This window comes from Streptomyces abikoensis, from assembly GCF_014648775.1.
GTDB lineage: Bacteria > Actinomycetota > Actinomycetes > Streptomycetales > Streptomycetaceae > Streptomyces > Streptomyces abikoensis.
Genome location: NZ_BMRT01000003.1, coordinates 514127 through 571253 on the forward strand (window position 1 = coordinate 514127; position 57127 = coordinate 571253).

The following is a 57127-nucleotide window of genomic DNA, read 5'->3' on the forward strand; positions in this document are numbered from 1 at the left end:
TTCGCGAGGCCCGAGCCCGGCTGCCGGGCGCCGGCCAGGGTGTAGAGCTGGCCGAGGACGAGCACCAGACCGATGCCCGCGAGCATGCCCTGGACGACCGCGACGGAGATCGCGCGGAACCAGCGGCCGAAACGCAGCGCGCCCAGGGCGAGTTGGAGCACGCCCGTCGCGAGCACGATGACGCCCAGCGCGCCCAGACCGAACTCCTTGACGGCCTCGAAGACCAGGACGGTCAGCCCGGCGGCGGGCCCGCTGACCTGGAAGGTGCTGCCCGGCAGGGCGCCGACGACCAGGCCGCCGACGATGCCGGTGATCAGGCCGAGTTCAGCCGGTACGCCCGAGGCGACGGCCACGCCCACGCACAGCGGGAGCGCCACCAGGAAGACGACCAGGGAGGCGAGGGCGTCGCGGCGCAGCGCGCCACGGTCGTTCTTGAAAGGGGTGTAAGGGGAGAAAGGGGTGAGGGTGGAGAGCATGGAGGTGGGGTTCCTTAAGGGTCCGCGTGCCGTACGTCGTCACAGCGCCCGTCGTGGCGCCCGCCGCTCTCAGAGCGGCCCGAACGTACGGCTGCCACCGCCGGGCCGGTACGCGCGGACCGCACCCGTGTGCACCTCGTAGTACCAGGCGTGGAGCGAGAGCAGCCCTTCCTCGATCCGTTCGCGTACGCACGGATACGTGCGCAGCCGGTCGAGCTGGGCCACGGCGTGCCGCTGGACCTCGTCGGCGAGGTCGGCGCCGACGGAGGCGCCTGCCGCCTGTGTGGCGAGCCAGTCGCGGACGGCGGGGGCGGCGGAGAGGTCGTCGCCCTGGACGAGTGCGCTGATCGCGCCGCAGTGGGAGTGGCCGCAGACGACGATGTCGCGGACGCCGAGGACGCGCACGGCGTACTCGATGGTGGCGGTCTCGCCCATGGGGTGGCCACCGCCGTACTCGGGAACGATGTTGCCGGCGGTGCGGAGTTCGAAGAGTTCCCCGGGCCGGGCGCCGGTGATGAGGGAGGGGACGACGCGCGAGTCGGAGCAGGTGATGAACAGTGCCTCCGGTGACTGGCCGGCCTGGAGGGCACGGAAGCTCTCGGCGCGTTCGGAGTCCGCGATGTGGGCCGCGAAGGAACGGGCGTGGGCTATGAGCGACTTCATGATGGGCCTGCCTCCTGCGCCCGCGACGCGTGTGGGGACGCGCCGGGCACGGTGTGGTCGGGTCGGATCAAGAGCGACGGACACCGGGGGCCCGGTGTCCGGACGCGGCGTGCCGGGGCCACCACTTCGGGGCACACCGGCTGCCCGGGCCCGATTCTGCCCGGCCACCGCGACGAACACTTTACCTGCGTATTACCCGTCGATGACAGCTTGAAGTTTCGTCAAATACCGGACAACCCGGGTCGGCACAAGGCGACTTGACGCCATATGAACACGGCCCGTCGTCAACCCACCTCCGGACGATGGGATTCCGCCCGTACCCCTGCTGGTGTTGCCATTCCGATATCCGGAAAGGGGGTGACGCCCGGAGGGGCCCTCACCTAGATTTCCAGCGCATTACCGCAAGTGATCGCACAGGGGACGGAGTCACCGCATGTCGGAACCACCCGAGCATCCACCCGGCCGCACGGCCGCACAAGCCTCCGCGGACGGCCATAAACCACTCTTGACCGTAGGCAACCCGGTCTTGACCGTCCCGCTGATCGTCGCGGGAGCGTGCCTCGCCATCCCCTTCGTGGCGATGTTGTGGGTGGACTCCTACGCCCGGCTCACCCCGGCCCTCATCGGCATCCCCTTCTTCTACTGGTACCAGATGCTCTGGGTGCTGGTGTCCACCCTCCTTACGGTCGTCGCCTACGTCATCGTGCGACGGCGGGAGGAGACGGTGCGGCGGGAGCGGCACGCGGGGGGTGAGGAGGGGTGAAGGACGGTGTGAACGGCGTGGCACTCGCCGTCTTCCTCTTCTTCTTCGTCGTCGTCACGGCCATGGGCTTTCTCGCCGCCCGCTGGCGAAAGGCGGAGAACGCCGACAACCTCGACGAATGGGGCCTGGGCGGCCGGTCCTTCGGCACCTGGGTCACCTGGTTCCTGCTGGGCGGGGACCTCTACACCGCCTATACGTTCGTGGCGGTACCGGCGGCGATCTACGCGGCGGGCGCGGCCGGCTTCTTCGCCGTGCCGTACACGATCATCACCTATCCGCTGGTCTTCACCTTCCTGCCCCGTCTGTGGTCGGTGGCGCACAAGCACGGGTATGTGACGTCGTCGGACTTCGTCCGGGGCCGGTTCGGCTCCCGGGGCCTCTCCCTCGCCCTCGCGGTGACCGGCATCCTGGCCACGATGCCGTACATCGCGCTGCAACTGGTCGGCATCCAGGCGGTGCTCGACGTCATGGGCGTGGGCGGCGGCGAGAACGCCAACTGGTTCGTCAAGGACCTGCCGCTCCTCATCGCCTTCGGCGTGCTCGCGGCCTACACCTACTCCTCCGGGCTGCGTGCCCCCGCGCTGATCGCCTTCGTCAAGGACGCGCTGATCTACATCGTGATCATCGTGGCGATCATCTACATACCGATCAAACTGGGCGGCTTCGAGAGCATCTTCAGCAAGGCCGGTGCGGCGTTCGCGGCCGAGAATCCCGCAACGGGCAAACCACGTGGTTCGCTGGTCCCGGGGGCGGACGCCCAGTGGTCGTACGCGACGCTGGCGCTCGGCTCGGCGATGGCGCTCTTCCTCTATCCCCACTCCGTGACGGCGGTCCTCTCCAGCAAGAGCCGCAATGTCATCCGCCGGAACACCACCATCCTTCCCCTCTACTCCCTGATGCTGGGCCTGCTGGCGATGCTCGGCTTCATGGCCATCGCCGCCGGGGTGAAGGTGAAGAACGGCCAGCTGGCGATACCCCAGCTGTTCGAGGACATGTTCCCGGACTGGTTCACCGGAGTGGCCTTCGCCGCGATCGGCATCGGCGCGCTCGTACCGGCGGCCATCATGTCGATCGCCGCCGCAAATCTCTTCACCCGCAACATCTACAAGGACTTCCTCAAACCGGACGCCTCCCCCGAACACGAGGCGAAGGTGTCCAAGCTCGCGTCCCTGCTGGTCAAGGTCGGCGCGCTCGTTTTCGTCCTCACCCTGGACAAAACGGTCGCCATCAATTTCCAGCTCCTCGGCGGCATCTGGATCCTCCAGACCGTGCCCGCGCTCGTCGGCGGGCTCTTCACCCGCTGGCCCCACCGCTGGGCCCTGCTCGCGGGCTGGGCGGTCGGCATGACGTACGGGACGTGGCGGGCGTACGCCACACCGAGTGCCACCCAGGATCACTTCGGGAACACCAACCTCATCCCCCTCATCGGCGAAAAGGGCTATATCGGGCTTACCGCCTTTGCCCTCAACGTGATCGTCGTCATCGTCGCGACCTTCGTCCTCAAGGCGCTGAAGGCGCCCGACGGCGAGGACCTCACCCGCCCCTCGGACTACACGGCCGACGCCGGTGACCCGGGCGTCCGCGCGGAGCTCCCGCCGGCCACCGCAGGGGCCCCCGGCGGCCACTGATCCACCGCTCCCGGGACCACCGCCCGGGGCCCGTCCGGAGGGCCGCCACATCCCCGTCCAGGGGGCGTGGCGGCCCTCTTCTCCTGCCCTGCCAGGGACGCCCGTTAGCACATTCCGCGACCGTCTCATGACGCGACGACACAACATGTGGGGGCGCGTGCGAGGCCCGGCACTAGATGTATGCTCGTCTCCGCTGTCGTCGCAGGGGAATCCGGTGGAAATCCGGAACTGTCCCGCAACGGTGTATGTGTGCGCATATACCCAGCGCACCTGAAGTCCGACGACCTGCCGACAGCGCGCCCACCACCGAGCCTGCCCCGGCTCGGCCATGGGCGTTGAATTCGTCCGGGCCTCGCGGGTTGGGCCGATGGACGCCTACGAGGCATGCCCTGGTGCAAGAGGCATGCGCGTGCGCGCTCATCGCTCTCCCGCCCGGCCCACCCAGCCGAGCGAGGGAGAGCCTCAGTGACCATCGCGCCCGCAGATCCGGCTTCAGCACCGGTCTCAGCGAACGCGGAAGCGACCGGCGGCCCCGGGACCGCGCTCCTGCGCACCCTGACCGACCTCACCGCCGACCTTCCGGCCACCGACCCGGGCAAGGTCGCCGCCGCCGCGCTGCGCGGCCGCAGCGCCGCCGCGGACGACGCCGAGCTGCGCTCCCTCGCCACCGAGGCCGCCGCCGGCCTGATCGCCGAGGAGCCCGAGTACTCCAGGCTCGCCGCGCGCCTGCTCACCCTGGCCATCGCCGACGAGGCGGCCGGCCAGGGCGCGACCTCCTTCTCCGCCTCCGTCGAGGTGGGGCACCGCGAGGGCCTCATCGCCGACGAGACGGCCGCCTTCGTGCGCACCCACGCCGCGCGCCTGGACGCCCTCGTCGAGGCCGCCCTCGCCGACGGCGCGGACGACCGCTTCGGCTACTTCGGCCTGCGCACCCTGCACAGCCGCTACCTGCTGCGCCACCCGATCCACCGCGACGTGATCGAGACCCCGCAGCACTTCCTGCTGCGCGTCGCCTGCGGTCTCGCCGAGGACCACTCCGAGCGGGCCCTGGACGACGTGGCGGAGCTGTACCGGCTGACGAGCACCCTCTCGTACCTGCCGTCCTCCCCGACGCTGTTCAACTCCGGCACCCGCCACCCGCAGATGTCGTCCTGCTACCTGCTGGACTCCCCGCTGGACGAGCTGGACTCCATCTACGACCGCTACCACCAGGTGGCGCGTCTGTCGAAGCACGCGGGCGGCATCGGCCTGTCGTACTCGCGCATCCGCTCGCGCGGCTCGCTGATCCGGGGCACCAACGGTCACTCCAACGGCATCGTGCCGTTCCTGCGCACCCTCGACGCCTCCGTCGCCGCCGTCAACCAGGGCGGCCGCCGCAAGGGCGCGGCCTGCGTCTACCTGGAGACCTGGCACGCCGACATCGAGGAGTTCCTGGAGCTCCGCGACAACACCGGTGAGGAGGCCCGCCGCACCCACAACCTCAACATCGCGCACTGGATCCCGGACGAGTTCATGCGCCGCGTCGAGACGGACGCGGACTGGTCGCTCTTCTCCCCCGCCGACACCCCGGACCTGGTCGACCTCTACGGCGACGAGTTCGACGCCGCGTACCGCGCGTACGAGGCCGCCGGCAAGGCCGTCAAGACCATCCCGGCGCGCGTGCTCTACGCCCGGATGATGCGCACCCTCGCGCAGACCGGCAACGGCTGGATGACGTTCAAGGACGCCGCCAACCGCACGGCCAACCAGACGGCCGAGAAGGGCGCCGTCGTCCACTCCTCGAACCTCTGCACCGAGATCCTCGAGGTCACGAACGACGGCGAGACCGCGGTCTGCAACCTGGGCTCGGTCAACCTGGCCCAGCACCTGGGCGCCGACGGCGAGATGGACTGGGAGAAGCTCGACCGTACAGTCCGTACGGCCGTCACCTTCCTCGACCGCGTCGTGGACATCAACTTCTACCCGACCGAGCAGGCCGGCAGCTCCAACAGCCGCTGGCGCCCGGTGGGCCTGGGCCTGATGGGCCTCCAGGACGTCTTCTTCCGGCTGCGCCTGGCCTTCGACTCGGCCGAGGCGAAGGCCCTGTCCACCAAGATCTCCGAGCGGATCATGCTCGCGGCGTACGAGGCCTCCGCCGACCTCGCCGAGCGCCACGGCCCGCACCCGGCCTGGGAGGCCACCCGCACCGCCCGCGGCGTGCTCCACCCGGACCACTACCCCAACGCCGTCGCCGCGTGGGAGGACCGCTGGGAGGCGCTGCGCGCCCGCATCGCCGCGGTCGGCATGCGCAACTCGCTGCTGCTCGCCATCGCCCCGACGGCGACCATCGCCTCCATCGCCGGCGTCTACGAGTGCATCGAGCCGCAGGTCTCCAACCTGTTCAAGCGCGAGACGCTCTCGGGTGAGTTCCTCCAGGTCAACACCTACCTGGTCGAGGACCTCAAGAAGCTCGGCGTGTGGGACCGCGCCACCCGCGAGGCCATGACCGAGGCCAACGGCTCGATCCAGGACATGAAGTGGATCCCGCAGGACGTCCGCGACCTGTACCGCACGGCCTGGGAGATCCCGCAGCGCGCCCTGATCGACATGGCCGCGGCCCGTACGCCGTACCTGGACCAGAGCCAGTCGCTGAACCTGTTCATGGCCTCGCCGACCATCGGCAAGCTCAGCTCGATGTACGCGTACGCCTGGAAGCAGGGCATCAAGACGACGTACTACCTGCGCTCCCGCCCGGCCACCCGGATCGCCCGCGCCGCGTCCGGCGGCAACGGCGCTCCCGCCACCATCCCGGTGCAGCAGGCCGCGCCCGACGCGGACGCCATCGCCTGCTCCCTTGAGAACCCCGAGTCCTGCGAGGCCTGCCAGTAATGACCACGGCATCCGACCGCCCGAAGAACCTGCTCGACCCGGGCTTCGAGCTGACCCTGCGCCCCATGCGCTACCCGGACTTCTACGACCGGTACCGCGACGCGATCAAGAACACCTGGACCGTCGAGGAGGTCGACCTCCACTCGGACGTCGCCGACCTCGCCAAGCTGTCCCCGGGTGAGCAGCACATGATCGGCCGCCTGGTCGCCTTCTTCGCGACCGGTGACTCGATCGTGGCGAACAACCTCGTGCTGACGCTGTACAAGCACATCAACTCGCCCGAGGCGCGCCTGTACCTGTCGCGGCAGCTGTTCGAGGAGGCCGTGCACGTCCAGTTCTATCTGACGCTGCTCGACACCTACCTGCCCGACCCGGACGACCGCGCCGCCGCCTTCGCGGCCGTGGAGAACATCCCCTCCATCCGCGAGAAGGCCCAGTTCTGCTTCAAGTGGATCAACGAGGTCGAGAAGCTGGAGAGCCTTCAGACGAAGGCCGACCGCCGTCGCTTCCTGCTCAACCTGATCTGCTTCGCCGCGTGCATCGAGGGCCTGTTCTTCTACGGCGCCTTCGCCTACGTGTACTGGTTCCGCAGCCGCGGTCTGCTGCACGGCCTGGCGACGGGCACCAACTGGGTGTTCCGCGACGAGTCCATGCACATGGACTTCGCGTTCTCCGTCGTGGACACCGTCCGCGAGGAGGAGCCGGACCTCTTCGACGACGAGCTCCAGCAGCAGGTCACGGACATGCTCAAGGAGGCCGTCGAGTGCGAGCTGCAGTTCGCCCGCGACCTGTGCGGTGACGGCCTGCCGGGCATGAACACCGACTCCATGCGCGAGTACCTGCAGACCGTCGCCGACCAGCGTCTGCAGCGCCTGGGCTTCCCGCCGGTGTTCGGCTCGGAGAACCCCTTCTCCTTCATGGAGCTCCAGAACGTCCAGGAGCTGACCAACTTCTTCGAGCGCCGCGCCTCCGCGTACCAGGTGGCGGTCGAGGGTTCGGTCTCCTTCGACGACGAGTTCTAAGCCCCGTAAGGGGCGCGGGGAACTGCGCGACCGGCCACTGACGGCCCGCAGTTCCCCGAACCCCGGTGCGACCACGACGAAGGGCCCGTACGGAACACGTTCCGTACGGGCCCTTCGTCACGTCACGACGTCAGTCGTTGGGAACGACCTCGTACCGCGGCGTGCCCTCCGCCATCTGCCGCAGCGCGTCCTTGCGGTCGCGCTTGGAGAGGCGGTCGATGTACAGGTAGCCGTACAGGTGGTCCGTCTCGTGCTGGAGGCAGCGGGCGAAGTAGCCGGTGCCCTCGACGGCGATCGGGTTGCCGTGCATGTCCTGGCCACGCACGACGGCGTAGTCGGGACGGGCGAGCGAGGCGTAAGCCGTCGGCACGGACAGGCAGCCCTCGTTGGAGTCGTCCAGGACGCGGCGGTCGGCCGGCAGGTCGTCCAGCACGGGGTTGATCACATGGCCGACGTGACGGACGCCCTCGTCGTCGGGGCAGTCGTAGACGAAGACCTTGAGGTCGACGCCGATCTGGTTGGCGGCCAGGCCCACGCCCTCGGCGGTGCGCTGGCTGGCGAACATGTCGTCGATCAGCTGCGCGAGCTTCTCGTCGAACTCCGTGACGTCCTGGCACTCCTTGTGGAGGACCGGGTTGCCGACGACGGTGATCGGACGGGAGGTGCCCCGCTCGCGGTGCGCGCGCTCGCGCTCCTCGCAGTCCTCGGTGTCCACGATGAACTCGCTCTTCGGCTCGTCGTTCACCGACTGCTCAGTGTCTTGCTGCGACATCTCCGCCGTACGCCTCTCTCACAACCCGAAAGCAATATTTTGCCCTGAACCCACGGGGCCCCATACAGGGTACGGGGGCCGGGGCGGGACCTCAGCAGACCTCTTCGAGATCCCGCCACTCGCGGGTGTCGGGGCTGTCGGCGACCCAGCCGTCCAGCAGGCCGCGCACCAGGCCGGGCGGGGCCGCGATGCCGCACTCGCGCTCGGGCACCCACAGGGAGCCGGAACCGGAGCCGGCCGTGCGGTGGCCGAGCGGGCCGGGGTGGCCGGGCTCGCTGTGGTCGTGGGGGTCGAGGTGCTCGCCGTCGCCCTCGTCGCTGGGCATCCGGCTCTCCGAGCACGTACGGCACAGCAGGCGCACGGAGGAGGACCAGTCCTCGGCGGCGAAGCCCGCGTCGGCCGCGAGCCGCTCCAGGGCGTCCCGGTCGGCCTCGGTGGCGGCCTCCAGCAGCACGACCCAGGTGGGGACGGGCGAGGGGGCCCACAGCTCGATCTCGTCGAAGACCGGGAAGGCGGGCCCGGCGGCGGTCACGCGCTCGCCGTGCGGGACGCCGTCGTGCAGCACGACCTCGCCCCAGCGGCGGCCGGAGGACGGCAGCGGGATCGAGAGCACCTCGATGCGCGCCGGGTCGAGCCGGCGGCCCCAGACGACCTCGGCCTCGCCCTCCGGGGAGAGCCGCACGGCCGCGCTGCCCAGCTCCATCCCGACGGGCTCACCGGCCGGGCCGCCCTCGCCGGGCACCTTGAGCCCGTAGGCCTGCCAGGCGCGGCGGGCCAGCGGCCAGTCCTGGAGGGCGGTGGCGGCGATGCCCACGTTCCACCAGTCGGGCGCGCCCGCCTCGCGGTCGAGCAGAGCCACCGCGCGGAGGCCGGCGGCGCGGGCCTGTTCCCAGTCGTGCCGGAACTTGTGCAGCAGGGCGAGGTTGAACCACGACTCGGAGAGCCACGGCTCCATGTCGGCGGCCCGCGTCAGCAGCGCGCCCGCGTCCTCGTACCGGCCGTCGCCGATGAGCGTGAAGGCACGGTCGGTGGCCTGCCGCCACGAGGCGGAAGGCCGGTGCCGTACCCTGCCGAAGATCCTCACGATTCCCGCCTGCCGGTTTCTGCGTGCGACCACGCCGGATGGACCGGGTGGCGACCGCCGTCCTCCCCGACGACTGCCCGCCACACCCCATGGGTTCCGGGGAGCGCTGCCGCCCTCCCCGTCTCCTTGCCGACGACGGCGCGCATGACACCCCCCGATTCCCGCGTTCTCGCCATTCTCTTTGTCTTCTTCGCATCCAACCATGCCCTTCCGGACGCCCGCTCATTACCCGTGGGTTCGGCGGGCTAGTCCCGGTTCGCCCGCACTCTCGCGAGTGCGGTGGTGCGGGCCGCCGCGCGCGAGCACCCTCGCGAGCGCCTCCACCACCCGGGGCTCGTGGTCGTGCGCGGTGGCCAGGCGCAGCCGCTCCAGCGCGCGCAGCGGGCCGCACGCCGGGTCGCCGGCGAAGTCGTCGTAGGCGTTGACCGTCCGGACGATACGGGCGGTGAGCGGCTGGTCCCGGTACGGGTCCGCCTGGCGCTCGACCACCAGTGCGACTTGTGGCGGTACGCCGGTGCGGCGCACCACGGCGCCGCCCAGCAGGGCGATCCGGCGGCGCTCCTCGGTGGGCAGCGGCTCGGTGGCCCCGGCGGGCACGGGTTCGAGGAGGGAGAGCTGGCCGATGTCGTGCATCAGCGCCGCCTCCTCGACGACCGCGAGATCGGCGGCGGACAGGCCCAGTTCCCGGCCGACGGCCCGGCCGAGCGTCGCCACGCGGCGGGCGTGGCCGACGGGGGTGTAGCCGGCGATCTCGGTGGCGCGGGCGAGGGAGGCGACGGTCTGCCGGCGGGTGGCCCGTACGGCCTCGTAGCGGTGCACGGACAGCTGGGTGACCAGCATCGGCAGGCAGAACACGGGCAGCGCCCAGAGGCCGGCGACGGCCACGGCCAGCGCGATGACGACGCCGGTGGCGCCGATCGCCGAGCCGATGCCGGGCAGGGCGCGCAGCTCCTCGCGGAGCGCCGGGCCGTACGGGCCGCCGGTGCGGGCGCGGGTGAGGACGGCCGCCAGGACGGCGTCGCACAGGGCGGTGAGGGCGAGGAGGAGCAGCAGGAACAGGGGGTAGTACGGGCCGTGGGCGAACCGGGGGCCGAGCGCGCCGGAGGCGTGGAGGGGCTGGAAGCAGACGGCGGCGAACCCGGCGTTCAGCACGCGGCGGGCGAGCCGGTCCAGGGCGGGGGGCCGGCCGACGGCTCCGGCGAGGGTGGCGCCGAGGACGACGGCCACGACCTGCGCGGCCCCGTGCGAGGCGGGCTCGCCGCCGACCTCGCCGAGCAGCGCGTACGCGAGGGTCCCGGCCGATCCGACGGGCGCGGTCTCGCGCACCCCGCCGCCCCCGCCCGACCGCCGCCGCGCGGCCTCCCCCAGCGCGATGAGCGCCCCATAGGCGAGCGCCACCCCGGGCTGCGCGACCCCGCGCCACGCGGTCCACACGAGCGCCCCGAGCGCGGCGCCCCCGGCGAGGGCGTGCACCCCCCGCACGAGCGCCGGGCGCCCCCGTGAGGGGGCGCGACGGCCGGCCGCCCGCGCCGGCCCGCGCCCGGGGCGGGCGGGGGGCGGCGGGGGCGACGCGGGGCCGTGCGAGGCGCCCGGTGGCTTGTCGGCCGGGGCCGCGCCTACGGGATGCCTGCTCCGGCCGTCCCGGGGTGCGGAGCCGGACGCCCGCCGGGCGCTCGGCAGCGCCCTTGGGGGCCGGACGCCCTGGCCGCCGGGGGCCGGGGCGGCACCGGGCGCGGGGTCACGCCCCGTCGGCGGCAGGTCCCGCGCCGCGCGCCCGTCGCGGTCGCCGGGCGTCGACGCGCCTGCGGAAGCGGCGCCCGGGGCCCGCCGCGCCCCCGGGACGGTGTCCTCCGTGGCGGCCGTCGGGCGGGGGTCCCGGGCCGTCGGGCGGGCCCGGGTCATGTCGGGCCGCCCGGGTGCGCGAAGCCCGCCGCGGGCGAACCCGCCGGCGAACGGTGATCAACAGGGACGTTTCGGCTGGGCGGAATGACATCTTCCGGGGAACGTTCCCGCGCACTCGCGGGGCACCAGCCGTGGCGGTCGAGGGCGCGGGCGAGGGCGGCGACCATGCGGGGGTCGAACTGGGAGCCCGAGCAGCGGTGGAGCTCGGCCAGGGCCACCGGGACGGGGCGGGCGCGGCTGTAGCTGCGGGTGGAGGTCATCGCGTCGAAGGCGTCGGCCACGGCCACCACCCGGGCGAACTCGGGAATCTGATGCCCTATCAGCCCATAGGGATAGCCGCTGCCGTCCAGCCGCTCGTGGTGGTGGAGGATCGCGTCGCGCGCCTCGCCGAGGAAGCCGATGCCGCGCACCATCTCGTGCCCGAACTCGGGGTGGAGCTCGATCACGCGGCGTTCCTCCGGGGTGAGCGGGCCGTCCTTGCGCAGCAGCCGGGTGGGGACACCGAGCTTGCCCACGTCGTGGAGGGTGCCGGCGAAGCGGACGGCCTCCAGGCGGTCGCCGGTGATGCCCAGCTCGCGGGCGATCAGCACGGACGCGCGGCCGACGCGCTCGCTGTGGCCGCGCGTGTAGCGGTCCTTGAGGTCGACGGCCTGGACCAGCGCCCGGACCGTCGCCTGGTGCGCGGCGCGCTCACGGCGGCAGCGGTCCAGGACCCAGGAGGAGACGGACATGGGCAGCAGCACCAGCAGGGCCGCCACGGGCCCGTACGCGCTGTGCCACAGGAGGGCCGTCATCAGGCCCGTCGGCCCGTGGAGCAGCGGCGGCACCAGCGCTCCCGGCAGCGGCGCGCCCCAGGCCGCGCGCGGGGAGCGGCCCTCGGCGGCGACCAGGACGCCGCCGTCGAGCGCGGTGACGACCAGGGCGAGCGTCAGCGCCGCGGCCAGCGCGGGCAGCAGGGCGTACGGGAAGGCGGGCGGCGGGGCGCCCGGCGCCGCGCACAGCCCGTGGACGTAGGAGGCCGCGCTCGCGGCGAGGGAGAACTGCGCCGCGTGCCACAGCCGCCGCACCCACACGGGCCGCCGGCCGACCCGCCCCAGGAGCGCGCCGGGCACGGCCACCAGCCCGGCGGCCCCGGGCGGCAGCAGGAAGACCCCGGCGAGCAGCACGGGCACGGTGAGCGGGCAGCGCGGCAGGCGCTCGGAGACGACGCAGAGGGCCGCGAGGAGCGCGAAAGCGCCCCAGGGCACGGCGGAGGCGTCCCGCACGGTGGGCACGGCGCACAGCGCGGCGGCGAGCACGGCCCCCGCGATGTACGCGCGAGCCGCCGCCGGAAGTGCCCCCATGGCGCGTCCTCCCCGACCTCGGACCTGGCGTCTGGATGGGGAGAATAGGCTCAGCCGAGCCTCGAAAACCGCCCTGTCGGTATTGCGCCGTCCGTTCGGGTGACGTTCCCGGGTGCGGTGGTTTGGATCAACGGCGTCGGCCTACCGCCGACGCCGGACCGGCGGTCAGTCCTGCCGCGCGGCGGCCTCGGCCGCCCGGGCCTCGTCGACCACGTCCTGGTCCGGCACGGACTCCCCGGCGCGGATCAGCTCGATCCGGCCCATGACCTTCGAGCGGAGGTCGGCCGGCACGTCGTCGTGGCCGCAGCAGCGCTTGACGAGCTTCTTGACGGCCTGTTCCAGGCCGTACTTCTCCAGGCAGGGCGAGCACTCGTCGATGTGCACCTCGAACTCGGCGCACTTGCCGTCGGGCATCTCGTGATCGAGGAACTCGTAGAGATGGTCGAGGACTTCAGAGCAGTCCGTCTCGTGCGGGTCTCCGCAGCTCATGAGTCCGACCCTTTCCGGTTGTGCGACGCGTCGGGCCCGTTCGGCGCGGAGGCGGCACCGGCCGGGACCAGTCCGCGCTCGCGGGCGTAGTCCTCCAGCATGCCGCGCAGCTGACGACGGCCGCGGTGCAGCCGGGACATCACCGTGCCGATGGGGGTACCCATGATGTCCGCGATCTCCTTGTACGCAAAGCCCTCGACATCCGCGAGGTAGACCGCGATGCGGAACTCCTCCGGAATGGCCTGGAGGGCCTCCTTGACATCGGAGTCGGGGAGGTGGTCGAGCGCCTGGGACTCGGCGGAGCGCAGCCCCGTCGACATGTGCGACTCGGCGCGCGCGAGCTGCCAGTCCTCGATCTCCTCCGACGCGCTGCGCAGCGGCTCGCGCTGCTTCTTGCGGTAGGAGTTGATGAACGTGTTGGTCAGGATGCGGTACAGCCAGGCCTTGAGGTTGGTGCCGTCACGGAACTGGTGGAAGGACGCGTAGGCCTTGGCATACGTCTCCTGCACCAGGTCCTCGGCGTCGGCGGCGTTGCGCGTCATGCGCAGCGCGGCCGAGTACATCTGGTCGAGGAAGGTCAAGGCGTCGCGTTCGAAGCGCGCGTTGCGCTCCGCCGTGGTCTCGGCGTCCCGCCCGCTCGCGGTGTTCTCCGCGTCGGTCCCAGTGACCGGACCCACCTCCTCCAACACCATGGCGACGTCCTTGCCGGACCCGCTCGAATCGGAGAATAGACGACGATCCGGTCCGCCCGCCGCTCCAGCCACGGCCGGCTCCGCCATGCTCAGGACCGCCCATCCCGGGTCGGCCGTGTGCGGGCGGGACGGGCATGCGATCGAACCCATGCGGGGAGCTCCCATTCCTTCGTCTGTGCCGGTACCTGACTACAGACCGGACAACAGCACGCCCTCGTGGATCATTCCCGGCGGTAGGAAACTTCTCCCGAAGATTCTCAGGAGCCTCAATAACCTCAAGTTTCCCGGCAGATCCTCAGATCGCCTTCAGCCACATCCCCACGGCGTCGGTGATCACGGCGAGGGCCTCCGTCTGGGTGATGTCCGCCTTCTTGGGCACCGCGAAGCCGTGGTCCCCGGCCGGCACCGCCACCGGCTCGGTGCCCGGCGGGAACTCCTCCGGCCTGCCGAAGGGGTCGCGGGCACCCTGCACCACGAGCGTGGGCAGGCCCGCGCCGGTCAGCTCGTCGGCCCGGGACTTCTCCGGCCTGCCCGGCGGGTGGAGCGGGAAGCTGAGCGCGAGCACGGCCGCCGCCCCCAGCTCCGCGGCCGTCCGGCACGCCACGCGGGCCCCCGCGCTGCGGCCGCCCGCCACGACGGGCAGGCCGGGGGCGGTGAGCGCGGGCCACAGCGCCCGCCATGCCTCGTCCAGCGCCTTGGGGGCCGGGGCCACCCGCTTGCCGGCCACCCGCCACGGCTGCTCGACGAGGGCCACGGTGACCCCGTCCAGGGGCAGGGCGGCGGCGAGCGCCCGCAGGTCACGGGCCTCCACTCCCCCGCCCGCGCCGTGGCCCAGGGCGAGCACGAGGCGGGCGTCCGGCGCGAGGTACCAGTGGACGCGGGCGTCCCCGGCGGGGGTCGGTACGTCCTGCACGGTCTCAGCGATCTTTGTCGTCACGGGGTCCATCCTGCCGCCGGGCGCCCTCAGAACTCGGAACCCGGACCTCAGAACAGCGTCGTCTCCTCCGGCGCCGCCAGCTCGGTCAGCAGCTCGGGCCCGTTGTTGCGGACGTCGCTGACCGCCGTGGCGACCGGGTACGCCCGGACGAGCCCGGGGGGCGGGGGCGCGAGCAGCGCGCGCAGCTCCTCCGGGTCCGTACGGGCGGGATCCAGCCAGGCCGCCCACCGGTCCGGGGTGAGCAGCAGCGGCATCCGCGGATGGATCTCCGCCAGGGAGCGGGGGCCGGGCTCGGCCGAAACGGAGGGTGTCGCCATGGCGAACGGCTCCGTTTCGGCCTCGGTGGTTATCACCGAGCAGGTCGCCCACCATGCCTGCGGATGGTCCGGCGGCAGCGTCGGATCCCGCCAGAACTCGTACAGCCCGGCCATCGCCATCACCGAGCCGTCGACGGGCGTGACGAAGTACGGCTGCTTCCGGGCGCGCTTGCGGCGCCCCTTCTCCTCCAGCTCGCGCTCCTGCGCGCCGGTGACCCACTCGTAGTAGCCGTCCGCCGGGAGCAGACAGCGCCGGGACTCGAAGGCCCGCCGGAAGGACGGCTTCTCGTGGACCGTCTCCGCCCGGGCGTTGATCATCTTCGCGGCACCCTCGGGCGACTTCGCCCACGACGGCACCAGCCCCCACCGCAGCGCCCGGAGCTGGCGAACCGGACGGCGGTCAGCCGCGTCTTTCAGAGGACGTTCGAGCACCGCGTACACGCTCTTCGTCGGCGCCACGTTCCAGTCCGGAGCCAGCGTCTCCTCCGGTACCCACTTCTCCACCTCGAAGAGCCCGGCCAGGTCCTCCGGCCGCCGGCTCGCCGCATATCGCCCGCACATGGGTGCCACACTGCCACGAAGACGCTAGGAGCGGCTCACAGATGGACAGCAGCACCACCGCCACCGAGCTCTGGGACCGCGTCGTCGGCACCCAGCCCCATCCTTCGCTCTGGCTGGTTCTCGCCACCGGCGTCATAGCCCTCGCCGCCGTCACCCCTTACCGCGTCTGGCGCGTCACCCGCAACGCGATCACCATCGCCCACGAGGGCGGCCACGCGCTCGTCGCCCTGCTCAGCGGGCGCCGCCTGGACGGCATCCGGCTGCACTCCGACACCTCCGGGCTGACCGTCTCCCGGGGCCGGCCGACCGGCCTGGGCATGGTCCTGACCGCCGCGGCCGGCTACCCCGCCGCCTCCCTGCTGGGCCTGGCCGGCGCCGCCCTGCTGTCGGCCGGGCACATCACCGCGCTGCTGTGGGGCGCGACGGCGCTGCTGGCCGCGATGCTGGTGATGATCCGCAACGCCTACGGGGCGCTGACCGTGGTGCTCGCGGGGGCGGCGTTCTTCCTGGTGTCCTGGCTGGCCGGGCCGCAGACCCAGGCGGCGTTCGCCTACGGGGTGGTGTGGTTCCTGCTGCTGGGCGGAGTGCGGCCGGCCTTCGAGCTCCAGCGCAAGCGGCGGCACGGCGGGGCCCCGGACTCGGACGCGGACCAGCTGGCACGGCTGACGAACGTGCCCCCGGTGGTGTGGCTGGGCCTCTTCCACGTCGTGGCCCTGTGCTCCCTGGCCGGCGGCGGCCGCTGGCTGCTCGGACGGTGACCGGCGGCGAACCACTAAGGTGAGGGCATGACCGAGAGCCCCGCGCACACCGACCTCTGGCCCGCCCCCGTCGCGAACGGGGCCGTCGACGCGACCGTCACCGTGCCCGGATCGAAGTCGGTCACCAACCGGGCCCTGGTGCTGGCCGCCCTCGCCGCCGAGCCCGGCTGGGTGCGCCGCCCGCTGCGCTCGCGCGACACCGTCCTCATGGCCGACGCGCTGCGCGCCATGGGCGTCGGCATCGAGGAAACCGTGTCGTCCAGCTCCTCCGTCGCGGGGGGCCCGGACCACACCGGCGAGGCCTGGCGGGTGATCCCCGCCCGGCTGCACGGCCCGGCCGAGGTCCTGGTGGGCAACGCCGGCACGGTCATGCGCTTCCTGCCGCCCGTGGCGGCCCTCGCCGACGGCCCGGTCCGCTTCGACGGCGACCCCCGCAGCTACGAGCGCCCCCTGCACGGCGTGATCGACGCGCTGCGCGCGCTGGGCGCCCGCATCGACGACAACGACCGCGGCGCCCTGCCGCTGACCGTGCACGGCGCCGGCGCCCTGGACGGCGGCCCGGTGGAGATCGACGCCTCCTCGTCCTCCCAGTTCGTCAGCGCGCTGCTGCTGTCGGGCCCGCGCTTCAACCAGGGCGTCGAGGTCCGCCACGTGGGCGCGGCCCTGCCGTCGCTGCCGCACATCCGGATGACCGTGGACATGCTGCGCGCGGCCGGCGCCCAGGTCGACACCCCGGAGTCCGGCGGCGAGCCGAACGTCTGGCGGGTCTCCCCCAGCGCCCTCCTCGGCCGCGACCTGGTCGTCGAGCCGGACCTGTCCAACGCCGCGCCGTTCCTGGCCGCCGCCCTGATCACCGGTGGCCGGGTCACCATCCCGGACTGGCCCGAGCGCACCACCCAGCCCGGCGACTCCCTCCGGGAGATCTTCACCGCCATGGGCGGCCGCTGCGAGCTCACCGACGCCGGCCTGACCTTCACCGGCACCGGCCGGATCACCGGCATCGACGTCGACCTCCACGACGTCGGCGAGCTCTCGCCGGTGATCGCGGCGGTCGCCGCGCTGGCCGACTCCGAGTCCGTCCTGCGGGGCATCGCCCACCTCCGGCTGCACGAGACCGACCGTCTCGCCGCCCTGGCCAAGGAGATCAACGAGCTCGGCGGCGACGTCATCGAGACCGAGGACGGCCTGCGCATCCGCCCGCGCCCGCTGCACGGCGGTGTCTTCCACACCTACGAGGACCACCGGCTGGCCACCGCCGCCGCCGTCATCGGCCTCGCCGTCGAGGGCGTCCAGGTGGAGAACGTGGCCACCACCGCCAAGACCCTGCCCGACTTCCCGGAGCTGTGGACCGGGATGCTCGGCTCCGTCGCGGGGGCGACGACGGCGCCGAGAAGCTGAGAGACCCTGGAAGCACCATGCGCCGCTACGGGAAGCACACCGACGAGGACGACGTCCGCGTCCGCCCCAACCGCAAGGGCAACCGCCCTCGCACCAGCATCCGGCCCAAGCACGAGGACGCCGCCGAGGGCCTCGTCCTCACGGTCGACCGCGGTCGGCTGACCGTCCTCGTCGAGGACCGGACCATCGTCGCGATGAAGGCCCGCGAGCTGGGCCGCAAGAGCGCCGTCGTCGGCGACCGCGTCGCGGTCGTCGGCGACCTCAGCGGCGCCAAGGACACCCTCGCCCGGATCGTCCGCGTCGAGGAGCGCAGCTCCGTGCTGCGCCGGACGGCCGACGACGACGACCCCTACGAGCGGGTGGTCGTCGCCAACGCCGACCAGCTGGCGATCGTCACCGCCCTGGCCAACCCCGAGCCGCGCCCGCGGCTGATCGACCGCTGCCTGGTCGCGGCGTACGACGCCGGGCTGGAGCCGCTGCTGGTGCTCACCAAGTCGGACCTGGCGTCCGCCGAGACCCTGATGGAGTCCTACGGCTCGCTGGGCATGCCCTATGTGGTGACCAACCGCGAGGAGCTGGCGAACGGGGACGCCGCCGACCGGGTCCGCGAGCGGCTCACGGGGCGCGTCACCGCGTTCGTCGGGCACTCCGGCGTCGGCAAGACGACGCTGGTCAACGCACTCGTACCGGACCGGCAGCGGGCCACCGGCCACGTCAACCGGGTCACCGGCCGGGGCCGGCACACCACCACCTCGGCGCTGGCCCTGCCGCTGCCCGACGGCTCCGGCTGGGTGATCGACACCCCGGGCGTACGGTCCTTCGGGCTGAACCACGTGGACCCGGCGCGGGTCATCCACGCCTTCCCGGACCTGGAGCCCGGCACCGAGGGCTGCCCCCGCGCGTGCAGCCACGACGAACAGGACTGCGCGCTGGACCAGTGGGTGGCCGACGGCCACGCCGACCCCCAGCGCCTGTACTCCCTGCGGCGGCTGCTGGCGACCCGGGAGCGCCGCGAGGGCGACTGACCCGCCGTCCGCCGACCGCGTCCGCGATCGCCCACGTTTGCGAGTGACCTCCAGCGGCAAGGGCATGCAAGGACATCCACAGCACCGGTGCGCACGGGGCGGTCCGCGGAACGGGAGGCAATCATGGCGTGGCTGCTGGTCGTCGTCGCCGGAATCCTGGAAACCGGCTTCGCCGTGTGTCTCAAGCTCTCGCACGGGTTCACCCGGCTGTGGCCCACGATCGCGTTCGCGTCCTTCGCCCTCGGCAGCTTCGGCCTGTTGACGCTCTCGTTGAAGAAGCTGGACGTGGGCCCGGCGTACGCGGTGTGGACGGGCATCGGCGCGGCCGGGACGGCGATCTACGGCATGGTCTTCCTGGACGACCTGGTCTCCACCCTCAAGATCGTCTCCATCTCCCTGGTGATCGTCGGGGTGATCGGGCTCCAGCTGTCCGGCTCGTCCCATTGAGCCCGTCCCATTGAGCCCGTCCCGCGCTCACCCTCGGGTCAGCAGCGCCCGGACCAGCCCGGCGACCTCCGCCGCGACCTCCTCGTCCGAGGGGGCGCCGGGGGCGACGACGTACGAGAGGGTCAGCCGGACCGCCGCCTCGCAGGCGCGCAGGACGGCGTCGGGGGGCAGGCCGGGCGCGTCGGCGCCCACGGCACCGGCCACGCTGTCGCGGATCCGTCCGACCAGGGCGCCCGGTGAGAGCGTGCCCCTGGGCGGGCGCGCCTCGCGCCCGGCGCGGGGCGCCGGTACGGAGGGCGCGGCGGCGGGCGGCAGCCGGTCGCCCCGGCAGCCGGTGAGCGCGGCGCGGACGAAGGGGTTCGCCCGTGCCGTCCGGAGCGTCCACAGGGCCGCGGCGGCGCAGCGGTCCCCGGCGTCGGCGGTGTCCGGCACGGCGGCGAGGGCGTGCTCCACCCCGGCGAGGAACGTCTCGGCCTCCCGGCGCACCAGGGCGCGCGCGAGGCCGTCCTTGCTGCCGAATTCGTTGTAGAGGGTCTGCCGGGAGACCCCGGCGGCGGCCGCGACGTCGACCATCCGGACCCCGTGCCAGGGCCGGGTGACGAGCGCCGTGAAGGCCGCGTCCAGCAAGAGCTCTCGTGCCGCGGGCATCGTCGCCTCCCCGGCCGTACGGCCGCACGACTGTGGATGGCCAGGGCACAGAATTGACGCGCCGCCAGACGGTGTCAAGAGCCTTCACAAGTCGTGCCGCGCACGCCCCGGCCGTGGCCACGGGTAGTGTGCGTGGCATGTCCGATTACCACGATGATCTGCGTCTGGCCCATGTCCTGGCGGACGCCGCCGACGCGGCCACCATGGACCGGTTCAAGGCCCTCGACCTCAAGGTCGAGACCAAACCGGACATGACCCCGGTGAGCGAGGCGGACAAGGCCGCCGAGGAGCTGATCCGGGGCCAGCTCCATCGCGCCCGGCCGCGTGACGCGGTGATGGGCGAGGAGTTCGGCAGCGAGGGCACGGGCCCGCGCCGCTGGGTGATCGACCCGATCGACGGCACCAAGAACTATGTGCGCGGAGTGCCGGTCTGGGCGACGCTGATCTCCCTGATGGTGCAGACGGAGTATCAGGGCGAGATCGGTTACGAGCCGGTCGTGGGGCTGGTGTCGGCTCCGGCCCTGGGCCGCCGCTGGTGGGCGGCGAAGGGTTCCGGCGCCTACACCGGGCGCAGCCTGACCTCGGCCCAGCGGCTCCAGGTCTCCCGGGTGGGCCGGATGGAGGACGCCTCGTTCGCCTACTCCTCGCTGAGCGGCTGGGAGGAGCGCGGGATGCTGCCGGGCTTCCTGGAGCTGACGCGCGCCTGCTGGCGGACGCGGGGCTACGGCGACTTCTGGCCCTACATGATGGTCGCCGAGGGTTCGGTGGACATCTGTGCCGAGCCGGAGCTGTCGCTGTGGGACATGGCGGCGAACGTCGTCATCGTCGAGGAGGCGGGCGGCCGCTTCACGGGCCTGGACGGGCGTCCGGGGCCGCACAGCGGCAACGCGGCGGCGTCGAACGGGCTGCTCCACGACGAGATGCTGAATTACCTGCGGCGGTAAGCGCTCCGGACCGTCTTAAACCCACAAGGCAGTCGTAAAAATCTGGCAAAAATCATCCCCGTCCGGGCCTTGTTAGCACTCTTGACGGTGTGTGACGATGACAGCCTCCCCGGTTTGTGAACTTGTGAAGTCCGGTGTTTCCTGCTGGAGTTCACGGTTCCGGGAACGCGTTCGCAGCCCACCAAGGAGGTGGCCACGGCCATGCTCGTCCGCGACGCCATGAGCACGATGGTCCTCACCATCGGCCCCGCGCACACCCTTCGCGAGGCCGCCCGTCTGATGTCCGCCCGCCGGGTGGGCGCGGCGGTCGTCCTCGACCCCGACACCTATGGCCTCGGGATCCTCACCGAGCGCGACATACTCGACGCGGTCGGGGCGGGCCAGGACCCCGACCGCGAGACCGCCCACGGCCACACCACCACCGACGTCGTCTTCGCGACCCCCGAGTGGACGCTGGAGGAGGCCGCGGCCGCGATGGCGCGCGGCGAGTTCCGGCACCTGATCGTCCTCGACCGCAGCGAGGCGGTGGGCGTGGTCTCGGTGCGCGACATCATCCGCTGCTGGCTGCCCGCGCGCCGGCGCGCTCAGGCGGCGGTCTCCGCCTGAGCGGAGGCGGAGGACGCCGCGAGCGGGCCGAACGGGCCGGGGGGCGGACAGGCCGAAGAGGCCGGAGCCCCTTGGCGTCCGGCCTCTTCGGTTTGTACGGCAAGCGTCCAGGGTCGTCAGCCGCGCAGGGCCTGGACGGCGGCCTCCAACCGCTTGCCGTAGTCGGGGTCCGCCTGGCGGAAGTTGTTGATCGCGCGCTCGGCGATGTCGTCGCGCGACACCTTGGCGATGAAGCCGGCGAGGTTGGCGATCAGGCGCTCCTTCTCGGCCTCGGACATCAGGCGGTAGAGGTTGCCCGCCTGGACGAAGTCGTTGTCCTGGGCGTGCGAGGGAGCGGCGTGGTTCCCGGTGTCCCCCGCGACGGTCACCGGCTGCCACAGCGGCCGGTCCGTCTGGAAGGGGCCGCCGAAGCTGTTCGGCTCGTAGTTCTTCGCGCCCTTGTGGCGGCCGTCGTAGAGGAAGCCGTCACGGGAGTGGGTGCGCGCCTCGGTGGCGTGCGGGCGGTTCACCGGCAGGTGGTCGGCGTTGATGCCGACGCGGTAGCGGTGGGCGTCGCCGTAGGCGAAGAGCCGGCCCTGGAGCATCTTGTCGGGGGACGGGCCGATGCCCGGCACGAAGTGCGCCGGCGAGAAGATCGACTGCTCGACCTCGGCGAAGATGTTCTCGGGGTTGCGGTTGAGCTCCAGCTTGCCGATCTCGATCGGCGGGTAGTCCTCGTGCGGCCAGACCTTGGTCAGATCGAACGGGTTGAAGCGGTAGTTCGCCGCCTCGTCCGCCGGCATGATCTGCACCTGGACGGTCCAGCTCGGGAAGTCGCCGCGCTCGATGGACTCGCGCAGATCGCGCTGGTGGCTGTCGGGGTCCTCGCCCGCGAGCCGGTTGGCCTCGTCCTGGGTGAGGTTCTTGATGCCCTGGTCGGTCTTGAAGTGGTACTTGACCCAGAAGACCTCGCCGGCCTCGTTGTTCCACTGGTAGGTGTGCGAGCCGTAGCCGTTCATGTGGCGGTACGAGGCGGGGATGCCGCGGTCGCCGAAGAGCCAGGTCACCTGGTGGGTGGACTCGGGCGACAGACCCCAGAAGTCCCAGACGTTGTCCGCCTCCTGCGAGCCGGTGTACGGGTCGCGCTTCTGGGTGTGGATGAAGTCGGGGAACTTGATGGCGTCCTTGATGAAGAACACCGGGGTGTTGTTGCCGACGAGGTCGTAGTTGCCCTCTTCGGTGTAGAACTTCAGCGCGAAGCCCCGGGGGTCGCGGACCGCGTCCGCCGCGCCGAGGTTGCCGGCGACCGTCGAGAACCGCAGGAAGGTCTCGGTCTGCTTGCCCACCTCGGAGAGGAACTTCGCCCGGGTCCAGCGCGTGACGTCGGCGGTGACGGTGAAGGTGCCGTAGGCACCGGCGCCACGGGCGTGCACGACGCGCTCCGGGATCCGCTCGCGGTTGAAGTGCGCGAGCTTCTCCAGCAGCAGCTGGTCCTGGATCAGCATGGGGCCGCCGGCACCCGCGCTCTCGCTGTTCTGGTTGTCCGCGACCGGAGCACCGGACTCCGTGGTCAGCGGGCCCGTCGCCGTTGCCGCCTCGCCGTTCGTCGACACTTACGCCTCCGTCGTCAGAATCGTCTGTCCCTTGGCCTGAGCCGAGATCGATCCTACATTGGACTTTGTCTAAGTCAAGATGCGAACAACACAAATATGGGATCCAGTGGTGGACAAGGCTCGCTGCTACGCTGGTCCTATCTGACTGATAGGTGAATGGCATGAGTGACCTGCTGGAACGACTCCGGGGCCGCGGCTGGCGGCTGACCGCGCAGCGACGGGTCGTCGCCGAAGTGCTCGACGGGGACCACGTGCACTACACCGCCGACGAGGTGCACGCCAAGGCCGCCGATCTGCTGCCGGAGATCTCGCGCGCCACGGTGTACAACACGCTCGGCGAGCTGGTCTCCCTGGGCGAGGTCCTCGAGGTGAGCACGGACGGCCGCGCCAAGCGCTACGACCCCAACGCGCACCACGCCCACCAGCACCTGGTGTGCTCCCGGTGCGGCACGATCCGCGACGTCCACCCCGCCGGCGACCTGCTGGCCGACCTCCCGACCGAGGAGCGCTTCGGCTTCCAGGTCTCCGCCGTCGAGGTGACCTACCGCGGCGTCTGCCCGAACTGCGCCACGGCATGACGAAAGGCCCGGATCCAAGGATCCGGGCCTTTCGTATTCAGTAGCGGGGACAGGATTTGAACCTGCGACCTCTGGGTTATGAGCCCAGCGAGCTACCGAGCTGCTCCACCCCGCGTCGGTGCACTTACTCTAACCCGTTCGTGACCGCCGATGCAAACGCCCTTACGAGGCCGCTTACCTCGCGGTGCGGCCACCGGGCCCCCGCCTACGCACTGAGTTCCTGCTGGAGCGCGTCCCGCAGCCGGGCCGCGCGCTCGGCGACCTCCGCCGGACCCAGCTCGACCGCCTGCGCGCACCACAGCCGCCCCTCGGCCAGATCGCCGCGCCGCGCCGCGAGCAGCGCGAGCCGCAGCGCGGCCCGGCCGTGCCCGGCCTCGGCGGCCCGGGCCCACCACAGCGCGGCCTCCTGCTCGCTGCCCTCACGGGCCAGCAGCAGCCCCAGGTTGAAGGCGCCGTTGCGGCTGCCCGCCTGGGCGGCCGCCCGGTACCAGTGGGCGGCCGCGGCCACGTCGCCCCGCTCGGCGACCAGCATGCCCAGGCGCACCTGGGCCCGCCGGTGGCCCTGCCGGGCGGCGCGCTCGTACCACTCCTCGCACTCGCCACGGGTCTCCTCGTCGCGGTCGAGCAGGGCGCCCAGCCGGAAGGCCGCCTCGGCGTTGCCGCCCCTGACGGCGATCCGCAGATGGCGCTCGGCCTCGTAGGTGTCCTCGGCGCCGCCGTCGCGCAGCAGGGCCATGGCGACCTGGAGCGCCGCGTCCGTGTGGCCGGCGGCCGCGGCGCGCTCGTACCACTGGAAGGCCAGGTCCTCCTCGTCCCGGCCGGTGTAGAGGATGCCCAGGTTGAAGGCGGCGTCCACGCTGCCGGCCTCGGCGGCCTTGGAGAACCACGGCTCGGCGCCGGCCGCGTCGCCGTTCTGGAGCAGCAGGACGGCCAGCGCGTTGGCGGCCTCCTTGTGCCCGGCGTAGGCGGCGCGGCGGTACCACTGCTCGGCCTGGGCGTTGCGGCCCTGCTCGGCGCAGAGCAGGCCGAGGTTGTACGCGCCGTTGATGTCACCCGCGTCCAGTGCCGCGCGGTACCAGCGCTCGGCCTGCTGGGACTCGCCCCGGTCGGCGTGGAGGGCGCCCAGGGCGTTGGCGGCGTTGCCGTCGCCCTCCTGGGCCGCGCGGCGCCACCAGACGGCGGCGCTGTCGCTGTCCCCGGCGTCGCGCAGCAGGAAGCCCAGGGCGCAGGCGGCGCGCGGCTCGCCGTCCTTGGCGGAGGTCAGGTACCAGCGCGCGGCCTCCTGGGTCTCGCCGCGCCCCTCCAGCAGGGTGCCCAGGTGGAGGGCGGCACGGCGGTGGCCGCGGGCGGCGGCCTGCCGGTACCACTGCTCGGCCTCGCCGGCGGGGCCGTCCTGGCGGCGGCCGCCCGCGGCCGCGGCGCGCAGCTCGCGTACGGAGGTGTCCCCGCCGCCGGCGCCCACGTGGCGGGTGCCGGTGGGCGGGCCGAGGCCGGCGGCGAGGCCGTTCGCCGGCTCCTGGGCGGCTCGCGGCGCCCGGCCGTCGAGTATCCGCGCCAGCCGGTAGGCGGCCTCGCGGTGGCCGCGCTCGGCGGCGGAGCGGAACCAGCGCTCCGCGCCCACGTCGCTGCGGTGCTCCAGCAGGTCGGCGAGGGCGTACGCGCCCAGGGCGTGCCCGGACTCGGCGGACTGGCGCAGCCAGTACTCGGCGGCGGGCTCGTCGCCGCGCTCGCGGTGGTAGCGGCCCAGGGCGTGGGCGGCCGCGGCGGAGCCCGCGACGGCGGCGACGCGCCACCAGCTCGCGGCCTCGTCGGCGTAGCCGCGCTGGTGCAGCAGGACGCCGAGGTTGTTGGCGGCGGAGCGGTCGCCCTCGGCGGTGGCGGCGCGCAGATGGCGCTCGGCGCCGTCGAGGTCGCCGCGGCGCAGCAGCAGGGCGCCGAGCATGCTCAGGGATGCGGGGTCCCCGGACTCGGCGGCGCGGCGGCGGGCCGTCTCCAGCTCCAGGTCGGCCGCCTCGGTGGCACAGGAGGGCTCGGCACCCTCCCGCGCCTCGCTGGCCCTCACCGGCCCCCCCGGGCCGGACGACGACGGGTGCTGATCATCCCGGTGGCTCCCGTCCCCGGGAGCCTCTACAAGCCGACGTGTTTCCAACAGCCTCGCCTTGTCCCCCATAAGTCCCATCGTCGCACTCCCGCAACCTGCGTACACCACGAATACCGCAGTCAGTGAGGTCACTTCAGCGTTTTGTCGACTTCCCGACTTCCCGACACGGCGGTGCCCCAAACTCTAATCAAAAGCCCCGCACACAACCCGCACAGACCACCCGGACAGCCGACAGCGGCCTCGCGCACGGCACTCGGGCGGCCGTCCCGGCGGCCCGGTACACGAACAAGGCCCGGAGTCCGAGAACTCCGGGCCTTGTCTTTGAGTAGCGGGGACAGGATTTGAACCTGCGACCTCTGGGTTATGAGCCCAGCGAGCTACCGAGCTGCTCCACCCCGCGTCGTTGTGGCACAACCGTACCACGACGACGCGGGGGCGGGGCGGTCAGCTGCCGGGCTTGGCCCCGGCGGGCGCCGCGGCCTCGGCCTTGGCGATCCGGTCGAGGGCGGCCTTGAGGTCCTGCTGGGCCTTGCCGTAGGCGGCCCAGTCCTTGTTCTCCAGGGCCTTCTGCCCGGCGTCGAAGGCGTCCTGAGCATCCTTCACGGCCTGCTTGACCGTCGGGTTCTCACTGACCGGGGGCGTGGTGCCGGTGGTGGGCGGCGGGGTGCTGCCGGGCGCGGGGCTCTTCACCTCGAACACGGCGTCGAGGGCCTTGCCGAGGTCGTCCTCGAAGGCCGTCTTGTCGCCGTAGGTGACCAACACCTTCTTCAGGCGCGGGAAGTTGGAGCCCGCGCCGCGCACATAGACCGGCTCCACATAGAGCAGGCCGTCGTCCAGCGGCACGGTCAGCAGGTTTCCGTACTCGATCTCGGAATCGCCGCGCTTCAGAATATTGATCTTATTGGCGATCTCGGGGTCGCCGTTGAACTTGCTCTGCACCTGCTGGGGACCCGAGGTCGTGGTCTCCGACGGCAGCTTCAGAATTCTGATCTTTCCGTAACCGGAGCTCTTGGCATCGGCGTCGACGGCCATGAAGGCGCCCAGGTTCTCCCGGGCCTTCGGGGTGAACGTCGTCGTCAGCGAGAAGGCCGGCGCCGGCTGGCCCGGCATCCGCATGCTCAGGTAGTACGGCGGGACCGCGTTGCCCGACTTGTTGGTCGGGTCGTCCGGGACCTGCCAGCGCTCACTGCCGGTGTAGAACGTGCCGGGATTGGTGACGTGATAGCGGGTCAGCAGTTCGCGCTGCACCTTGAAGAGGTCCTGCGGGTAGCGCAGGTGGTCCAGCAGACCGGCGCTGATCTCGCTCTTCGCCTTCACCGTGCCGGGGAAGGCCTTCATCCAGGTCTTGAGCACCGGGTCCTTGGTGTCCCACTGGTACAGCTTCACCGTGCCGTCGTAGGCGTCCACGGTCGCCTTGACGGAGTTGCGGATGTAGTTGACCTGGTTCTGCTGGGCCACCACCGCGCGCTGACCGGTGGTCAGGGAATCGGCCGTGGTGTCGCCGAGCGTGGTGCGCGAGGCATAGGGATAGCCGTTGGTCGTGGTGTACGCGTCGACGATCCACTGAATACGGCCGTCGACCACCGCCGGATAGGCGTCGCCGTCGATCGTCAGCCACGGGGCGACGGATTCGACGCGCTCCTTCGGGGTGCGGTTGTACAGAATCCGCGAGCCGTCGCCGATGGCGCCCGAATAGAGGATCTGCGGCTCGCCGAACGCCACCGCGTAAGCGGCCCGGTTGACCGGATTGGCGAGGCTGACGCCGCTCCTGCCCTCGTAGCTGTAGCTCTTCTCGCCCTTGTCGCCGGAGTAGTCCAGCTCCTTCTGAGGGCCGCCCACGATGGAGTACTGGGTGGTCTTCTCGCCGTAGTACACCCGCTGCTCGTACTTTCCGAGCGCGCCCTTGGTGGGCAGGTCCCGCTCGGTGAAGGCGGGGTCGCCCTCGCCGACGGCGGTGGTGCCCTTGGCCGTGATGGCGCCGTAGCCGTGGGTGTACTTGAAGTGGTCGTTGATCCAGTTGCGCTCGGGGATGCCGTTGATGTTCAGCTCGCGCAGACCGATGACCGTGTCCTGCTCCTTGCCGTCGACCTTGTAGCGGTCGACGTCCAGCGTGGAGGGGAACTGGTAGTAGCCCTTCACCTGCTGGAGCTGCTGGAAGGTGGGCGAGACGATGTTCGGGTCGAGCAGGCGGATGCTCGCGGTGGAGTCCGCGGCGGCGCGCAGCCGCTCCTTGTCCTGCTGGCTCTTGCCCTTCAGGTCGCTCTTGCCCACGTAGTCCGTCACCTCGGACCCGTCGATGCCGTAGGCCTCACGGGTCGCGGTGATGTTCTTCTTGATGTACGGCGCTTCCTTGGCCTGCTCGTTCGGCTGGACCTGGAACTTCTGCACGATCGCCGGGTAGAGCCCGCCGATCAGCACCGCCGACAGCACCATCAGACCGAAGCCGATCACCGGCAGCTGCCAGGTGCGCCGCCAGAGCGTCGCGAAGAACAGCACGGCGCAGATCAGCGCGATGATGAACAGGATCGTCTTGGCCGGGAGATAGGCGTTGGCGTCCACATAGCGCAGCCCGGTCCAGCCCTCGGTGGACTTCAGGCCGCTGGACTTCACGGCGAGCCCGTAGCGGTCCAGCCAGTAGGCGACGGCCTTCAGCGTCACGAAGACGCCGAGCAGCACGGACAGGTGCCCGGTGGCCGCCGCCGTGGCCCGGCCGCCCGGGCTGGTGAGCCGCAGGCCGCCGTAGAGGTAGTGCACCAGGGCGGCGGCGATCAGCGACAGGACCGCCGCCGCGAAGCCGAAGCTCAGCAGGAAGCGGTACCAGGGCAGGTCGAAGGTGTAGAAGGAGATGTCCTTGTGGAACTGCGGGTCCCGCTGTCCGAAGGACACTCCGTTGACCCACTGGAGCCAGGTGCGCCACTGGCCGGCGGCGGACGCGCCCGCGACCAGGCCCACCAGCGACGTGACCGCCAGCAGCACCCACTTCTTGTAGGGGGCGATGCTCATCCGGTAGCGGTCGAGGCTCTGCTGCTCCATGGACATCGCGCTCAGCGGCGGCCGCAGCCGGTGCGCCAGCCAGATGTTCGTTCCCACCGCCAGGGCCATCAGCACGCCGAAGACGGCGAACAGGCCGATCTTGGTGCCGAGGGTGGTGGTGAAAACGGAGGAGTAGTCGACCGAGCGGTACCAGAGCCAGTCGGTCCAGAACCCGGCGAACATGACGAAGAGCATGGCCAGCACCGCCAGCACGCCCAGGGTCATCAGCAGGGTCCGGACACGCCGGGACGGTCGGCCGACTCTGATCCGTGGCCCGGACGGGCCTCCGCCGCGGTCCGGCATCTGGAAAGCCAAGGTGCGCACCTCGAAGTTCGCTGTCGATGAAGCTGGTGATCGAGCTCGACCGAGCCGCTGTGAAGCTTATGGATCTTGTGGAACGAGCTGTCGATCAGGCCCACGCGATAGTAGGACCCACTGTGGCAACTTACCGACGCTTTACTCGGTTCCCGTTTTCGGGCTCGGTCAGGGCACGATATTGACCATGTCCAGCAATACCGGTTCGAACCTTCCCGGCTCCCAGGAGCCCAGCGTCCCCATGGCGGCCAGCCCGCTCACCCGTGCCGTGCTCGAGATCGACGAGTACGCCTCCACCCTGGGCTGGGATCAGCCCGCGCGCCTGTTCGCCCTGGTCGACACGGCCCGGCTGCGAGCCCAGGAGCCCGGCCTGGCCGCCCAGCTCGGCCTCGACGACGAGGCGGCGGCCAGCGCCTCCTACACGCCCGTGGAACAGGAGGAGCTGCCCCCGGGCACCGCCCTCGACAAGTTCCTGGGCACCATCGCCTGGCCCGACGCCGTGGTCGGGTGCGCCCTGACCGTGGAGCGGCTGATGCTGCCGCCGTCGGCCGAGGCGTCCGTGCCCCACGGCATGAAGGACAAGCAGCTCGCCGCGTGGGTCGCCAAGCACCCGGACCGCCAGGAGGTCCGGATGACGGTGGCCGTGCTGCGCGACGGCGCTCGCGAGTCGGCCGTCCGGCTGCGCGAGAAGGACTCGTCGACCGAGGTCCTCACCGGCGCCGACCTGGTGCCGGGCCTGGCCGAGGCACTGGCCGCCACCTTCGAGGACTAGATCCGATCCGAGGTCCGGGCCCGTCCGAGGGCCGGACCTGTCCGAGGTCCGGGCCCGTCCGAGGACCGGACCTCAAGGCTCCGTGGGGGCCCGGTCAGCCTGCCTTGCACTGGGGCAGGCCGGCCGTGTCCCCCTTGCGGAGCTTCTCCAGTGACTGGAGGGCGTCCTTGATCGTCTCGACCTTGATCAGGGTCAGGCCCGACGGGGTGTCCTTGGCGGCGGCCGCGCAGTTGTCCTTGGGCGTGAGGAAGTAGCGGGCGCCCTTGGAGCGCGCCCCGACCGTCTTCATCTCGATGCCGCCGATCGGGCCGACCTTGCCGTCGTCGTCGATCGTGCCCGTGCCCGCGATGAACTTCCCGCCGGCCAGATCGTCCGGCGTCAGCTTGTCGACTATCCCCAGCGCGAACATCAGCCCGGCGCTGGGCCCGCCCACGTCCGCGAGCTTGATGTTGATCGTGAACGGGAAGGTGTGGTCCGTACCGGCCTGGATGCCGACGATGGCCCTGTTGTCGTCGGGAGCCTTGTTGGTGACGAGGGTGACGGTGTCCTCCGTCCTCGGCTGCCGCTTCTCCTTCTCCGCGGCGGCCGCCTCCTTGACGGGAACGACCCGGAACGTCACCTTTTCGCCGGGCTTGTGGCGGGTGACCAGCTTGGCCACGTCACCCGGCTGCTTGATCTCCGTGCCGTCGACCGCCTTGATGACGTCTCCGGCGTGCAGCGTGCCCTCGGCGGGGCTGCCCTTGACGACGGACGACACGACGACCCGGGTGCCCACCGGGATGTCCAACTGCTTCAGGGCGGCGACCTTGGCGCTCTCCTGGGACTGGCTGAACTCCTCCGCCGTCTCCTGGTTCAGCTCGTCCGGGGACTTGCCGTCCGGGTAGAGCGTGCTGTGCGGGACGACCAGATTGTCGTGGGCGAGCCAGCCCCAGACGGCCTCCACCAGGTTCATCCGGTACTGCGAGCCGGTGACGCGGACCGTCGTCATATTGAGGTGACCGGTCGTCGGATACGTCTTGTGCCCCGAGATCTGGAGCACCGGCTCACCGCCGTGCTCGCCCAGGGTGTTCACCGTCGGCCCCGGGGACATCTCCGCGTAAGGCACGGGGATCAGCACGCCTGCGCAGAGCAGCGCGATCAGCATCAGAAGGGAGGCGAGCATCGTCGCTGTGCGGCGGGGCATGGAACGACAGTACGGGACCGGTCCGACAGTCCACCGCCGGGGCGGTCCGTCCGGGGCGGACATGGAGGACTCTCCGGCGACTCGGGTCAGCCCGCCGGACCGGATCCGGACTCGGCCCGTTCCATCGCCTCACGGAACTTGGCGTAGCCGGCCAGTTCCGCGACATCCCCGGACTTGCGGTTTCTGGCCGCCCAGCTTCCCCAGAGCGCGGCCACGACGGCCGCCGCAGCGGGAATCAGCAACCAAGCGAGCGCCGCCATGCCGGCCTCCGACCCCTACGCAATCGCCATTGAACCGATGAGCAGATTAATCATCTTCGGTCTCAACGCTTACGTCAGGGGGCCGGTTACGCAACCAGGGACGACCCAATAGTGGACAGCTTCGGACACCAAGTCCGCCCCCTACTGCGCCCCCACCCTCCCCCAGCTACCGCTGGGAGGTGCCCCCAGGCCGACGACGCTACGCGCCGACCCATTCTTCGGTCCCGTCCGCGAACGTCTGGTGCTTCCAGATCGGCACCTCGCGCTTGAGGTCGTCGATCAGCCGACGGCACGCCTCGAACGCCTCCGCCCGGTGCGGGCACGAGACCGCCACCACCACCGCCAGGTCGCCGACGACCAGCTCCCCCACCCGGTGGACGGCGGCCAGCGCCCGCACCGGAAAGTCGGCCGAGACCTTCTCCGCGACCCGGCGCAGCTCGGCCTCGGCCGTCGGGTGCGCGGAATAGCCGAGCCCGGTGACGTCCGCGCCGCCGTCGTGGTCCCGGACCGTGCCCACGAAGAGGGCCGTGCCACCCGCCGCGCCGTCGCCCACCGCCGCGAAGACCTCGTCCACGGACAGCGGGGTGTCCCTGATCGCCAGGAGACGTATGGGGTCCCCGGCGGCGAGCTCGCCGGGATGGTCGTGGTGGCTACGGGGGCTGGGCGTGCCGGAGGGCGGGTGAGGTGCCATGGAGCCATCGTGCCGTACGCCCCCGGCCGGCGATCCTGGCGATTCCCCCAGCGCCCGCGCGAGGCGCCCTGTGCGGTTCTACGGGCCCCGGCGGCCCCGCCCGGACCGGGAAGCCGGTCGGGCCCCCTTCCGGCCGCGCAGGGCCCTTCCCGGGCCCGTGGGCCCGTACAGCTGTGCCATCCCGTGCCGCTACAGCCGGCGGCGGGCCTTGCGGGCCCTGCGGACCAGGGCGGCGGTGCCCAGCAGGGCGACGGTCGCGCCGGCGGCGCCCGCCGCGGTGGCGTCCTTGCGGCCCAGCCGGCGGCCGGCGACGGTGTGGCGGCCCGCGACCTCCTCCAGCAGCTCGGCGAGGACCTCCTCGTTCGTCCACCGGGGCCGCCAGCCCGCGTCGTGCAGCCGGTGGCCGCTGACCACCCAGGGGTGCATCGTGTACGCGAGGTCGCCCGCCGGGGACGGGGTCAGCCCCAGCCGGTGCAGCCGCGAGGCCGCGCCGAGGGCGACCGCCGAGGGCAGCTCCATGCGGCGGATGCCGGTGAGCTCCTCGACCTCCTCCTGCTCCAGCCAGCCGTCGCAGCCGACGGCCAGCTCCCCCTCCGCCTTCTCCAGGGCGGCGAACTCCAGCGCGCTCACCAGGTCCTCCACGTGGCAGAACTGCCAGGTCGGCCGGGATCCGGCGACGACCAGGAGGCGGGGCGACTCGAAGTAACGGGTCAGGGCCGTGTCGGTGCCGCCGACCAGGACGGCGGGCCGCAGCACGGTCACGTTCAGGCCGGGGTGCGCCCGGGGCGCGCGCCTGGCCAGCCGCTCTATCTCCAGCAGGTCTCCCACGCCCGTCGCCTCGGCGGTGGCGCGCAGCTCGGCGTCCTCGGCGAGCGGGACGTCGTTGTCCGGGTGCGCCCCGTAGACCATGGCCGAGGTGCACAGCACCACGCGGTGCACCCCGGCGGCCGCCGCGGCGGTCAGCACGGTCTGGGTGCCCCGCACGTTGTAGGCGGTGCGGGCGGCGGCGTCGCCCTCCAGGTCCAGGTCCAGCGCGAGGTGGACGACGACGTCGGCGCCGCGCAGCTTCTCGGCGATCGCCGGGTCGCGGACGTCCAGGACGTGCCACTGCGCCTCGGTGACGTCGCCGCGGCGCTCGTCGATCGCCACCACGTGCTTGATCTCCTCGGACGCGGCGAGGCGCCGCGTGAGCAGCGCTCCGACGCCGCGTGCGGCACCGGTGACCGCGACGACGGGCCGGCGGCCGCGCCCGGGCATGCCGCGCGGCGCCAGGGCGCGCGGGATCGCGCTTTCGCGCGCGGAACCGTTTCGCGCTGCGCGAACTTCTCGGTCGGCTTCTCGGTCGGGGGAACTCACCGGGCGTCTCCAGCGGTTGTCTTCAGTACGTATGTGCCATCACGTTTGTCATGACGCGTACGTACCAGGTGACGTCCATCCTGCCGCAGGCCCCGGACGAGCGGAGCACCAAGCCCGGATAGCGGCGGGGTGTCTACGCTTGGTGGTGTTGTCGGGCATTCGCCGCCGGTCCGGAGCCGGTGGCCCTACGAGCCGAGGAAACCCGTGAGTGACACCCCATTCGGATTCGGTCTTCCGCCGGAGGAGCCGGAGAACGGCGACGACGGCAAGAAGAAGGGCGGTGGCCAGGGAGGCGGCCAGGGGCCCGCGAATCCTTTCGGGTTCGGCGGGCTCCCCGGCGGCGGGGACAACCCCTTCGCCGCCATGTTCGGCGGCTCCATGAACCCCGGTGATCTCGGCGCCGCCTTCCAGCAGCTCGGCCAGATGCTCTCCTACGAGGGCGGCCCGGTGAACTGGGACATGGCCAAGGACATCGCGCGCCAGACCGTCGCCCGTGGCACCGCCGACGGCTCCAAGGACGCCAGCGTCACCGACGGCGAGCGCGCCGCGATCCAGGAGGCCGTGCGCCTGGCCGACCTGTGGCTGGACGGTGTGACGTCCCTGCCGTCCGGCTCGGGCACGGCCGTCGCCTGGTCCCGCGCGGAGTGGGTCGAGGCGACCCTGCCCGTGTGGAAGGACCTGGTGGACCCGGTCGCCGAGCGCGTCGGCGCCGCCATGGGCGGTGTGCTGCCCGAGGAGATGCAGGCCATGGCCGGCCCGCTGCTGGGCATGATGCGCAGCATGGGCGGCGCCATGTTCGGCACCCAGATCGGGCAGGCCCTGGGCGTGCTCGCGGGCGAGGTCGTCGGCTCGACCGACGTCGGCCTGCCGCTGGGCCCGACGGGCAAGGCCGCGCTGCTCCCGGTGAACATCGCGGCCTTCGGTTCGGGCCTCGAGGTGCCGCAGGAGGAGGTCCGGCTCTACCTGGCCCTGCGCGAGGCCGCCCACCAGCGGCTCTTCGCGCACGTGCCGTGGCTGCGCTCGCATCTGTTCGGTGCCGTCGAGGGCTACGCCCGAGGCATCAAGGTCGACACGTCCAAGCTGGAGGACGTGGTCGGTCAGCTGGACCCCACGCACCCCGAGCAGCTGCAGGAAGCCCTTCAGCAGGGCATGTTCCAGCCGGAGGACACCCCGGAGCAGAAGGCCGCGCTGGCCCGCCTGGAGACGGCGCTCGCACTGGTCGAGGGCTGGGTGGACGCGGTCGTGCACGCGGCGGCCGCCCCGCACCTGCCGTCCGCCGACCGGCTGCGCGAGACGCTGCGCCGCCGGCGCGCCTCCGGAGGCCCGGCGGAGCAGACCTTCGCCACGCTGATCGGTCTGGAGCTGCGCCCCCGCCGGCTGCGGGACGCCTCCCGCCTGTGGGCGTCGCTGACGGACGCGCGCGGCCTGGAGGGCCGGGACGGCCTGTGGGAGCACCCCGACATGCTGCCCACCGCCGCCGACCTGGACGACCCGGACGGCTTCGTCCACCGTGAGCACCTGGACTTCTCCGAGCTCGACAAGATGCTCGGCGAGGCCGCCAAGGGCGCGCAGGGCTCCACGGGCTCCCAGGACGCCCCGGGCTCGCCGGAGAAGAAGCGGGACGAGTCCGGCGAAGCCGACAAGGGTGACGAGGGCGACAAGAAGTGAGCCTGCACGAGAACGCGGTCCTCGTCCTCAAGGAGTACGCGGACCAGGAGGACCTGCGCGGTCTCTACCTGGACCACCTCGCCACCCACCCGGACGGCATGTGGAAGCCCTGCCAGGCGGGGCACGTCACGGCGAGCGCCCTGGTGATCGACCCCGCGCGCGGCCGGGTGCTGCTCACGCTCCACCGCAAGCTGCGGATGTGGCTCCAGATGGGCGGCCACTGCGAGCCCGGCGACGCCACGCTCGAGGAGGCCGCGCTGCGCGAGGCCACGGAGGAGTCGGGCATCGCGGGCCTGACGCTGCTGCCGGGCGGCCCGGTCCGGCTCGACCGGCACCCGATCCCGGCGCCGTGCAACTGGCACCTGGACGTGCAGTACGCGGCGCTGGTGCCGGAGGGCGCGGTGGAGGCGATCAGCGACGAGTCGCTGGACCTGCGCTGGTTCCCGTACGACGAGGTGGGCTCGGTGGCCGACGACTCGGTCGTCGAACTGCTGCGCCGGACGCTCGCGCGCCTGTAGGCGCCACGGAGCGATGTAAGGGGCGGTCACCCATGGTGACCGCCCCTTACCTCTCTTCCATCCGGGTGCGGCTGGTCAGTTGGTCCAGATGTTGCCCTGGTTCTGGGCGTGGGCGCCGTGCTGTCCCAGGCCGTACTGGGCCATGAGGCCCTGGCCGATCTCCGTGCCCTGCGGCGGCAGCAGCTCGCTGGGCTGCACCAGCGCGTAGCCGTGGCCGGAGAAGCTGAGCTCCCAGCCCTCGCCCGTGCCGCCGCGGCGCCGCCACACCCCCGACGAGGACGTCTGCGCCTGCATCTGCACCCGCAGCGACGCCGACCAGGCGACCACCGCGTCCGCGTCGGCGCTGACGACGCTGTCGGGGGTGACCTGGAGCATCAGCGGATGGCCGGAGGTCATCAGCGCGACCTTGCCCTGGCCGGAGATGTTCAGCTGGTAGGAACCCGTCCCGGAGATCCCGTACTGGCTGTCCACGGCGACGGTGTCCCAGTGGAGGCTCGAGTCCAGGGCCAGGACGTAGGAGCCGTCCACGGTCAGGCCGTCCCGGTCCACGTCCATGATGTGGACGTGCTGGGCCAGGTTGGCGAAGTAGACCGTGCCCTGGCCGGAGCAACGCATCAGGTCCAGGCCCTCGCCGGTGTACGTGCGCGAGTGCTGCTGGCCGCGCGTCTGGTACTCGGCGTCGAACTCGACCATGCCCTGGTAGGCGACCATCGAGCCCTTGCGGGCGAGGACGTCCTCGTGGCCGGTGAGGGAGACCCGCAGCATCTGCGCGTTCTGCAGGGCGTAGCGGTCCTGCGACTGGGCCTCGGTGTGGGCGAAAAGCGGGCTCTGCATGATGTTCTCGTTCTCCCCCTCAGCCCCGGGCCCGGAGCCGGTCGGTGCTGTCCTCGCTGGGCTGGACGACCACGAAGCCCTCGCCGGAGAAGCCCAGTTGGTAGGCCTCGCCGCTGCCCCGGCCGATCAGGGAGGACGCCTTGAAGCTGCGCTTGCCCTTCATCCGGAGGTTGCTGGACCAGGCGACGAGCGCGTCGGGGTCGACGTAGGTCTCGTCGTCGCCGCGGCCGCAGTCGACGACGATCGGTGTGCCGCGGGAGGTCAGCGCCACCCAGCCGGTGCCGCTGATGCCCACGTTGAACAGGCCCTGTCCGGCGAACTTCGCCATGCCCTTGACGCGCTCGACGCCCCACTGGAGCTGGGCGTCGAAGGCGAGGACGTTGGTGCCGTTGACGGACAGGGAGTCGCCGTTGAGCTGGAGGCAGACGACGTCCGCCCCGTAGTCGGCGAGGTAGAGCAGGCCGTCGCCGTGGCAGCGCATGAGGGGGACGCCCTCGCCGGTGAGCCACTGGGAGGCCATCTGCCGGACGGCGGGCGGGTTCGGGTCGTACTGGACGTAGCCCTCGTAGGCGACCATCGAGCCCGTGCGGGCGAAGAGGTCCTGGCCGGTCCGCATGGCGACCTTGAGCATGCTGCTGCCGTGGTTCTCCATGCGCGGCCCCGAGGGTACGGGGGCGGCGTGGCCCGGGAACGGCGGCTGGCCCATCGGCATCTGATGCATGGTCATTTCGGCTTCCCTCAGACCTCGTAGGGCTGGACGACGATGAAGTTGCCGGGCGCGCCCCGGAACTGGAGGTTCACGGCCTCTCCGCTGTGTCCCGGGTAGGAGGCGCGGCGCAGCCGCACCTGACTGGAGATGATCACCTGGGCGCCCGCCGACCAGGCCACGATGGCGTTGCTGTCGGCGAAGGTGGTGGGGGTGACGGGCAGCACCACGGGCGTGCCGTGGGTCTTGACGACGACGGTTCCGGTGCCCTGGAACTGCATGGTGAACAGCGCCCCGCCGGGGATGCCGTGACCGTCGATCCGGCGCACCTCGTGGTGCAGCGACTCGTCGAAGGCGAGCACCGCGTCGGCGCTGACGCAGATCGCGTCGTTCTCCAGCTGGATGGGGTGGACGTGCGCGGAGTTCTCGGCGAGGAAGACCTGGCCGCGGCCGGTGCAGCGCATCAGCTGCATCTCCTGGCCGGTGGCGCCGCCGACGATGCGGCCCATGAAGCCGGCGCCCTTGTAGCCGAAGTCGACCTTGCCCTGGTAGAGCACCATGCTGCCCTGCCGGGCGAGCACGGGCTGGGGGTCGGCGCCGAGGTCCACCCGGATGAGCTTGGAGTTCTGCAGCGTCCAGCGCTGCCCGGTGGGCACCTCGCGGTACTTGTCCAGCGCCGCCTGGACGCCGGGGACGTGGGGCGGGGGCGTGCCGGGGGCCGCCGGGGCGTATGCGCCGGGGTAGCCCTGCTGGGCCGGGGCGTGGGGCTGCTGGCCGTACGGGGCCTGCGGGGCGCCCGGGTAGGGCTGGGCGGGCGCGGCGGGCACGCCGTGGGGCTGCCCGGGGGGCGGGGGCGGCGCGCCGTAGGGCTGCTGGGCGGGGTACGCGTGGGCCGGGGCGGCCTGCCGGCCGTACGAGGCGTGCTGCCCCGGGACGCCGGGCGGACCGGGCGGCGGCACGATGCCACCGGGGGGCGTGTGACCGCCGGTGGGCGCGTGCCCTGTGGGCGCGTGGCCGCCGCCGGAGAAGTAGCCGGGCGGGGCGATGGGCGCGGCGAGGGTGGGGGCGGCGTGCACCTGGGAGGCCGCCGGGGCCTGGGGTGCCGGGGCGGCGGCGGGCTGCTGCGCGGCGGGCGACTGGTGGGCGGCAGGGGGTTGCTGTTGTGCCGCCGGGGGCTGCTGGGCTGCCGGAGGCGCGAAGGCCGGGGGCGCGTCGGCCTGTGCGGGGGGAGCGAAGGCGGGCACGGCGGCGGCCGGGGTGGGGGCCGCTGCTGCCGGAGCGGGCTCCTCCTCCTCGAGGACCTCGCCGCCGAAGTTCCTCAGCAGCGCTTCGAGCCCGCCGTCGAAGCCCTGCCCGACGGCGGCGAACCGCCAGACGTCCTTCAGGTAGATGTCACCGAGCATCACCGCGCGCTCGGTGGTGAACTCCGTGCCGGTGAAGGAGTAGCGCGCGACCTCCACGCCGCCCGCGACGACCCGGAGGTAGCCCGGGCCGGCCTGCGACATCCGGCCGTCGCCGTCCAGCGTCGCCGTGAAGCTGAGCTTGCGGATGTGGGCGGGGACGCGGTCGAGGGTGACCCGGAAGGATTCCGTGTCGCCGGCCTGCGCGCCCAGCTGCTGGATGGCCTCCTCCGGCGACTTCGGCTGGTTGAAGAAGACGAAGTACCGGTCGTCCGAGAGCCTCTCGTCGGCGTCGAGGCCGAAGCAGCTGACGTCGAAGGTCAGGCCGGGACCGCCGATCTGCACTCCCACGTACAGATCCGTCCCCGCCGTCAGGTCACTGATCTTGGCCTTGTGGCCGCGCTGGAATTCCCTGGACATGCGTGACGCCCGTCCCCCATCCGTACCCGTGGTGAATGCGTTGCGCCAGGCTAACCGCTGGCGGCGACGGCCGCCGATGCCGGGGCGGCCCGCCTACGGGCCCGTCACTCGCCGCGGGCGGCCGGGAGGTGGGGCAGCCGGTCGGCGGCGACCACGCCCTCGAGGTAGCCCCGGGCGCGCTCGGTACGCGGGTACGCCTCCAGGAGGCGCCAGAACTCCGGGCCGTGACCGGGGACGAGAAGGTGCGCCAGCTCGTGAAGGAGGACGTAGTCGACGACGTACTCGGGCATGCCCTGGAGGCGGTGCGAGAGGCGGATGCTGCCCTCGGCGGGGGTGCAGGAGCCCCAGCGGGTGTTCTGGTTCGTGACCCAGCGCACGGAGGCGGGACGGGCGCGGCCGTCCAGGTACTGCTCGGAGAGGCGGTGGGCCCGGTCGGCCAGCTCGGCGTCGCCCAGCATCCGCCGGCTCTCCTGCGCCGCGAGCTTGTCGAGCATCACGCCCACCCAGCGCCGCTCCTCCGCGTCCGACATCCGGGCGGGAATGAGGACGATCGTGCGATCGCCCTCGCGGTACGCGGAGACCGTCCTCCTGCGGCGCGTGCTCCGCCGGACCTCGACCGCGCCGGCCTCTTGGCCTCGGGAGAGCGGGCTCGGGGCGCTGCGCGGCGGTCTCGCGGCACTGTGCAGGGGGTCGACGGGCACGCCCCGACGTTACCCGCTGGCGGTGCGGGAAGTCCCGCCCCTCCGTCCGTTGTCGGGGAAAGACCCCAAGGAGCGCACGGCTTGTATGACTAACGCCCCCTCCCTGTGGACAACGCCGCACGGCGGGCGGCCGGGGCGGGCAGGCTGTGGCACGGACGAAGGGGGAGCCATGCGGACGACGCCCATGGATACGGATACGACGACCACGACCGCGCATCCGATGCTCAAGCCCGCGCTGCGCCGGGCCTGGCGCAGCCGGGACACGGTCCAGTTCGGGGTCACCCCCGCGCACGCGGTGCTGCTGGGGCCGGTGGACACGGCGACGGGCTCCTTCCTCGGGCTGCTCGACGGGACGCGGGGGATGCCCCTGCTCCGCGAGGAGGCCCGGGGGATGGGGCTGCCGGAGGGGCGGGCCGACGAGCTGGTGGGGCGGCTGGCGGCGGCCGGGCTGCTGGACGATCCGCGCGGGGGCGGCTCCGAGGCCGCCGCGCTGCGAAGCCGGGGCGGCGCCCTGGAGCGGCTGCGGCCGGACCTGGCCACGCTGTCCGTGCTCCATCCCGGGCCCGGCGCGGCGTTGCGGGTGATGGCGGGGCGGCAGAAGGCGCGGGTGCAGGTGCGGGGCGCGGGGCGGGTGGGGGCGACGATCGCGGCGCTGCTGTCCGCGTCGGGAGTGGGCCGGGTCGATGTGCGGGACGGCGGCTGTGTGGAGCCGTGGGACGTAGCGCCCGGGGGTGTGGGCGCCGAGCGGACCGGGGAGCGGCGGGACGTCGCCGCGCGGCACGCCGTACGTCAGGCCGCGCCCGTGCCCCTGCCCCGGGGCCGGCCGGGCGGCTCCCGGGGCGAGCGAGTGGAACGCGGGGAGGATGGCGGGGAGAAGCCGCTGGGGCTGGTGGTGTTCGCGCCGCGCGACGGTCTGGCGGCCTACGCGCCGGACCCGGCGGCGGCCGAGGAGCTGATCGCGGCCGGGACCCCTCATCTTTACGCGGGGGTGCTGGAGGCCACCGGGCTGGTGGGTCCGCTGGTCCTGCCGGGCACATCGGCGTGTGCGGGCTGTATTGATCGGGAACGGTCCGAACGGGACGCGGTATGGCCACGGATGCTCGCCCAGTGGAGGTCCGGGCGCGCCTCGGGGGTACCGTCTTGCGACATGGCACTGGCCACGGTCGTGGCGGGGCTGACCGTGGCGTGGGCGCTCGCCCTTCTCGACGGTGGGGCCGCGCCGGGCGCCGGGGTCCGGCTGGAGCTGGCCCTTCCGGGTCCGGTCCGGCAGCACCCCAAGCCCGTCGCACCGCATCCGCGGTGCCCGTGCGGCGCCGCGGCCCGGGGCGAGGGGATGTCCAGGGACCGCGGAGGTGGCGCACGGGAGAATGATCCGGTAACCGCCGTCCGAGGCGTGGCTGTTCGGCTAGTTGGAGGGGCGCATGTCTGATCTACCCCGCAAGGCGGTCACCCGTACCGTCAAGTTGGCCGCGCTACCACTGGGGTTCGCGGGACGCACGGCACTCGGGCTGGGGAAGCGCATCGGCGGCCGCCCGGCGGAGATGATCGCCGCAGAGCTGCAGCAGCGCACGGCGGAGCAGCTCTTCTCGACCCTGGGGCAGCTCAAGGGAGGTGCCATGAAGCTGGGGCAGGCGCTGTCCGTCTTCGAGTCGGCCCTTCCCGAGCAGATCGCCGGTCCCTACCGGGCGGCGCTCACCAAGCTTCAGGAGGCGGCTCCCCCGATGCCGGTGGCCTCGGTGCACGCGGCGCTGGCGGAGCGGCTCGGCGAGGACTGGCGCGAGCTGTTCGAGGAGTTCGAGGACAAGCCGGCGGCGGCCGCGTCCATCGGGCAGGTGCACCGGGCGGTCTGGCACGACGGGCGCGAGGTGGCCGTCAAGGTGCAGTACCCGGGAGCGGGTGACGCGCTGCTCTCCGATCTGACGCAACTGGGCCGGTTCGCCAAGCTGCTGGGGCCGCTGGTGCCCGGAATGGACATCAAGCCGCTCATCTCCGAGCTGCGCGACCGGGTGTCGGAGGAGCTGGACTACGAGCTGGAGGCGCGGGCCCAGAGCGCGCACGCCCGGGAGTTCGCGGGAGACCCCGATGTGACGGTGCCGGACGTCGTCCACCACGGGGATCAGGTGCTGGTGACGGAGTGGCTGGACGGGGTGCCGCTGTCCGAGGTGATAGCGGACGGCAGCCAGGAGATGCGGGACCGGGCCGGGCAGTTGCTGGCGCGCTTCCTCTTCTCGGGCGCGGCCCGCACCGGGCTGCTCCATGCCGATCCGCATCCGGGCAACTTCCGGCTGCTGACCGGGGACGCGCCCGACGGCCCGCCGGAGAAGTGGCGGCTGGGGGTGCTGGACTTCGGCACGGTCGACCGGCTGCCGAGAGGGCTGCCCGTCGAGATCGGCACGGCGCTGCGGCTGACCCTCGACGGCAAGGCGGACGCGGTCCACGAGCTGCTGCGCGACGAGGGCTTCGTCAAGCCGGAGATCGAGCTGGACCCGGGGGCGGTGCTCGACTATCTCCTGCCCATCATCGAGCCGGCGCAGGTGGAGGAGTTCACGTTCACCCGGGACTGGCTCCGGGCGCAGGCGACCCGGATAGCCGATCCACGCTCCCCCGCCTACCAGCTGGCCCGGCAGCTCAATCTGCCCCCGGCCTATCTGCTGATACACCGGGTGACGATGAGCACCATAGGGGTGCTGTGCCAACTGGGCGCCACGGTGCGGCTGCGTGACGAAATGGAGGCGTGGGTGCCCGGTTTCAGCACCGACGACCGCAGTCAGGGCAACTCCGCCTGAGAGCGGGCCGGGACGAGCCGGGGCGGCCCGGCCCGTCCCGGCTCACCACCCGGCTCACCACCAGGACGAGTCGAGGCGTCCTTCGATGGCTCTGAGGTTGGCGCGGGCGCAGGCGTCACAGAAATAGTGGCGACTGCCGTTCTCGACGGAACAGATCCAGGTCGGCGGCGGTGTCCCGCCCGGTGCCGGGGCGCCACAGCGAGCGCACACGACGGGCTTGTCGGCCCCGGGGTCCAGCCGCGCGGATTCATGCGTCTTGCGGTCCACTCCCAGACGATATCCCCGTGAGCGGGCCCGGCGCGGGTGGCACACCCGAACGGGTGCGGGGCCGGTCCGAAAGGACCGGCCCCGCGGTGGGTCACTGCATCACGGCCATGGCCAGGGCCCGGCGGGCCCGCAGCGACGCACGCTCGGCGCGGCGCTGCATCCGGCGGGCGGTGGCCAGCCGCACGGCCCTCCGTTGCGACTCGGCCTCCCTCAGCCGGTCGTGCATATGAGCCCTGGCCAGGGCTTCTGGGATGAGTTGCATGGCGTGGTTCCTGTTCTGACGCGAAGCGGTCGCGCCGGAGCGTTCATGGGTGGTGCCGGGGGCGAATGGCTCGGAGGTGGGGTGCATCGTCGGGTCCTGCTTCTTGGGGTCGTGCGTCGAGGGGCGGTCGATGGTGCCGTTGGCGGTCATGCGCTGACCGGGTTCTTGCGCGGGCGGCCACGCGGCCGCTTGCGGGCGACGACCACACCCTGGACGAACAGCTCGCCGCCCCAGACGCCCCAGGGCTCGCGGCGGTCCATGGCCCCGGCGAGGCAGGCGGCGCGCAGCGGGCAGGTCTGGCAGAGGGACTTGGCGTACTCGACGTCGGCCGGGGACTCGGCGAAGAAGACCTCCGGGTCATAGCTGCGGCAGGGTACCGGGACGTCGAGGTTCTCGATGGCCTCGTCGAGGTCGGTGAGGGCGGTCAGCGGGGTCAAGGTGTCCTCCGTGGGGACGGGCGGGGGGATCAGGTCGGTCGCTACGGACGGGGTGTGCGCCTTGAGTTGCACGGTGGGTGTTTCCTCGTCTGTTGTTCCGGCTGGTGGCCGGGCTGGTTTTCCCCTGGCTCGGGGGCAAACAAAAGGGCCGCGGATCCCGGTGTGGGTTCCGCGGCCCTGGAAGGTGCCGACCTGATCATGCCGATCAGGCTGGATCTCTCCAGGGTTTGAGCCCACGGAAGGCCCACGTCTTGGGAAGGTGGTGCGCTGCGTTCAGGGATCCGGCGCCATTGGCGGCCGTCGCGAGGGCATAGGCCTGGGAGGCCTGCGCCTCAGCTGCTGCCCTTACCTCGGATCCCTTGGTCGGTCGCTGTTCCGGCCGGACCGGGGTGACGACCTGGGTGGCGCCGGACAGACCGGTGCCCTGGAAGGAGCCGAGGAAGCCGAGCATGACGGCGGAGCCGATCTGGCGATCGGTCATTTTGTCGCTGGCCATAAAGCTGATCATTGTCTCCGCCTCCTCTCGGCGTCTCGGGGACCGCTGTGACACGGTCAAGTCTTCGGTTTCAGTACAGCACGGACCCAACGGATCCTGAAAGAACCCGTCGCTTCCCTGCTCGGAAGGCTATGGGCACTGCCTCCACACGCGCAAACTATTTTTCCGGAGTTTCTTGGGAGGTGTCCGGGGACACATCCGCCGAGCCCGGATCACCGCCCGCGCACAGGGCGAGAACGTCGGCCCCGAACTTCCCGAGCTTCCGTCCTCCGACTCCTGAGATGCGCGCGAGCTCCGCTTCGGTTCCCGGAACGGCCTCGGCGATCGCGAGGAGCGTCTTGTCGGTGAAGACGCAGTAGACGGGCTGGCCCAGCAGGCGGGCCTGCTCGGCCCGCCAGTCGCGCAGCCGTTCGTGGAGCGCCTCGTCGAGCTCGCAGGGGCAGTCCTCGCAGCGCATCAGTTTGATCTCGCCCGCGTCGGTCAGCGTCCGGCCGCAGACCCGGCACCGGGCGGAGCCGCGCCGCTTGCGCACCGCCCCGGCGCCGCGCTCGACGCCCCCCTGGCCGGCCGCACCGGAGAAGGCCGGGCGCACGGCCGCCGAGCCGGGCCGCAGGCCGTTGAGGAAGCGGGTGGGCCGCCGGGAGGGCCGGCCGCCCGGGGTCCGGGACAGCGCCCAGGACAGCGACAGATGGACCCGGGCCCGGGTGACGCCGACATAGAGCAGCCGGCGCTCCTCCTCCACCTGCTCGTCGGTCTTGGCGTAGGTGATCGGCATCATGCCCTCGGTGAGCCCCACCAGGAAGACGGCGTCCCACTCCAGGCCCTTGGCAGCGTGCAGTGAGGCGAGCGTCACTCCTTCCACCGTGGGCGCGTGCTGGGCGCTCGCCCGCTCGTCCAGCTCGGCGACCAGGTCGGCGAGGGTGGCCGCCGGGCGGGCCCGGACGAAGTCCTCCGCGAGGCGCACCAGGGCCGCCAGGGACTCCCAGCGGTCCCGGACCACGCCCGAGCCCGCCGGGGGCTCGGGCTTCCAGCCGCGCGTGCCGAGCACGGCGCGCACCTGGGAGGGCACGTCGTCCACACCGGCCAGCTGGGGGTCGGAGTGGCCGCCGGCCCGGGCCGCGCCCCGCAGCAGCAGCCCGGCCTCGCGCACCTCGGGGCGCTCGAAGAAGCGCTCGGCGCCGCGCAGCTGGTAGGGCACCCCGACGTCGGCGAGGGCCTGCTCGTAGATCTCGGACTGGGCGTTGACGCGATAGAGGATCGCGATCTCGCTCGCGGGCACCCCGGAATCCATCAGCTCCCGGACCCGGCGGGCGGTGCCCTCGGCCTCGGCGGGCTCGTCCGCGTACTCCCCGTAGACCGGGGCGGGGCCGGCGGGGCGCTGGGAGACCAGCTCCAGCCGGTGCTCGGCGGCCCGGCCGCGGGCCTGGGCCAGCAGCCCGTTGGCCAGGTGGACCACCTGGGGGGTGGAGCGGTAGTCCCGGACGAGCTTGACGACGGTGGCGTGCGGATGCCGGACGCGGAAGTTCAGCAGGTGGTCGGGGGTGGCGCCGGTGAACGAATAGATCGTCTGGCTGGCGTCACCGACCACGCACAGATTGTCGCGGTCGCCCAGCCACAGCTCCAGCAGCCGCTGCTGGAGCGGGCTGACGTCCTGGTACTCGTCGACCACGAAGTGCTGGTACTGGCGGCGGACGGTCTCGGCGATGTCGTGCCGGTCCTGGAGGACGCCCACGGTCAGCAGCAGCACGTCCTCGAAGTCGATCACGCCGCGCTCGCGCTTGAGCTGCTCGTACGTCCCGTAGACCAGGGCGATCTCGGCGGGATCCCGAGGGACCTCCCGGCCGGTCTTGGCGGCGGCGGCCGGATAGTCCTCGGGGACGGTCTGGGTGACCTTCGCCCACTCGATCTCGCCCGTCACATCGCGCAGCTCGTTGCGGTCGAGCCGGATCCGGCAGCGGGCCGCCGCCTCCGCCACCACCTGGACCTTGCGCTCCAGCAGCCGGGGCAGCTCGCCGCCGACCGCCTTGGGCCAGAAGTACTGGAGCTGGCGCAGCGCGGCCGAGTGGAACGTACGGGCCTGGACCCCGCCCGCGCCCAGCTGGCGCAGCCGCCCGCGCATCTCGCCCGCCGCCCGGTTGGTGAAGGTGACGGCGAGCACACTCGCGGGCTGGAGCAGACCGGACCGGACGCCGTAGGCGATGCGGTGGGTGATCGCACGGGTCTTGCCCGTACCGGCGCCGGCCAGCACGCACACCGGCCCGCTCAGGGCCATGGCGACCTCGCGCTGCTCGGGGTCGAGCCCGTCGAGCACCGCGCCGGCCGAGTCCGGCACCTGGGGGAAGAGAGTGGAGTGCGTTGCTGCTGTCACCCCGCCATGCTGCCAGGTCCGGCGGGGCGACCGGGAATGTCGTCCACAGGTGGGGCAGACCGGTCGTACTAATACCGCGATGCGTCGGGAACGGTCGGGAATGCCGGGCCGCAGGTGTGCGTTCTTCCTCCGGAATCTCCCCCGAGGAAGAAGGAGCGCGGGTCGCATGCCGAGCACCGTGACGATGTACAGCACCACCTGGTGCGGCTACTGCCGCCGTCTGAAGACCCAGCTGGACCGCGAGGGCATCGCCTACAACGAGATCAACATCGAGCTCGACCCCGAGTCGGCGGCCTTCGTGGAGAAGGCGAACGGCGGGAACCAGACGGTCCCCACCGTGCTCTTCGCCGACGGCTCCACGCTCACCAACCCCTCACTGGCGCAGGTGAAGGCGAAGATCAGCGCCTGACGCCCACGGGCGCCGGCGCCTGGTGGCGGCGCTCCCCTACGGGAGCGGCTCGCCGTACCAGAGCTCGATCAGGCGGGCCGCGATGGAGATGCCGGTCGGAGGCAGGACCTCCCCGCTCTCGAACGCGGCCCGCAGCTCGTCCCGGGAGAACCAGCGCGCCTCGTGGATCTCCTCGCCGTCCACCTGGATGTCCGAGGACGTCGCGCGGGCCATGAAGCCCAGCATCAGGCTGGAGGGGAACGGCCACGGCTGGCTGGCGATGTACTCCACGTCGCCGACGACGACGCCCGCCTCCTCGGCGACCTCCCGGCGCACCGCCTCCTCGATGGACTCCCCCGGCTCCACGAAGCCCGCGAGCGTCGAGAAGCGGCCCTCGGGCCAGTGCATCTGGCGGCCCAGCAGGGCCCGGTCCTTCTCGTCCGTGACCAGCATGATCACGGCCGGGTCGGTCCGGGGGTAGTGCTCGGCGCCACAGGCCTGGCAGCGGCGGATGTGGCCCGCGGCCGCGATCACCGTGCGCTCGCCGCAGCGCGAGCAGAAGCGGTGGAGCCGCTGCCAGTTCTCCAGGGCCACGGCGTGGACCAGCAGGCCCGCGTCGCGCGGGGACAGCAGCAGACCGGCCTCCCGCAGGCCCGCCGGGCGCGCGGACTGGTCGATGCGGCCGGGCAGCGCGTCCTTCTGGAGCGCGAAGTAGGCCACGCCGTCCTCGTCCTTGCCGAGGAAGTAGCGGTGGGTCTCGGTGACCGGCGCCTCGAAGGCGGGCGTCATCACCAGCTCGGTGCGGCCGTCGGGGGTGTCGTCGATCAGCGCCTGACCGCCGGAGACCACGAAGACCCGCGTCGTGGGGTGGCTCCACGCGGCGGCGAGCCACGCCTCGTCCAGACGGTGGTGCGCGGCACGGTCGATGCCGCTCGCGCCGCTCAGTGCGACGTCGAGCGTGTCGGGCCGGGTGGCGGTGAATTCGGTCCAGGTGGTCACGGCTGCTTCCAACTCCCCCTCTTGACAGTGTTCGTGCGTATGGGGCGCGGGCCCTCGCACGGCGCCTAGGCGCCGGCGGGGCCGGTGCCCGTGCGGGCCGTCGCGGCCAGGTCTCCCCACAGGTGGGCGGCCGTCTCCACGCCCTTCATGAGGAGGTCCAGCTCGACCTTCTCGTTCGGCGCGTGCCAGCCGTCCGACGGCACCGAGATGCCGAGGAACAGCACCGGGGCGCCCAGGACGTCCTGGAGGTCCGCCGCCGGGCCCGAGCCGCCCTCGCGCGTGAAGCGGATCTTCTGGCCGAACGCCTTGGTCATGGCCCGTACGACCGACTGGAGCGCCGGGTGGTCCAGCGGGGTCAGACAGGGGCGGGTCGAGCCGGTGAACGTGATCTCGTGGCGGATGCCGCCGCCCTCCGGGAGGCGGGCCGCCACCCAGTCGCGCACGGACTCCTGGACGCGGTCGGCGTCCTGGCCCGCGACCAGCCGGAAGGACAGCTTCAGCCGGGCCGACGACGGGACGATCGTCTTGCCGCCGGGGCCCTGGTAGCCGCCGCCTATGCCGTTGACCTCGGCGGTCGGACGGGCCCACACCCGCTCCAGGGTGCTGTAGCCCGCCTCGCCGAGGGTGCCGTGCGAGTGCGCGGCACGCAGCCAGCGCTTCTCGTCGAACGGCAGCTCGGCGATCAGCTCGCGCTCCTGGTCGGTCAGCTCCACGACCCCGTCGTAGAACCCCGGGATCGTCACCCTGCGGTCCTCGTCGTGCAGGGCGGCCGCCAGGCGGGCGGCCTCCGTGGCCGGGTTGGGCACGGCGCCGCCGAAGGAACCGGAGTGGATGTCCTGGTCCGGGCCGTACAGGTCGATCTGGCACTCGGCCAGGCCGCGCATGCCCGTGCACACCGTCGGGGTGTCCTCCGACCACATGCCCGTGTCCGAGACGATCACGGCGTCGCAGGCGAGCCGGTCCGCGTGGGCGGCGATCAGCGCGGGGAAGTTCGGCGAGCCCGACTCCTCCTCGCCCTCCACGATCAGCTTGAGGTTGACGGCCGGGGCGGTGCGGCCGGTGGCCGCCAGGTGGGCGCGGACGCCCAGGGTGTGGAAGAACACCTGGCCCTTGTCGTCGGCCGCGCCGCGCGCGTACAGCCGGCCGTCGATCGTCGTCGGCTCGAACGGGTCCGTGTGCCAGCCGTCCTCGCGGGCGGCGGGCTGGACGTCGTGGTGGCCGTAGACCAGGACCGTGGGGGCGTCCTCCTCGCCGGAGGGCCACTCCGCGAACACGGCGGGGGCGCCCTTCCCGGCTCCCGTCTCCCAGATCTCCGCCGTCGGGAAGCCCGTCTCCTTGAGCTTCGCCACCAGCCACTCGGCGCTGCGGCGCACATCGGCCGCGTTGGCCGGGTCGGCCGACACGGAAGGGATGCGCAGCCACTCGGCCAGGTCGGCGAGGAAAGCGGTGCGGTGCACGTCGATGTACGCGCGGACGGCGTTGTCCGGGGCAGTGCTCATGCCATCGAGCCTATCCGGACACGCGGGGCGACCAGGACCGGGTTTCGTCACACGTCCTCCCCCAGGAGGATCCGTTCCAGCCCGGCCCGGTCCGGCAGGCCCGGCGGGATCGCCTTCTCGCCGTCGCGGATGTACACGAACGCGGCCGTCACGGAGGAGAGCGGCAGTCCTTGCTGCTCGGCCCAGGCCAGGCGGTAGATCGCCAGCTGGAGGGGGTCGGCGGTCCGGGTGCGGCTCGTTTTCCAGTCGACGATCTCGTACGTGTCGTGTTCGGCGTTCCGCTCGCGGTACACCGCGTCAATGCGGCCCCTGATCACGCGGCCCGCGAGGGTGAGCTGGAAGGGGGCCTCCACCCGGTACGGGGTGCGGTTCGCGTACGGGGTGCGCTGGAATGCCTCCTTGAGTTCGGCCAGGTCCTGCTCGTCCGTGATCTCGGGGACGCGGGGGAGCCCGTCCGGGGCCAGGTCGTCCAGGTCGTCCAGGTCGTCCAGGTCCAGGAACGGCAGGGGGAGCGCCTCGAAGCGGGACTCCAGCCAGGCGTGGAAGCGGGTGCCCCGGCGGGCGGCGGGCTGGGGGCGGCGCGGCATGGGGCGCGCGAGGTCGCTCGCGAAGCCGTCGGGGTCGGCGGCCAGGTGCATCAGCTGGGTGGCGGTCAGCGTGGACGGCAGGACGACGTCGTGGACCTTGGCGCGGGTGCGCTGGAGCTCGCCGGCGAGGGCGTTCAGGTCGCGGTCCCAGGACGCGACGGCGCGGGCCTCCTCGGGGAGCAGCGGGTGCGTCGTGGGTCGGGCGGGGCCGGGGCGGGCAGGGCCCTCCGGGACTGCATGATTTACGGCCGTTGCCCACTCCTCGACCGGGTGCTCCGCACTTGGCCGCAAATCACGCTTTACGTCCCTTGCCGGGCCCTGCCCGCCCCGGCCCCGCCCTTCCGCCGTCTGCGTGCGCGGGGCCGCTTCCAGGTGCTTCAGGTGGGCGAGGACCGCTTCTGCCGCCTCCCGGCGGCGGGTCAGGGCGGCCTTGTCCAGCGGCAGGGGCCAGGCGTGGGTCGTCTCCCGGGTCAGTGCCGGGTTCTCCGCGTCCTCTTCCGGGGCGTCCGCCCATGCCTCGATCTCGCCGTGGCCCGCCTCGCAGTGCTCGCGGAGGGCCTCCAGGAACTCCGACGGGCCTCGCGTCCGCTTCTGGTTCGGGCCCCACCAGTGGCCGGAGCCCAGGAGGAGGTTGCGGGGGCGGGTGAAGGTGACGTAGCCCAGGCGCAGCTCTTCGGTGTGCTGGTGGGCCTTCATCGCCGTCTTGAAGGCCGTCAGGCCCTTGGCCGTCCAGTCCGTGACGTCGGGAAGGGTGTCGGCGTCGCCGCGCAGGGCGTGCGGGAGGACCTTGGGCTGGGACGTCCAGGAGTCGCGGGACTGCTCGCTGGGGAAGGTCTTCGCGACCAGGCCGGGGACCGCCACCACGTCCCACTCCAGGCCCTTGGACTTGTGCGCGGTGAGGATCTTGACCGTGTCCTCGCCGCCGGGCAGCGAGCTGTCGAGGCCCTTCTCGTACTGCGCGGCCGTGCGCAGGAAGCCGAGGAAGGCGGCCAGGGTGACCTCGCCGTCCAGGGCGGCGAAGCCGGCGGCGATGTCCAGGAACTGGGTGAGGGTCTCCCGGCGGCGGGCCGCGAGGGCGTGGGGGGACGCGGAGAGCTCGACTTCCAGGCCCGTGGTGGCCAGGACGCGGTGGAGGACGTCCATGAGGGGGTCGCCGAGGCCGCGGCGGAGGTCGCGGAGCTCGGCCGCGAGGCGGGCGAAGCGGACGCGGGCCTCGGCGGAGAAGGGCAGGTCGTCGCCGGGGTCGGCCGACAGGAAGGTGTCGAGGGCGTCGGCCAGGGACGTCGTCTCCGTGGGGTCCACGCCCTCCACGGCCTCGGCCAGGCGGCGGTCGGGGTCGGTGCCGGTGGGACCGTGGGGGACGAGCGTCCGGGCCCGGCGGCCCAGCAGGGCCAGGTCACGGGGGCCGATGCGCCAGCGGGGGCCCGTCAGCAGGCGGACCAGGGAGGCGTTGGCGGTGGGGTCGTGGAGGACCTCGCAGACGGCGACGAGGTCGGCGATCTCGGGGAGGTGGAGGAGGCCGGACAGGCCGACGACCTCGACGGGGATGTCGCGCCGGACCAGGGCCGCCTGGATCTCGGCGAAGTCGGTGGCGGTGCGGCACAGGACGGCGATGTCGCCCGGGCGGGTGCCGGTGCGGACGAGGTGGGCGAGGGAGTCCGCGAGCCAGTCGAGCTCCTCGGCGTGGGTGGGCAGCAGGGCGCAGCGGACGACGCCGTCGCGCTCGGCGCCCGGGGCCGGGCGCAGGGCCTCGACGCCCTCGTGGCGTGCGCGGAGGGGGGCGGCCAGGGTGTTGGCCAGGTCCAGGAGGCGGCCGCCGCTGCGGCGGTTCTCGCTCAACGAATATCGCTGGGCCGGCCGGCCGTCCTCGTGCGGGAAGTGGGCCGGGAAGTCGTCGAGGTTGGCCACCGAGGCGCCTCGCCAGCCGTAGATGGCCTGGCAGGGGTCGCCGACGGCGGTCACCGCGTGGCCCGTGCCGGCGCCGAAGAGGCCGGCGAGCAGCAGGCGCTGGGCGACGGACGTGTCCTGGTACTCGTCGAGGAGGACGACCTTGAACTGCTCGCGCAGGACGCGGCCCACCTCGGGCCGGGTGCGGGCGAGCTCGGCGGAGCGGGCGATCTGGTCGCCGAAGTCGAGGAGGTCGCGGGAGCGCTTCTCCTCGCGGTACGCCTCGACGAGCTCCAGGAGCTCCAGGCGGGCGCGCACCGTCTCCGGGACCTTGCGCAGGTCCGCGTTGGTGAGCTTGGCGCGGCCGAGGGCTTCCAGCAGGTCGTGGTCGTGGGCGCGGAGCTCCGCCGGTTCGGTCAGGTGCTCCGCCAGTTCGCCGTCCAGGGCCAGCAGGTCGGTGACGAGGTCGGCGAAGGGGCGGGTGAGGGCCGGGTACGGGCCCGGCGAGGAGCGCAGGACGCGGGCGGCGAGCTGGAAGCGGGTGGCGTCGGCGAGGAGGCGGGAGGTGGGCTCCAGGCCGATGCGCAGGCCGTGCTCCTTGAGGAGCTGGCCGGCGAAGGCGTGGTAGGTGGAGATCCGGGGTTCGCCGCCGGTCTCGCCCTCGGCGGGCTCCAGGCCGATCCCGGCCTTCCCCAGGGCCTTGCGGACGCGCTCGGCGAGCTCGCCCGCCGCCTTGTTGGTGAACGTCAGGCCGAGGACCTCCTCGGGCGCGACCTGCCCGGTGCCGACCAGCCAGACGACGCGCGCGGCCATGACCGTGGTCTTGCCGGAGCCCGCGCCGGCCACGATGACCTGCGGGGCGAGCGGCGCGGTGATGCAGGCCGTCTGCTCCGGGGTGAAGGGGATGCCGAGGAGCTCCTTGAGCTGCTCGGGATCGGTCAGGCGCGCGGGCATGCCGGTGACGTTAGCGGGAGGCACTGACATCTCACTCCACGATCTGCCGGCCCTCGGGCCGGGCACTGCACGAGGCGCGGAACGAGCAGTGGTCGCACTGCCGGCCGGGGCGGGGGGAGAAACGTTCCTCAAGGACGCGGCCCGCGGCCTCGGCGAGCAGCTCGCCGATCCATTCGCCGTCGAGGGGCTCCTGCGCCTGGACCTTGGGGAGGGTCTCCCCGCCGTCCTTCTTCGCCGCGCCCTGGCGCAGGTGGACGAGTTCGGCGCCGCCGGGCCGGGGCCGGGCGCCGCCGAAGGCGTCGTCGACGGCGCCCTCGGCGACGGCGAGCTGGTAGACGGCGAGCTGGGGGTGGCGTTCGACGTCCTTGGCGGAGGGCGCGTTCTTGCCGGTCTTGAAGTCGACGACATACGCCCGGCCCTGGGCGTCCTGCTCGACGCGGTCCATGGAGCCGCGGATGCGCACCTGGTACTGCCGGGCCTTGAGGGTGACGTCGAAGGGGTGCTCGGTGGCGACGGCGTCGCGGGCGCGCTCCATCACGTGCCAGCGCAGGAAGCGCTCCAGGGCGGCGCGGGCCTGCTCCATCTCCTGCCGCGACTTCCAGGGCGCGTCGAAGGCGAGGGACTCCCAGACGGTCTCCAGGCGCTCCATGAGCACGGCGAGGTCGGCGGGGGTGCGGCCGGAGGCGACCTCGTCGGCGAGGACGTGGACGACGTTGCCGAAGCCCTGGGCGGCGGTGGCGGGGGCGTCCGCCTTGACCTCGCGGCCCAGGAACCACTGGAGGGAGCAGCCGTCCTCGGTGAGCTGGCCGAGGGCCGAGCCGGACAGCGTGACGGGCCGTTCCGGGTCGCGCAGCGGCACCTCGTTGTGGGTCGGCTCGTGCAGTCCCCACCAGCGGTAGGGGTGCGCGGCGGGGACGAGCGGCTGGCCCTCCTCGTCGCGCAGGGCGGCGAGCCGGGCGAGCCGTTCGGCGGCGGCGGCCCGCAGGGCGGCGGAGGCGGCGGGGTCGACGGTGGTGGCGCGCAGCTCGGCGACGAGCGCGGCGACGGCCAGGGGGCGGCGCGGGCGCTGGGTGACGTCGACGGGCTCGGTGCCCAGCTCGGTCAGGAAGCGGGAGGGCTGGTCGCCGTCCTCGGCGGCCGCCTTGACCGCCGTGACAACGAGCCGGTCGCGGGCGCGGGTGGCGGCCACGTAGAACAGCCGGCGCTCCTCGGCGAGGAGCGCGCCCGCGCCGAGGGGCTCGGCGATGCCGTCGCGGCCGATGCGGTCGGCCTCCAGGAGCGAGCCGCGGCGGCGCAGGTCGGGCCACAGGCCCTCCTGGACGCCCGCGACGACGACGAGCCGCCACTCCAGGCCCTTGGAGCGGTGCGCGGTCATCAGCCGGACGGCGTCGGGACGCACGGCCCTGCGCGTGAGGGTGTCGGCGGCGATGTCCTGGGCGTCGAGCTCGTCGAGGAGGTTCAGGGCGCCGCGGCCGCCGGTGCGCTCCTCGGCGCGGGCGGCGGTCTCGAAGAGGGCGCAGACGGCGTCGAGGTCGCGGTCGGCGTTGCGGCCGGCCGGGCCGCCGCGGTGCGCGGCGCGCTGCAGGCGGGTGGGCCACGGGGTGCCGTCCCAGAGGTGCCACAGGGCTTCCTCGGCCGTGCCGCCGCGCGCCAGCAGCTCGCGCGCCCCTGCCAGGAGGGCGCCCAGGCGCTGGGCGGGGCGCGCGTACGCGGGGTCGTGCGCGACGAGGCGTTCCGGCTCTGCGAGGGCTTCGGCGATGAGGGTGTCCGAGGGGCGCGGCACGGGTTCGCCTGCGGCGCGCTCCTCGTCTCTGAGGGCGCGGCCCAGACGGCGGAGGTCTGCGGCGTCCATGCCGCCCAAGGGCGATGAGAGCAGGTGCAGCGCCGTCTCCGGCGTGAGCCAGTTCCGCGCCTTCGGCGCGGTGTCTCCCACCCGCCCACCCGTTGAGGCATCCGTCGCGGGCGCCGTTGTGGCCGAGGCCGTTGACTCCGCCACCGCTCGCAACGCCGTCAGCAGGGGGGCCACCGCCGGCTCGTGGCGGAGGGGGATGTCGTCGCCGTCGACCTCGATGGGGACGCCCGCCGATGTCAGGGCGCGGCGCAGGGACGGTATCGAGCGGGAGCCCGCGCGGACGAGGACGGCCATGTCCTGCCAGGGGACGCCGTCCTCCAGGTGCGCGCGGCGGAGGATGTCGGCGATGTTGTCGAGCTCGGCGCCCGCCGTCGGGTAGGTGTACGCCTCCACCCGGCCCCCGTCCCGTACGGGTACGAGCTCGCGGTGGGCGCGTACGGCGGCGGCCGGCAGCCGGGTCAGCGGCATCCGGTGGGTGAGCAGCCGGGTGGCGGCGAGGAGGGCGGCGCCGGAGCGGCGCGAGGTGTTGAGGACCGCTACGGGGGCGGGCGAGCCGTCGGTGCGCGGGAAGGCGTGCGGGAAGTCGAGGATGCCGCCGACGTCCGCGCCCCGGAAGGCGTAGATGGACTGGTCGGGGTCGCCGAAGGCGATCAGGGTGCGGCCGCCGCCCGCCAGCGCGCGCAGCAGCCGGACCTGGGAGACGTCGGTGTCCTGGTACTCGTCGACGAAGACGGCGTCGTAGCTCCGGCCCAGCTCGGCGGCGACCTCGGGGCGCCCGGCGAGGAGGACGGCGCGGTGGACGAGCTCGGCGTAGTCGAGGACGCCGCGCGCGTCGAGGACGTCCAGGTACTCGGCGAGGAAGGACGCGGCCGCGCGCCAGTCGGGGCGGCCGGCGCGCCGGGCGAAGGCGTCGAGCTCGCCGGGGCCGAGGCCCAGCTCCCGGCTGCGGGCGAGGACGGCGCGCATCTCGTCGGCGAAGCCGCGCGTGGTCAGGCAGGCGCGCAGCTCGTCGGGCCAGCGGACCCGGCCGCGGCCCTCCTTGCCCAGCTCCAGCTCGCCCTGCAGCAGCTCGCGCACCATGACGTCCTGCTCCGGGCCGGACAGCAGCCGGGTGGGCTCGACGAACAGTTCGACGTCCTGGTGGGCGCGCACCAGCGCGTAGCAGTAGGAGTGGAAGGTGGTGGCCCGCGGGCCCTGGGCGCCGCCGAGCCGGGCGGCCATCCGGTCGCGCAGTTCGACGGCCGCCTTGCGGCTGAAGGTGAGGACGAGGATCCGCGCGGGGTCGGTGCCCCGCCGCACCCTTTCGGCCACCGCCTCGACGAGCGTGGTCGTCTTGCCCGTGCCCGGCCCGGCGAGCACCAGCAGCGGTCCCCGCCCGTGGTCAACCACCGCGCGCTGGCTCGCGTCCAGCTCGGGTGGGACCACCGGGCCCGGCGGCGTGCGCACGAGGCGGTACGCGCCCGTGGCGGGCCGCTGGTGGGACGAGGAGGAGCTCACGTGTGTCGCCGGTCCTGGGGGGGGGAGGTACGGGTGGTCGGTCGGCCGGGACGGGTCACGGCGCGGAGGGCGACCCCCGACGCTACGCCAGGAGACCCGTGTGGCGCAGTGCGTCCCGGGTGCCTTCGTCCCTCCCGGGTGACCTCATCCGTTCGGGTAACGCCTTGTGGTCACGGGCCGGGGCGCGGCCCGGCGGCGGCGGTCCTCGGGCCGTCAGGTGTGCGGAGTCACATCCCCGCCGCCGTCCCAGCGGGCGCGGGCCATGGCGATCCGGGGCATCCGTCCCCCGGCGCTCCGGCCGGGCTCCCGCAGCGGGGTGCCCTCGGCGCGGTAGTGGGCCAGGGCGTCGCGCTCGTGGCCCGGCAGCAGCAGGCCGTCCGCCCGGACGACGCGCCACCAGGGCACGGCCCCGCCGTAGAGGGCCATGACGCGGCCGACCTGCCGGGGGCCGCCCTCGTCGAGCCACTCGGCGACGTCTCCGTAGGTCATCACCCGGCCGGCCGGAATCAGCTCGGCGACGGCCAGTACCCGTTCCGCGTACTCGGGAAGCTCGTCCATCCGGTGCATACTGCCGCATCGCCCGCCCGGCGGGGTCGCCCCGGCGGCCGGAACCGGGCGGTCCACAAGATCACCCAGAGTGCGTCATCGCACTACAGGGCGTACGATCCGGAGTCCGCGCCCCCCGAAATGCACCCTGATACCCCCTTGCCCGGCCGGGCCATGCCACCATCTTCCGGGCGGTGACTGGTGATACGAGACCGAGAAGAGACCGACGAGCAGCAGGGCGCGCAGCCTCCCGACGAGGCCCGCGCCCGCGGAGTGCTGCCCTGTGACGGGCGCGCCGGCGCGTACCCGTGCGAGGACGGTGAGGGCCACATCGACAAGGTCTCCGGCGACGAGCCGCTGCTCCCCGCCCGTGTCCACCGCCCGGCCGATCTGGTCCGGCTCTTCCTGGGCATCGTGGGCATCGCCCTCGTGCTCGCGCTCGCGGCGTTCGCCCACGCCACCACCTCGGGCCTGGCGCAGGACATCAGCGCGAGCACCGGCAAGGCGCCCCATCTGCTGGCCAGCTTCGCCGGGCTCACGGCGAACATCGCGGTCTTCATCGTCCCGGTGGCCTTCGCCATCGAACGGCTGATCAAACGCGACGGGCTGCGCATCGCCGACGGCGTCCTGGCCGCCGTGCTGGCCCACGGCGTGTCCCTGGCCACCGATCTGTGGGTGGCCGATTCGGCGCCCGAGTCCATCCGCGCCGCGCTCTCCCAGCCCTCGCCCGCCGGCGGCTTCACCGACCCGGTGCACGGCTACCTGGCGCCCGTGATCGCCTATATGACGGCCGTCGGCATGTCCCGGCGGCCCCGCTGGCGCGTGGCCATG

Annotated in this window: 50 protein-coding genes, 2 tRNA genes and 1 riboswitch (2 of these 53 cut by a window edge); of the genes, 18 read left to right on the forward strand and 34 right to left on the reverse strand. The window is 72.7% G+C overall.

The window, feature by feature from the left end:
* Both IE096_RS12580 and IE096_RS12585 read right to left on the reverse strand, forming a co-directional pair.
* Positions 1–476, reverse strand: the 5' portion of a protein-coding gene (locus IE096_RS12580) for a SulP family inorganic anion transporter (protein ID WP_189451511.1). It extends 1018 nt beyond the left edge of the window; only the first 476 of its 1494 coding nucleotides appear in the window; its start codon is at positions 474–476; its stop codon lies off the left edge, out of view.
* Between the two features lie 69 nt (positions 477–545).
* Positions 546–1139 (reverse strand): carbonic anhydrase, encoded by a 594-nt coding sequence (locus tag IE096_RS12585; RefSeq protein ID WP_189451512.1) that lies wholly within the window; start codon positions 1137–1139, stop codon positions 546–548.
* A gap of 505 nt (positions 1140–1644) precedes the next feature.
* On the opposite strand from IE096_RS12585, the gene IE096_RS31435 reads away from it, so the two are divergent.
* The 4 genes from IE096_RS31435 (at position 1645) to IE096_RS12605 (ending at position 7420) form a co-directional block, all read left to right on the forward strand.
* Positions 1645–1902 carry a DUF3311 domain-containing protein gene (locus tag IE096_RS31435; protein WP_268248305.1) on the forward strand — a complete coding sequence of 86 codons (258 nt, stop codon included), beginning with the start codon at positions 1645–1647 and terminating at the stop codon, positions 1900–1902.
* Positions 1899–3530: a monocarboxylate uptake permease MctP gene (gene mctP / locus IE096_RS12595; protein ID WP_189451514.1), complete on the forward strand. Its 1632-nt coding sequence runs from the start codon at positions 1899–1901 to the stop codon at positions 3528–3530. The genes IE096_RS31435 and mctP overlap by 4 nt, the downstream gene beginning before the upstream one ends.
* A 180-nt stretch (positions 3531–3710) precedes the next feature.
* Positions 3711–3837: riboswitch (cobalamin riboswitch) on the forward strand.
* Between the two features lie 158 nt (positions 3838–3995).
* The gene (locus IE096_RS12600) at positions 3996–6398 is read left to right on the forward strand and encodes a ribonucleoside-diphosphate reductase subunit alpha (protein WP_189451515.1); all 2403 of its coding nucleotides are present in this window, start codon (positions 3996–3998) and stop codon (positions 6396–6398) included.
* Positions 6398–7420: a ribonucleotide-diphosphate reductase subunit beta gene (locus tag IE096_RS12605; protein WP_189451516.1), complete on the forward strand. Its 1023-nt coding sequence runs from the start codon at positions 6398–6400 to the stop codon at positions 7418–7420. The genes IE096_RS12600 and IE096_RS12605 overlap by 1 nt, the downstream gene beginning before the upstream one ends.
* Positions 7421–7550: 130 nt before the next feature.
* Here the strand turns inward: IE096_RS12605 and def are convergent, their stop codons facing one another.
* The 8 genes from def to IE096_RS12645 all read right to left on the reverse strand — a co-directional run bounded on the left by def (position 7551) and on the right by IE096_RS12645 (position 15517).
* Complete coding sequence (gene def / locus IE096_RS12610; protein WP_189451517.1) at positions 7551–8192, reverse strand: peptide deformylase; 642 nt, start codon at positions 8190–8192, stop codon at positions 7551–7553.
* Positions 8193–8283: 91 nt separating this feature from the next.
* A complete protein-coding gene (locus IE096_RS12615; protein ID WP_126915957.1) occupies positions 8284–9276 on the reverse strand; it encodes a tetratricopeptide repeat protein in 993 nt (330 codons plus the stop codon).
* Positions 9277–9501: 225 nt separating this feature from the next.
* Complete coding sequence (locus IE096_RS12620) at positions 9502–10749, reverse strand: HD-GYP domain-containing protein (RefSeq protein WP_373298115.1); 1248 nt, start codon at positions 10747–10749, stop codon at positions 9502–9504.
* A 425-nt stretch (positions 10750–11174) separates the two neighbouring features.
* The gene (locus IE096_RS12625) at positions 11175–12521 is read right to left on the reverse strand and encodes an HD-GYP domain-containing protein (protein ID WP_189451518.1); all 1347 of its coding nucleotides are present in this window, start codon (positions 12519–12521) and stop codon (positions 11175–11177) included.
* 165 nt (positions 12522–12686) lie between these two features.
* Complete coding sequence (gene rsrA, locus IE096_RS12630) at positions 12687–13010, reverse strand: mycothiol system anti-sigma-R factor (protein ID WP_189451519.1); 324 nt, start codon at positions 13008–13010, stop codon at positions 12687–12689.
* Entirely contained in the window at positions 13007–13687 is a 681-nt protein-coding gene (locus IE096_RS12635; RefSeq protein WP_189451773.1) for a sigma-70 family RNA polymerase sigma factor, read from the reverse strand. The genes rsrA and IE096_RS12635 overlap by 4 nt, the downstream gene beginning before the upstream one ends.
* A gap of 310 nt (positions 13688–13997) precedes the next feature.
* Positions 13998–14648, reverse strand: coding sequence for an alpha/beta hydrolase family protein (locus tag IE096_RS12640; RefSeq protein WP_189451520.1), 651 nt, complete (start codon positions 14646–14648; stop codon positions 13998–14000).
* A 38-nt stretch (positions 14649–14686) separates the two neighbouring features.
* Complete coding sequence (locus IE096_RS12645; protein ID WP_189451521.1) at positions 14687–15517, reverse strand: SOS response-associated peptidase; 831 nt, start codon at positions 15515–15517, stop codon at positions 14687–14689.
* Between the two features lie 41 nt (positions 15518–15558).
* On the opposite strand from IE096_RS12645, the gene IE096_RS12650 reads away from it, so the two are divergent.
* The 4 genes from IE096_RS12650 to IE096_RS12665 all read left to right on the forward strand — a co-directional run bounded on the left by IE096_RS12650 (position 15559) and on the right by IE096_RS12665 (position 19145).
* A complete protein-coding gene (locus tag IE096_RS12650; protein WP_189451522.1) occupies positions 15559–16275 on the forward strand; it encodes a M50 family metallopeptidase in 717 nt (238 codons plus the stop codon).
* 27 nt (positions 16276–16302) lie between these two features.
* Positions 16303–17673, forward strand: coding sequence for a 3-phosphoshikimate 1-carboxyvinyltransferase (gene aroA, locus IE096_RS12655; RefSeq protein ID WP_189451523.1), 1371 nt, complete (start codon positions 16303–16305; stop codon positions 17671–17673).
* 17 nt (positions 17674–17690) lie between these two features.
* Entirely contained in the window at positions 17691–18698 is a 1008-nt protein-coding gene (rsgA, locus tag IE096_RS12660) for a ribosome small subunit-dependent GTPase A (protein WP_189451524.1), read from the forward strand.
* Between the two features lie 123 nt (positions 18699–18821).
* A complete protein-coding gene (locus IE096_RS12665) occupies positions 18822–19145 on the forward strand; it encodes a DMT family transporter (RefSeq protein WP_126915949.1) in 324 nt (107 codons plus the stop codon).
* A 27-nt stretch (positions 19146–19172) separates the two neighbouring features.
* On the opposite strand, the gene IE096_RS12670 is transcribed toward IE096_RS12665, so the two are convergent.
* Complete coding sequence (locus IE096_RS12670; protein ID WP_189451525.1) at positions 19173–19793, reverse strand: TetR/AcrR family transcriptional regulator; 621 nt, start codon at positions 19791–19793, stop codon at positions 19173–19175.
* Between the two features lie 137 nt (positions 19794–19930).
* Here IE096_RS12670 and hisN point away from each other — a divergent pair, with 137 nt between their 5' ends.
* Together hisN and IE096_RS12680 are read left to right on the forward strand one after the other, a co-directional pair.
* Positions 19931–20737 (forward strand): histidinol-phosphatase, encoded by an 807-nt coding sequence (gene hisN, locus IE096_RS12675; RefSeq protein WP_189451526.1) that lies wholly within the window; start codon positions 19931–19933, stop codon positions 20735–20737.
* 201 nt (positions 20738–20938) lie between these two features.
* A complete protein-coding gene (locus IE096_RS12680; RefSeq protein ID WP_189451527.1) occupies positions 20939–21343 on the forward strand; it encodes a CBS domain-containing protein in 405 nt (134 codons plus the stop codon).
* A gap of 116 nt (positions 21344–21459) precedes the next feature.
* On the opposite strand, the gene IE096_RS12685 is transcribed toward IE096_RS12680, so the two are convergent.
* Positions 21460–22935: a catalase gene (locus tag IE096_RS12685; protein ID WP_189451528.1), complete on the reverse strand. Its 1476-nt coding sequence runs from the start codon at positions 22933–22935 to the stop codon at positions 21460–21462.
* A gap of 161 nt (positions 22936–23096) precedes the next feature.
* Between IE096_RS12685 and IE096_RS12690 the strand changes: the two genes are divergently transcribed.
* The gene (locus IE096_RS12690; RefSeq protein ID WP_189451529.1) at positions 23097–23513 is read left to right on the forward strand and encodes a Fur family transcriptional regulator; all 417 of its coding nucleotides are present in this window, start codon (positions 23097–23099) and stop codon (positions 23511–23513) included.
* Positions 23514–23554: 41 nt separating this feature from the next.
* Here the strand turns inward: IE096_RS12690 and IE096_RS12695 are convergent.
* From IE096_RS12695 to IE096_RS12710, 4 genes are all read right to left on the reverse strand, one after another.
* Positions 23555–23628: transfer RNA gene (locus IE096_RS12695), tRNA-Met, on the reverse strand.
* Between the two features lie 90 nt (positions 23629–23718).
* Complete coding sequence (locus tag IE096_RS12700; protein ID WP_189451530.1) at positions 23719–25692, reverse strand: tetratricopeptide repeat protein; 1974 nt, start codon at positions 25690–25692, stop codon at positions 23719–23721.
* A gap of 248 nt (positions 25693–25940) precedes the next feature.
* A tRNA-Met gene (locus tag IE096_RS12705) sits at positions 25941–26014 on the reverse strand.
* A gap of 44 nt (positions 26015–26058) precedes the next feature.
* Positions 26059–28950, reverse strand: a complete 2892-nt coding sequence (locus IE096_RS12710) for a UPF0182 family membrane protein (protein ID WP_189451774.1) — start codon at positions 28948–28950, stop codon at positions 26059–26061.
* Positions 28951–29149: 199 nt separating this feature from the next.
* On the opposite strand from IE096_RS12710, the gene IE096_RS12715 reads away from it, so the two are divergent.
* Positions 29150–29734 (forward strand): PPA1309 family protein, encoded by a 585-nt coding sequence (locus tag IE096_RS12715; protein ID WP_229820130.1) that lies wholly within the window; start codon positions 29150–29152, stop codon positions 29732–29734.
* Positions 29735–29828: 94 nt separating this feature from the next.
* Here IE096_RS12715 and IE096_RS12720 read toward each other — a convergent pair whose 3' ends face one another.
* From IE096_RS12720 to IE096_RS12735, 4 genes are all read right to left on the reverse strand, one after another.
* On the reverse strand, positions 29829–30917 hold the full coding sequence (locus tag IE096_RS12720; protein WP_189451531.1) for a YlbL family protein: 1089 nt from the start codon (positions 30915–30917) through the stop codon (positions 29829–29831).
* Between the two features lie 86 nt (positions 30918–31003).
* On the reverse strand, positions 31004–31177 hold the full coding sequence (locus IE096_RS12725) for a hypothetical protein (RefSeq protein WP_189451532.1): 174 nt from the start codon (positions 31175–31177) through the stop codon (positions 31004–31006).
* A gap of 199 nt (positions 31178–31376) precedes the next feature.
* A complete protein-coding gene (locus tag IE096_RS12730) occupies positions 31377–31868 on the reverse strand; it encodes a molybdenum cofactor biosynthesis protein MoaE (RefSeq protein ID WP_189451533.1) in 492 nt (163 codons plus the stop codon).
* Between the two features lie 189 nt (positions 31869–32057).
* Entirely contained in the window at positions 32058–33224 is a 1167-nt protein-coding gene (locus IE096_RS12735) for an SDR family oxidoreductase (RefSeq protein ID WP_189451534.1), read from the reverse strand.
* A gap of 204 nt (positions 33225–33428) precedes the next feature.
* On the opposite strand from IE096_RS12735, the gene IE096_RS12740 reads away from it, so the two are divergent.
* Both IE096_RS12740 and IE096_RS12745 read left to right on the forward strand, forming a co-directional pair.
* A complete protein-coding gene (locus tag IE096_RS12740; protein WP_189451535.1) occupies positions 33429–34892 on the forward strand; it encodes a zinc-dependent metalloprotease in 1464 nt (487 codons plus the stop codon).
* Positions 34889–35410, forward strand: coding sequence for an NUDIX hydrolase (locus IE096_RS12745; RefSeq protein WP_189451536.1), 522 nt, complete (start codon positions 34889–34891; stop codon positions 35408–35410). Before IE096_RS12740 ends, IE096_RS12745 begins: the two co-directional genes overlap by 4 nt.
* Positions 35411–35485: 75 nt before the next feature.
* Here the strand turns inward: IE096_RS12745 and IE096_RS12750 are convergent, their stop codons facing one another.
* From IE096_RS12750 to IE096_RS12765, 4 genes are all read right to left on the reverse strand, one after another.
* Positions 35486–36244, reverse strand: coding sequence for an AIM24 family protein (locus IE096_RS12750; RefSeq protein ID WP_189451537.1), 759 nt, complete (start codon positions 36242–36244; stop codon positions 35486–35488).
* Between the two features lie 19 nt (positions 36245–36263).
* Complete coding sequence (locus IE096_RS12755) at positions 36264–36965, reverse strand: AIM24 family protein (protein ID WP_373298116.1); 702 nt, start codon at positions 36963–36965, stop codon at positions 36264–36266.
* 17 nt (positions 36966–36982) lie between these two features.
* Complete coding sequence (locus IE096_RS12760; protein ID WP_189451538.1) at positions 36983–38770, reverse strand: TerD family protein; 1788 nt, start codon at positions 38768–38770, stop codon at positions 36983–36985.
* 104 nt (positions 38771–38874) lie between these two features.
* The gene (locus tag IE096_RS12765) at positions 38875–39471 is read right to left on the reverse strand and encodes a M48 metallopeptidase family protein (protein WP_189451539.1); all 597 of its coding nucleotides are present in this window, start codon (positions 39469–39471) and stop codon (positions 38875–38877) included.
* A 169-nt stretch (positions 39472–39640) separates the two neighbouring features.
* Here IE096_RS12765 and IE096_RS12770 point away from each other — a divergent pair, with 169 nt between their 5' ends.
* Positions 39641–40900, forward strand: coding sequence for a ThiF family adenylyltransferase (locus IE096_RS12770; RefSeq protein WP_229820131.1), 1260 nt, complete (start codon positions 39641–39643; stop codon positions 40898–40900).
* Positions 40893–42257 carry an ABC1 kinase family protein gene (locus IE096_RS12775; RefSeq protein WP_189451540.1) on the forward strand — a complete coding sequence of 455 codons (1365 nt, stop codon included), beginning with the start codon at positions 40893–40895 and terminating at the stop codon, positions 42255–42257. The genes IE096_RS12770 and IE096_RS12775 overlap by 8 nt, the downstream gene beginning before the upstream one ends.
* A gap of 54 nt (positions 42258–42311) precedes the next feature.
* Here IE096_RS12775 and IE096_RS31440 read toward each other — a convergent pair whose 3' ends face one another.
* The 5 genes from IE096_RS31440 to IE096_RS12795 form a co-directional block, all read right to left on the reverse strand.
* On the reverse strand, positions 42312–42524 hold the full coding sequence (locus IE096_RS31440; RefSeq protein ID WP_229820132.1) for a hypothetical protein: 213 nt from the start codon (positions 42522–42524) through the stop codon (positions 42312–42314).
* A 91-nt stretch (positions 42525–42615) separates the two neighbouring features.
* Complete coding sequence (locus IE096_RS12780; protein ID WP_189451541.1) at positions 42616–42936, reverse strand: putative WhiB-interacting protein; 321 nt, start codon at positions 42934–42936, stop codon at positions 42616–42618.
* Positions 42933–43295, reverse strand: a complete 363-nt coding sequence (locus tag IE096_RS12785; RefSeq protein WP_126915934.1) for a WhiB family transcriptional regulator — start codon at positions 43293–43295, stop codon at positions 42933–42935. Before IE096_RS12785 ends, IE096_RS12780 begins: the two co-directional genes overlap by 4 nt.
* A 133-nt stretch (positions 43296–43428) precedes the next feature.
* Positions 43429–43731, reverse strand: coding sequence for a hypothetical protein (locus tag IE096_RS12790; RefSeq protein WP_229820133.1), 303 nt, complete (start codon positions 43729–43731; stop codon positions 43429–43431).
* Between the two features lie 145 nt (positions 43732–43876).
* On the reverse strand, positions 43877–46087 hold the full coding sequence (locus IE096_RS12795; protein WP_308430339.1) for an ATP-dependent DNA helicase UvrD2: 2211 nt from the start codon (positions 46085–46087) through the stop codon (positions 43877–43879).
* A gap of 166 nt (positions 46088–46253) precedes the next feature.
* On the opposite strand from IE096_RS12795, the gene IE096_RS12800 reads away from it, so the two are divergent.
* Positions 46254–46496, forward strand: a complete 243-nt coding sequence (locus IE096_RS12800; RefSeq protein WP_189451543.1) for a mycoredoxin — start codon at positions 46254–46256, stop codon at positions 46494–46496.
* Positions 46497–46532: 36 nt separating this feature from the next.
* On the opposite strand, the gene nudC is transcribed toward IE096_RS12800, so the two are convergent.
* From nudC to IE096_RS12825, 5 genes are all read right to left on the reverse strand, one after another.
* Entirely contained in the window at positions 46533–47474 is a 942-nt protein-coding gene (nudC, locus tag IE096_RS12805) for an NAD(+) diphosphatase (RefSeq protein WP_189451544.1), read from the reverse strand.
* A gap of 65 nt (positions 47475–47539) precedes the next feature.
* The gene (locus IE096_RS12810; protein ID WP_189451545.1) at positions 47540–48973 is read right to left on the reverse strand and encodes a dipeptidase; all 1434 of its coding nucleotides are present in this window, start codon (positions 48971–48973) and stop codon (positions 47540–47542) included.
* A gap of 47 nt (positions 48974–49020) precedes the next feature.
* Complete coding sequence (locus tag IE096_RS12815) at positions 49021–52401, reverse strand: ATP-dependent helicase (RefSeq protein ID WP_189451546.1); 3381 nt, start codon at positions 52399–52401, stop codon at positions 49021–49023.
* Positions 52402–52432: 31 nt separating this feature from the next.
* A complete protein-coding gene (locus IE096_RS12820) occupies positions 52433–55750 on the reverse strand; it encodes an ATP-dependent helicase (protein WP_189451547.1) in 3318 nt (1105 codons plus the stop codon).
* Positions 55751–55963: 213 nt separating this feature from the next.
* Positions 55964–56308 (reverse strand): MGMT family protein, encoded by a 345-nt coding sequence (locus IE096_RS12825; protein ID WP_308430340.1) that lies wholly within the window; start codon positions 56306–56308, stop codon positions 55964–55966.
* Between the two features lie 189 nt (positions 56309–56497).
* Between IE096_RS12825 and IE096_RS12830 the strand changes: the two genes are divergently transcribed.
* Positions 56498–57127: the beginning of a lysylphosphatidylglycerol synthase transmembrane domain-containing protein gene (locus tag IE096_RS12830; protein ID WP_189451549.1), read on the forward strand. 2073 nt of this gene lie beyond the right edge of the window; only the first 630 of its 2703 coding nucleotides appear in the window; it begins with the start codon at positions 56498–56500; its stop codon lies off the right edge, out of view.

Bases quoted from the DNA above. Each gene is read 5' to 3' on its own strand.
- IE096_RS12825 (WP_308430340.1), bottom strand. From the start codon at position 56,308: ATGGACGAGCTTCCCGAGTACGCGGAACGGGTACTGGCCGTCGCCGAG.
- IE096_RS12715 (WP_229820130.1), top strand. From the start codon at position 29,150: ATGTCCAGCAATACCGGTTCGAACCTTCCCGGCTCCCAGGAGCCCAGC.
- IE096_RS12790 (WP_229820133.1), bottom strand. From the start codon at position 43,731: ATGATCAGCTTTATGGCCAGCGACAAAATGACCGATCGCCAGATCGGC.
- rsgA (WP_189451524.1), top strand. From the start codon at position 17,691: ATGCGCCGCTACGGGAAGCACACCGACGAGGACGACGTCCGCGTCCGC.
- IE096_RS12720 (WP_189451531.1), bottom strand. From the start codon at position 30,917: ATGCCCCGCCGCACAGCGACGATGCTCGCCTCCCTTCTGATGCTGATC.
- IE096_RS12700 (WP_189451530.1), bottom strand. From the start codon at position 25,692: ATGGGACTTATGGGGGACAAGGCGAGGCTGTTGGAAACACGTCGGCTT.
- IE096_RS12605 (WP_189451516.1), top strand. From the start codon at position 6,398: ATGACCACGGCATCCGACCGCCCGAAGAACCTGCTCGACCCGGGCTTC.
- hisN (WP_189451526.1), top strand. From the start codon at position 19,931: ATGTCCGATTACCACGATGATCTGCGTCTGGCCCATGTCCTGGCGGAC.
- IE096_RS12815 (WP_189451546.1), bottom strand. From the start codon at position 52,401: ATGCCCGCGCGCCTGACCGATCCCGAGCAGCTCAAGGAGCTCCTCGGC.
- IE096_RS12645 (WP_189451521.1), bottom strand. From the start codon at position 15,517: ATGTGCGGGCGATATGCGGCGAGCCGGCGGCCGGAGGACCTGGCCGGG.
- IE096_RS12800 (WP_189451543.1), top strand. From the start codon at position 46,254: ATGCCGAGCACCGTGACGATGTACAGCACCACCTGGTGCGGCTACTGC.
- IE096_RS12755 (WP_373298116.1), bottom strand. From the start codon at position 36,965: ATGCATCAGATGCCGATGGGCCAGCCGCCGTTCCCGGGCCACGCCGCC.
- IE096_RS12780 (WP_189451541.1), bottom strand. From the start codon at position 42,936: ATGACCGCCAACGGCACCATCGACCGCCCCTCGACGCACGACCCCAAG.
- aroA (WP_189451523.1), top strand. From the start codon at position 16,303: ATGACCGAGAGCCCCGCGCACACCGACCTCTGGCCCGCCCCCGTCGCG.
- IE096_RS12690 (WP_189451529.1), top strand. From the start codon at position 23,097: ATGAGTGACCTGCTGGAACGACTCCGGGGCCGCGGCTGGCGGCTGACC.
- IE096_RS12640 (WP_189451520.1), bottom strand. From the start codon at position 14,648: ATGGACCCCGTGACGACAAAGATCGCTGAGACCGTGCAGGACGTACCG.
- IE096_RS12670 (WP_189451525.1), bottom strand. From the start codon at position 19,793: ATGCCCGCGGCACGAGAGCTCTTGCTGGACGCGGCCTTCACGGCGCTC.
- IE096_RS12665 (WP_126915949.1), top strand. From the start codon at position 18,822: ATGGCGTGGCTGCTGGTCGTCGTCGCCGGAATCCTGGAAACCGGCTTC.
- IE096_RS12650 (WP_189451522.1), top strand. From the start codon at position 15,559: ATGGACAGCAGCACCACCGCCACCGAGCTCTGGGACCGCGTCGTCGGC.
- IE096_RS12760 (WP_189451538.1), bottom strand. From the start codon at position 38,770: ATGTCCAGGGAATTCCAGCGCGGCCACAAGGCCAAGATCAGTGACCTG.
- IE096_RS12725 (WP_189451532.1), bottom strand. From the start codon at position 31,177: ATGGCGGCGCTCGCTTGGTTGCTGATTCCCGCTGCGGCGGCCGTCGTG.
- IE096_RS12625 (WP_189451518.1), bottom strand. From the start codon at position 12,521: ATGGGGGCACTTCCGGCGGCGGCTCGCGCGTACATCGCGGGGGCCGTG.
- IE096_RS12750 (WP_189451537.1), bottom strand. From the start codon at position 36,244: ATGCAGAGCCCGCTTTTCGCCCACACCGAGGCCCAGTCGCAGGACCGC.
- IE096_RS12585 (WP_189451512.1), bottom strand. From the start codon at position 1,139: ATGAAGTCGCTCATAGCCCACGCCCGTTCCTTCGCGGCCCACATCGCG.
- rsrA (WP_189451519.1), bottom strand. From the start codon at position 13,010: ATGAGCTGCGGAGACCCGCACGAGACGGACTGCTCTGAAGTCCTCGAC.
- IE096_RS12730 (WP_189451533.1), bottom strand. From the start codon at position 31,868: ATGGCACCTCACCCGCCCTCCGGCACGCCCAGCCCCCGTAGCCACCAC.
- IE096_RS12810 (WP_189451545.1), bottom strand. From the start codon at position 48,973: ATGAGCACTGCCCCGGACAACGCCGTCCGCGCGTACATCGACGTGCAC.
- def (WP_189451517.1), bottom strand. From the start codon at position 8,192: ATGTCGCAGCAAGACACTGAGCAGTCGGTGAACGACGAGCCGAAGAGC.
- IE096_RS12680 (WP_189451527.1), top strand. From the start codon at position 20,939: ATGCTCGTCCGCGACGCCATGAGCACGATGGTCCTCACCATCGGCCCC.
- IE096_RS12710 (WP_189451774.1), bottom strand. From the start codon at position 28,950: ATGCCGGACCGCGGCGGAGGCCCGTCCGGGCCACGGATCAGAGTCGGC.
- IE096_RS12775 (WP_189451540.1), top strand. From the start codon at position 40,893: ATGTCTGATCTACCCCGCAAGGCGGTCACCCGTACCGTCAAGTTGGCC.
- IE096_RS12770 (WP_229820131.1), top strand. From the start codon at position 39,641: ATGCGGACGACGCCCATGGATACGGATACGACGACCACGACCGCGCAT.